We start from the raw sequence: 57671 nt of genomic DNA, 5'->3' as shown, positions 1-57671 counted from the left end.
CTCGGGTGGCGAGCCACTGCTGCGCGACGACCTCGAAGAACTCGTGGCCCATGCGCGCGGGCTGGGTTTCTATACCAATCTGATTACATCGGGCGTGGGCCTGACCGACGCGCGTCTGGCCGCGCTGCGCGAAGCCGGGCTCGACCATATCCAGTTGTCGTTCCAGGACTCCACGCGCGAGATGAACGACTTTCTGTCGAGTACGCGCACGTTCGCGCTCAAGCAGCGCGTGGCCACGCTGATCAAGGCGCATGGCTATCCGATGGTGCTCAACTGCGTGCTGCATCGCTATAACCTGCCGCATGTGGGCGCGATCATCGAGATGGCGCTCGAGATGGGTGCGGAGTATCTGGAGCTGGCCAACACGCAGTACTACGGGTGGGCGTGGGAGAACCGTCTGGCGCTGATGCCCACCGAGACGCAGTTGCGTGAAGCGGAGGCGGTGGTGGCGGCCTACCGGGAGAAGATCGGCAAACGCTGCCGCATCCTGTTCGTGGTGCCCGACTATTACGAGACGCGGCCGAAGAAATGCATGAATGGCTGGGGCTCGGTGTTTCTCGGCGTTGCCCCCGATGGCGCCGCTTTGCCATGCCATGCGGCGCGCGGCCTGCCGGGACTCACGCTGCCGAACGTGGCCGAGCAATCGTTGAGCGACATCTGGTATCACAGCGATGCGTTCCAGCGCTTTCGCGGCACCGCGTGGATGCCCGAACCGTGCCGCAGCTGCGACGAGCGCGAGAACGATCTTGGCGGCTGCCGTTGTCAGGCGTTTCTGCTGACGGGCGATCCGGCGCGTACCGATCCGGTCTGCGACAAGTCGCCCGATCACGCGCGCGTGCGCGAGGTGGTGATGCATGGCGCCAGCGCGGCGTTGGCGGGTCATGCCACAGCGAGTGAATATCCGCTGGTGTTCCGCGCCGACGCCGCCTCGCGCGCGTTTGCCAGCGGCGACGCCAAAGCGCGCTAGCGGCCGACGCCCTCAGCGGGCGGAACATCCGCAATCGCGGACTTCAACGCCGCAGCCATCTTGCCCACCGGCAGATGCCCGGCTTCGATCCAACGCAGCGTGGCGGCGGGTAGCACCTGCTGCAGCCGCATCGCATTGCCCGGATCGCACACGCGATCGCGCCGGCCATGCAGGATCGTCACAGGAATGCCCTGCCGCCCGATCTCGCGCGCGGCGCGTAACACTTCTGGCTTGCCGAGCCACGCACGGTGGCGCAGGTAATGCGCCTGAATCCGATATCGATGGCGTCTCGCCTCGTGCTGCTTCTGCACGTCACCTCGCATGCGCACCTTGCGCACCGGCGGCAGTCGTAGCGCGCTGCGCTCGACACGCTCATAGCCTGCGGCAAGACGATGCTGCGCGTGGCGCGCGCCGTGCAACAACCGGTTGACCACCGCGCCGAAGGTCCCCTGCGCAGTCGCCAGACGCTCGCCAGCCTGCGGCACGCCGTGCAACATCAGCAGCCCGCGCTGCCGCGGCGAAAACAGCCGCAGCATGTCATCCCACCCCGTCAGAAAGCTGCCCCGCAGCACGATACGCGTCACCGCCTGCGGATGCCGCGCCGCATACGCGAGCGCCAGCGCCGCGCCCCACGATCCGCCCACCACGCCCCAGCGCGCGATGCCCAGATGTTTGCGCAAGGCTTCGAGATCGGCGATCAGCGACGTCACCGAATTGCGCCGCAACGAGCCCGCCGGCTTCGACGCGCCCGCGCCGCGCTGATCGGGCATCACCACGCGATGCCGCGCGAGGTCGAACCATGCGGTCATCGCGGGATAGCAACGCCCACCGGGACCACCATGCACCACGACCCACGGCTCACCATCGGCGGGCCCCGCTACTGACACATGCAGCCGATGCCCATCCGGGCGACGAAGATAGAACGACGAATGGGTAGTTGAAGAACGCATGGACTCTCACACGGCTGCGGGCACCTGCGTGCGCAGGTAATCCACCACGCGCGTCACGCGCGGCGATAGTGGCCATTCGGAACGATGAATCAACCACAGTCGATCGATGACGGGCGCATGGCAGTCCAGCACGCGAATCTGCTCCTGCCGCGCAAAGGCCTGACGCGCGTAACGCGGAATCACGGTAAAACCAAACCCGCGCGCGACGGGCTCGAGCATCAGACTGACCTGATTGCTGAAGCCGCGGCATGGCAGTGTGCTCACGCCCGGGTTACCGGGGTAATGACGGCTCAACAGACGACTGGCCATCGCCTTGCCATCGGGGTGATCGCAGAAACCAATGCGCTGCAGATCGTCCCACCCATGCACGCACTCGTTGGCGGGATAAACCAACTCCAGCGGCTCCTCGCTGAACGGACTCGCCGTCAGCCGCGGATCGTCGGGCTTGAGCGATACCAGCCCCACATCGAAGCGATTCTGCAGCACGCTTTCCAACGACTCGGCATCGGGCGCAAACCGGTGGCGAATGATCAAACCCGGTGTCTTCCCCTGCAGATCCAGCAGGCGTGGATACAAGAACAGCCCGATGCTGCCGGGCGTGATCAGCCCCACCACACCGCTGTCGGCATGGCTGCTGAGCTGTGCGCGCAGACGGTCGTTGGCGGCCTCCATGTCGGCGCAGTAGTCGAGCAGCACTTTGCCGGCTGGAGTTAGCTCCACCGCGCGCGGTCGCCGGATCAGCAATGATCCGAGCGAGTCCTCCAAGTGACGAATGTGCTGGCTCACCGCTGCCTGCGTCAGGCCTAGCTGGTCCGCAGCCTGCGTGAAGCTGCCGGTCTGGGCCACCATCGCGAACGAGCGCAGCCATTGCGGATTGAACATAACGAACTCTTATCAGAACGATAACGGCGAGATGGTTTTCATTATAGCGAGGCCTCGTTAAGATTGCTGCCTTGCAATACGCAAGGAAACTTCCATGACTACGCCTGCCAACACGTCTGCCAACATACCCGCACTTTTCACCCCGTTCACGCTGAAGGACGTCACGCTGCGCAATCGCATCGCGGTGCCGCCGATGTGCCAATACAGCGCTACCGATGGCCTGACCAACGACTGGCATCTGTCCCACTACGCCGGACTGGCGCGTGGCGGTGCGGGCCTTGTCATCGTGGAAGCCACGGCGGTGTCGCCGGAAGGCCGCATCACCCCGGGATGCACGGGACTGTGGAATGACGAGCAGGCCGTGGGCATGGCGCGTATCGCCGAAGCGATCAAGGCTGGCGGCGCGGTGCCGGGCATCCAGATCGCCCATGCGGGCCGCAAGGCCAGTGCCAATCGCCCTTGGGAAGGCGACGACCATATCCCCGAGGACGACGCACGCGGCTGGAAGATCATCGGTCCGTCGGCCAAGGCGTTCGGCGCGCATCTGCCGAACACACCGGAAGCGATGACAGAAGCGGATATCGCCCGCGTAAAGGCCGACTTCGTTGCCGCCGCCGTGCGTGCGCGCGATGCCGGCTTCCAATGGCTGGAACTGCATTTCGCGCATGGCTATCTGGCGCAGAGCTTCTTCTCGCTGCATGGCAACGCGCGCACCGACGGTTACGGCAACGACGCGATCGGCCGCGGTCGCTTCCTGCTGGAAACGCTGGCTGCGGTACGCGAGGTGTGGCCGCAAAACCTGCCGCTGACGGCCCGCTTTGGCGTGATCGAGTACGACGGCAATGACGAGCAGACGCTCAAGGAATCGATCGAGCTGGTGCGTGCCATGCGCGAAGGCGGCCTCGATATGCTGAACGTCAGCGTCGGCTTCTCCACGCCCGATGCGCAGATCCCGTGGGGTCCCGCATTCCTGGCCCCGATCGCCGAACGCGTCCACCGCGAAACCGGCCTGCCGGTGGCATCGTCATGGGGTATCGACGACCCGGAGATCGCCAATCGCGTGGTCGAACAAGGTCAGATGGATCTGGTGATGGTGGGTCGTGCGATGCTATCCAACCCGCACTGGCCGTACCAGACCGCCATGAAGCTCGGCATCGAACGCCCGTCGTGGGTACTGCCGGCACCGTACGCGCACTGGCTGGAACGCTATCGCGTGCAGTCGGCCTGATGCTTGTTTGATTGGCACCGTAGGTCGGATGCGTATTCGGCCTACGGCTCTGTTGTCAGGCTTTGACACCCCTCTTCATGACGGCTGTCGTCCCCTAGTGCCGATGTTAGATTGACCCCGTGCAGCGCTCAAAAAGAAAATTTAAGGGTCACGCATGGCACCATCAGTCTATCGAGTCTTCCTGGCACTCATCTTTCTGCTCTTTGGCCTGAGCAGCATCGCGGCCGATCATCATGGCCTCTGCAGTCAAATAAGCAAGGAAGTCCTCAAGGCCGAGCGCCACAATCGCCTGCCTGCTTTCGCCTGGCCGGCTGACGAGGTCCCGCTCTGTTATCGAATGGCGGGTACCTGCGATAAGGGTGATCTCGAGGCGGAGCAACTCTGGGAGGTAGGTACCAGCCCGGAGGACGCCAAGGCGATCGAGGAGGAATTGAAATGGTATTCCCGCTATGGCGGTGACGTGACGCACGTTCGTGTCGCAGGCCGAGCCGACCCAGTCCTCCGCATTGAACGGCATGTCGGCACCGCGCGCTGCATCCGCGATACCTACCTCGAAAAACACGGCAGCGGCTATCGGCTGCTGGAGAACGAATCGCTGGAGCGTCTATCGCAGGAGGGCGGCTACTGCAATGGCTCCTATGTGTCGTACCTCGACCTGCGCGGCAAAACCTATGCGGCGCTGGTGGAAATCTGGGAAGACGGGCGCCGGCTCACGATGATGCAGGCAGACGCAAACCTGAACCTGACAAAGGTCTGCGCGGTGAAATGGAGCCCGCAGCCGCGCAAATTTAAGCGCTAGATGCTTCCCTGCGAGACGGGCGGACAATTCACTCAAAAGAGCCTCTTGGCGCGCATACGGACCGTCCAATTGAAACATCGACGAGTTCGATCTATCATGGCCCTGTTAAATATCATGGCCATGATATCTACCATGGCCTTGGGATACCATTTATGAAGAGTGCATCCGAACTCGCGCTGGCCAACCTCCTTACCAACTTCAACTGGGACGTGGCATACCGCGATTCAGTGGACAACCATTCAGGTCTGACATTAAAGAGAGGCCCGCACTATTACATCGCTGCGGTGAAAACGGCCTCGGAGGCCCGCTCGGACCGAGTCGTGGCATTGCTGGCTCAAGCCATCCTTGAAGCGCAGTCTTACGCAAAGGGCGAGGCAGACGCTAAGCCGTTGGCCTTGGTAGGCGTGAATGAGTTGCCTGACGCGTTGATTCGTCGTGTTTCAGACTTCACGGGACACTTTGCGTCCGACATTGCGTTCGGCCTATTCGGCGCCGACGGCAGACGGTATTTCCAAGGCGTTGAATTGGCTGAACTCACGAGCCTCGAGGAACGCCCGCTCAGCCGGGGTGTCTCTGCGCCGCAGGCCTTCAATCTATTCTCTGACCTCAACCAGTGGATGCTGAAGGTTCTCCTGGCGCCGGAGATTCCTCTCGGCATGCTATCCGCACCTCGCAAAGAATTCGGAAATGGAGCAGACCTGGCTGAAGCGGCTCAGGTCTCTCAGATGAGTGTGTCGCGGTTTCTCAGCGTATTGCGACGGGACGGCTTTTTGTCATCGAGCAGAACTCTCCGACTTGTCAGGCGGCAAGCGCTGTTCGATCGCTGGAAAGCGAGCGCCGTTCGCGTCGGGCCAGAACAGCCGTTCCGATATCTCATTCAAGGTAACGACGACGGACAGCTAAAAAAATTCATGACACGCTATCGGAACGAAGCATGCGTGGGGTTGTTTGGCGCCGCTGACGCTTTTGGCCTAGGCCACGTCTCCGGCGTAACGCCGCGTGTGTACGTCCGCAAGCTAAGCAACTCGTATGACGGACAGCAATGGAAAGGCATTCGACCCGCACGTGAAGGGGAAAGGCCTGACCTCTTCCTACGGCAGCCAACGTTCCCCGAGTCTGTCTTCAGGGGGGCAGTGGCCAGTAATGGCGTGCCAGCAACGGACGCGATTCAGGTATGGCTTGATGTCTCCTCGCATCCGGCAAGGGGTCGCGAGCAGGCGAAGCTGATCGAAGACACACTCATCAATAGGCTAATCGAGAATACGACATGAACGACCTGGAGGCCTTCGCAAAACTTGCGATCGCGCTACAGCCGTGGCGACATCAAATCGTGTTCGCCGGCGGTTGGGCGTACCGGCTTTATCGTCAGCATCCGTTGGCGATCATCCCTCCTTACGATGCGCTCTACACGAGAGATGCTGATGTCGCGTTGGGAGACAAAGATACGTTCGAGGGAAACATCAAGGAGGCGCTCGCGAAAGCAGGATTCCATGAACAATTGGAAAGCGAGTTCAGGCCTCCGGTTTCCAAGTACACGCTAGGAACGGAGGAACAGGGCTTCTATGCCGAGTTCCTAACGACTTTGCGGGGGAGCGGAGTCAAGCGCTCCGGAGAACCGGACGCGACAACCAAACTGGCCGGCGTCACCGCACAAAAACTCCGTTACATGGATCTCCTGCTCATCGAGCCATGGCAAATCTCGCTTGCCTCCGATGACAAGTCAATAGAGCCGCTCGACGGCCTCCAGATTCCTAATCCAGTGGCGTTCATCGCTCAGAAGCTCCTGATCCACGAAAATCGGAAGAAGGAGAAAAGGCCTCAGGACGTCCTCTATATCTACGACACGCTCGAGCTGTTTGGCGCGCGGGTCGAGGTACTCACGACGACATGGAAGAAGGTGATCGTCCCCCTCTACCCTGAGCGCGAAGTCGCCAAGGTCATCGACGCACGCAGGCAGGTATTCTCGAAAGTCACGGACACGCTGCGTGAGGCTGCACGCATTCCCTCAGACAGGACGCTTGAACCCGACGATATGCTGGGACTGTGTTCCGAACTGCTGGATGAAATCTTCGAATAGCGCTTGCTCGAGCCCGGCAAGTATCGAGACGATTTGACTCTCCCCGCCGCCACCAGTTCTGTTGCAAGGCGCTGACACCCCTCTTCGCGATGGCTGTCACCCCGTAGTGCCGATGCTAGATTGACCCCGTGCAGCGCTCATAAAGAAAATACAAGGGTCACGCATGGCACCGTCAGTCTATCGAGTCACCCTGGGACTCATTCTCCTGCTGCATGGCCTGAGCAGCGTCGCAGCCAATCCCAGTGAAAGCAGGACATCGCCGTGGCGGAAGCTGGCATTCCCGCGCTCAGCAACAGGTTGGTGCACTGAATGACCATACGGCAAGCAACCATGGTGACAACACTGGCCATCGCGACATGTGCTTGTTCACCAACGAATCCTTATCAAACACCATTACGTTGGGGTGCCGGACCTGATGCACTGGGCCCGCACGTTGAGGTCATACGGGACGAGTGGATCGTCAAACGGACCGGGCGCTGCTACCGGCGCGTACCCGACGTTCCGATTATTGAAGGCGTCGTGAGCCGTGACACCGAGTACTGCTTCAATCGCGGGAAACTTTACGCTGTGCGGACCTATTTTGACGGCGAGGCTCAGCGCGAGCAGTGGGTGGAATGGCTGACTTCCATCTATGGAACGCCGTCGTCGTCGGTGAACGTGGCAGATTCCGTCGGCTGGGGAACGAATGATGTTGGCATCTACCTTCGATATGTCGCCGCCCACTCTTACGGACTTGAAGACGCTAGTGCCGTCACGTGGCAGAGCGTAATGCATATGCCCGTAATCGTCTGGTCCCCCTGCAATCAATGGGCTTCCGGATTTCAGACTTGCATGGAGCGAGAATCGAGGCGGATCCAGGCATTCGACGCAAGATGACGCAAACGCTTTGGCAAGCCTAGGGACGACACCAGTTCTTTGGCCAGCTCGTTAGCCGGTCCTTTTTCGCCAACGAAGCCTCAAACACCCGTCGATAATTTCCACCCAAGACTTGCTCTGTTTCCGACTGCGAGAACCCTTCCGCGAGCAACGCACTACCGAGCAATGGCAACTGGGCATAGCTCGTCAGCACCGGCGGAGAAATAAACCCAAGCATGTCCGTTCCCAGCCCGACATGCTCGACACCCACCACATCGGCCATGCGCTTGAAGCCATGCGCCATTTCCCGCAGATCGTGGAACGAGCCCGCGCTCGGCCATACGCCAATCACCCCACCCGTGCTCGCAATCGCCCGCGCATGATCCGCCGAGATCGAGCGCCCGCGTGCCGATGGGCGCGTGACTAGCGCGGTGTGGGACAGAATCAGCGGCTTCGTGCTTACAGCGGCCGCGCGCTTGACGAGGTCGTACGGGCCGTGCGCCACATCGACCACGATGCCGAGGGCATTACAGCGCCGGACAACATCGGCACCGAAGTCGGTCAGGCCGCCTTGCACCGACGCCTCCGTCTGGATATCGCCCAGTTCGTTCACGCGATAGTGGGTCAGTTGCAATTGCCGCAACTGGTGCAGCTCGAAGGCTTCATTGACGCGGTCGACCTGGCCTTCAAGAAAATCAGCCCCCTCCGAGGTAATGATGACGCGAGGCCCGCCTTCAGCAGATCTCAGCGCATCCGCATGCGTGACAACACCGAGCCCTTCCTGCGCGACAAGCGCCTTCGCCCGCTCGAACGAAAGTTGCGACAACCGATAAAGCTCACCCGGCTCCGGCTTGCGCCACGGCTCGAAGCGCTTGCGATCGGCGGAAACGCGCGTGGCAGCGGTATCCGCCACGATCGCCAGACAAATCACGTTCATGCCACCCGCAACCATGGGCGCACGCAAGGGCGTGAACGGCCGAGGCGGCGCCGTCGCCGGATCACGCGGTAACGTGACACGGCCGGCATGGCTATGCATATCGATGGTCACGGCACCCGGAGAGGCGCGCCATGGCGTCGATGCACTTTCATCCGACACAGAACTGAAACCCGAACGCCCGGGCGTGCAAGCGACGACGCCTAGCGCGGCGCCAAAGGCAAGAAACGCACGCCTGCTCTCCATACGGTCCTTCATATCGAATGCCCTTTCCCGGAAATCGGCACAAAAAAAGCCCGCCGGGAACGATCCGACGGGCTTTCGTCTACGACGCAACAGCAGGTATCACCCCACCCATTTGCGCGCATTGCGGAACATGCGCATCCACGGGCTGCCGCCGTCTGGAATGTTCTTCCACGCTTCCGGCGCCCAGCTCATCGTCGATGCGCGGAACACGCGTTCCGGGTGCGGCATCAGCGCGGTGAAGCGGCCGTCCACGGTCGTCACCGAGGTGATGCCCTGCGGCGAGCCGTTCGGGTTCAGCGGATACGTCTGCGTGACGTTGCCAGCGTTGTCCACAAAGCGCAGCGCCACCTTGGTGGCGTTGATATCGCCCTGCTGCGAGAAGTCGGCGAAGCCTTCCCCGTGCGCGACCACGATGGGGATGCGGCTGCCTTCCATGCCCGCGAAGAAGATCGACGGCGATTGCTCCACCTGTACGGTCACGAAGCGCGCTTCGTACTGTTCCGACTGGTTGCGCGTGAACTTCGGCCATGCGTTCGCACCCGGGATGATCGGGGCGAGGTTGCTCAGCATCTGGCAACCATTGCACACACCCAGCGCAAACGTGTCCTGGCGGTTGAAGAACGCCGCGAACTGCTCGGCCATCTGCGCGTTGAACAGGATCGTCTTGGCCCAGCCCTCGCCGGCGCCCAGCACGTCGCCGTAGCTGAAGCCGCCGCACGCAACAAAGCCCGTGAAGTCCGCGAGGTTCGCGCGGCCGGCGATCAGGTCGCTCATATGCACGTCGTGCGCGTCAAAGCCCGCGCGATCCATGCTGTAGGCCATCTCGATCTGCGAGTTGACGCCCTGCTCGCGCAGGATCGCCACGCGCGGACGCTTGCCGGTGGCCACGTACGGCGCGGCAATATCTTCCGCCGGATCGAACGTCAGCACCGGGCTGATGCCGGGGTCCGCCGCATCGAGCACGCGCTCATATTCGCTATCGGCGCAGGCCGGGTTGTCACGCAGGCGCGCGATGCGCCAGCTCACCTCGGACCAGTTGCGCTGCAACTCACTGCGCGCGGCACCGAAGACCTTCTTGGCATCGCGATAGATCTCGATCTGATCGCTTGCGTTAGGCTTGCCGAGCACATGGCTGCATGCCGACAGATTGGCTTCGCGCAGCACCCCAAACACCGCGTCGCGTTGTTCCGCGCGCACCTGGATCACCGCGCCGAGTTCCTCGGAGAACAGCGCACGCAGCGTCTGTTCGTTGCGGCGCCCCGCGATCTGCTCCGCCCAGTTCTTGGCATCGCCGTAGTCCTGCTCCTGCGTCGGGTCGAGCGCGAGCATATCCACGTTCAACGACACACCGCAGTGGCCCGCAAAGGCCATTTCCGCCACGGCGGCCATAAAGCCACCATCGGAACGATCGTGATAAGCCAGCAGCTTGTCCTCGCGATTCAGTCGCTGAATCACGTTGAAGAAATTCTTGAGGTCCTCGGCGTTATCGACGTCGGGCACCGTGTCACCAACCTGCTGCGTCACCTGCGCGAGGATCGAGCCACCCAGGCGGTTCTTGCCACGGCCAAGGTCGATCGCAATCAGTACCGTCTCGCCCAGATCCGTGCGCAGTTGCGGCGTCAGCGTGCGATTGACGTTATCGACGGCGGCAAACGCCGAGATGATTAGCGACACCGGCGCAACCACTTCCTTGGCCACGCTCTTGCCACCTTCGTCATCCGACCACTTGGTGCGCATCGACAACGAGTCCTTGCCCACCGGAATGCTGATGCCGAGCGCCGGGCACAGCTCCATGCCCACCGCATGCACGGTGTCATACAGCTTGGCGTCTTCGCCTTCCACGCCGCATGCAGCCATCCAGTTGGCCGACAGCTTGACCTTGCCGAGATCGATCACTGGCGCCGCCGCGAGGTTCGTCAGCGCTTCGCCAATCGCCATACGACCCGACGCAGGCGCGTTGATCACGGCCAGCGGTGTGCGCTCGCCCATCGTCATCGCTTCGCCAGCCAGGCCCTTGTAGTCGAGCGTGGTCACGGCCACGTCGGCCACCGGCACCTGCCACGGACCAACCATCTGGTCGCGCGCGTTCATGCCGCCCACAGTACGGTCACCGATCGTGATCAGGAACGACTTGCTCGCCACGGTCGGATGACGCAGCACGTCATGCACGGCCTGCTCGAGCGAAATACCGGTAACGTCCACGGCCGGCAGTTCGCGCTCCACGCGCGTGACATCACGATGCATGCGCGGCGGCTTGCCGAGCAGCACATCCATCGGCATGTTGACCGGGAAGCGCTCCTTCAGTTCGGCGTCCACCTGCGCATCGACGACCTGCAACTGCTGCGCTTCGGTGGCAATACCGACCACCGCAAACGGCGCGCGCTCACGTTCGCACATCGCCTGGAACTGCGGGAAGCTGTCCGGCGCGATGGCCAGCACATAACGTTCCTGCGACTCGTTGCACCAGATTTCAGCGGGCGACAGGCCCGATTCCTCAAGGTGGATCTGGCGCAGATCGAAACGCGCGCCACGGTTCGCACCGTCCACGACCTCGGGGAACGCGTTCGATAGACCGCCCGCGCCCACGTCGTGGATCGACAGGATCGGGTTCGCGTCGCCGAGCTGCCAGCACGCGTTGATGACTTCCTGCGCGCGACGCTCCATTTCGGGGTTACCGCGCTGCACCGAATCGAAGTCGAGGTCAGCGGTGTTGGTGCCAGTTGCCATCGAGCTGGCAGCGCTGCCGCCCATGCCGATGCGCATGCCCGGGCCACCGAGCTGAATCAGCAGCGTGCCCGCGGGCAGATCGTTCTTGTGCGTGTGGGTGGCGTCGATATTGCCGATGCCGCCCGCGATCATGATCGGCTTGTGGTAACCGCGCACGGTGCCGCCGACATTCTGCTCATACACCCGGAAGTAGCCGCCGAGAATCGCGCGGCCGAATTCGTTGTTGAACGCGGCGCCGCCGATCGGGCCTTCGATCATGATCTGCAGCGGCGAGGCGATGCGATCCGGCTTGCCGGTCACGCCGGGCTTGTCGTCGGGGTTGCGATGGGCGATCGGCTGCGCGGCATTGCGCGCGTTCTCCCACGATTCCACCGCTTCCGGCAGCATCAGGTTCGATACCGTGAAGCCGGTCAGACCGGCCTTCGGCTTGCCGCCGCGACCCGTCGCGCCTTCATCGCGGATCTCGCCACCGGCACCGGTGGAGGCACCCGGGAACGGCGAAATCGCGGTCGGGTGGTTATGCGTCTCCACCTTCATCAGGGTGTGGGTCAGCGCCTCGTGACGGCCATAGCGCTGGTCGTCACCACGCGGGTACCAGCGCTCGGCAACGCCGCCCTCCATCACCGCGGAGTTGTCCGAATACGCGACGATCGAACCCTGCGGGTTCAGCTGGTGCGTATTGCGGATCATCGCGAACAGCGACTTGTCCTGGCTCACGCCGTCGATGGTCCACGTGGCGTTGAAGATCTTGTGGCGGCAATGTTCGCTGTTGGCCTGCGCGAACATCATCAGCTCGACGTCGGTCGGATTGCGCTCGAGCTTCGCGTACGCGTCCAGCAGGTAGTCAATCTCGTCATCCGAGAGCGCCAGGCCCATGGCCGTGTTGGCATCCACCAGCGCGCTGCGGCCGGCGGCGATGTCGATGAACTGCAGCGGCTTGGCCGGCAGCTCCTGGAACAGGCCGGCAGCGTCGTCGCGCGTGGCGACCACGGTTTCCGTCATGCGGTCGAACAGATGCGCGGCCACGGCGGCGCGCGTGTCGGCGTCCAGCGTCTTGCGGCCGCGCAGCAGCCCCTTCTTGCAGATCACGGTGATCTCGATGCCGCGCTCGATGCGGTGCACGTGCGTCAGGCCGCAGTTGTGCGCGATATCGGTGGCCTTGCTGGCCCACGGCGAGATCGTGCCGAAACGCGGGATCACGACGAAGCGGTCCCCCTCGGTCTGCGCGGCGAACGGTGCACCATAGGTCAGCAGCGCGCCGATGCGCGCCGCGTCGTCGGTCGACAGCGGTGCATTGGCATCGACAAAGTGCACGAACTGGCCGTGCACCGATTCGATATCGGCGTCGATCTGCTTGAGGGCGGTGAGAAGGCGTTGCTGGCGGAAGGCGGAAAGCGCCAATGGGCCGGGGAAGCACGAGAAATGCGCCATGATCGTTGCGGTCGGGAAGCAGGAGATTGGGGGCTGCGGCCGGCGGCACCGCTGGATGGGATGCCGGCTGGCGGAAAACCGCTATTGTACCTTGCCCACGACCCGATATTGCATTGCGCAACCCGACGGGAACGGACAAATGCGACCGGTCCGCCCCGCTACCCCCAATGTGGTGCAAGCCCCACCCGTCAATTCAAAGCGATGTCGCCGACCGCGCCGCCTGCTCATACAACCCCGTCAACACCCGCAACAAGCGCGCAAGTTCGCCGATCTCGACGTTTTCATCGCTCCCCTCGGTGAAATTGCTCGTCAGGCATTGCTCCCGAATCTCGCGATACCGCGCGCAGGCCTCGGTCCCCGCCTTGGTGGTGGCATAGGTCGCCTCCTTCCCCACCCGCTCCCCGTTCACCAGCCCCAGCCCCGTCAGCTTCTTCAACGCATAGGTCACCAGGTGCGTGTCCTCGACATTGAGCACAAAGCAGATATCCGCCAGCCGCTTGGCCCGCCCGCGATGATTCACGTGGTGCAGCACCAGCACGTCGAGGAACGTCAGATCCCGCACGCCCGCCGCGCCCATGCAACGCACCACCCAGCGGCTGTAAGCGTTGTAGGCGGTATTGAGCCCGAACTCGAACTCCGACAATTCGGGGCTGCGCACGGACACCAGATGCGACGACGACACGATGTTCACCCCCGCCGCGCGCGACAGCGCCTTGGTCTGGGTGGCCACCTCTTCGACCGCGATCTCCGCCGTAACCGAGGAGGCGGGAGCAGCGCTGGTGGCGGCGGGACTGTCCGACGCGGGCTTGCGAGCCATGGATAAGGTCTCCTGTGATGGCGATAGGTGAAAGCCCGATCCACATCGAGCCAATAATGGCTTGACAGTTTATTGGCAAATTCTCAGCATGAACACCACTCTGGGCATGACCCTTGCATCAAAAAATCGTTTTCGCTCACAGCGCGCCCGACGAGCCAGCGGCGCGCCACGGTAGTCAAACCCGCGCACCAACAGCGCAAGCAACACCAGGAGAGATCGAGATGCGAGTCAAGGTATTGGCAGTTGCGGCGGCAAGCCTGATGGCGGGCCTCGGGAGCATGTCGGCAGCATGGGCGGACACCAAATGGGACCTCCCCACCGGCTACCCCGTCAACAATCTGCACACCGAGAACCTCCAGAAACTGTCCGACGACGTGGCGCAGGCCACCGGCGGCAAGCTCAAGATCCAGTTGCATCCGAATGGCTCGCTGCTCAAGGCCAACGAGATCAAGCGCGGCGTGCAGACCGGTCAGGTGCAGATGGGCGAAATCCTGATGTCCACGCTGGCCAACGAGAACCCGGTGTTCGGCGTCGACGCCGTGCCCTTCCTCGCCACCAGCTACACCGACGCGTACAAGCTGTGGCAGGCCTCGCGCCCCGTCACCGAGAAGATCCTCGACCGCCAGGGCATGAAGCTGCTGTACGCGGTGGCCTGGCCGCCGCAGGGTATCTACGCCAACAAGCCGCTGACCGCCGCCGCCGACATGAAGGGCCTCAAATGGCGCGCGTACAACCCGGCTACCTCGAAGATCGCCGAGCTCGTGAACGCGCAGCCGGTCACGATCCAGGCCGCCGACCTCGCGCAGGCGCTCGCCACCGGCACCGTCAACTCGTTTATGTCGTCGGGCGCCACCGGTGTCGACACCAAGGTGTGGGAAAGCGTGAAGTACTTCTACACCGTGGACGCATGGCTGCCCAAGAACATGCTCGTGGTCAGCAAGAAGGCCTACGCCGCGCTCGACAAGCCCACGCAACTGGCCCTCGACAAGGCCGTGGCCGATGCCGAGAAGCGCGGTTGGCAGGTCTCCGAGCAGAAGACGCGCGAGTACCTCGCGGTGCTGGCCAAGAACGGCATGACCGTGGAGCCGCCGTCGGCGCAGCTCAAGGGTGACATGCAGAAGGTCGGCCAGACCATGGTCGATGAATGGGCGAAGAGTGCCGGCGACGACGGCAAGACCATTCTGGAAGCGTATCGCAAGTAAGGTCCTCGCCATGGAGCGGGACTGAATGCCGGCGGCCGCGGCCGCCGGCATAGGCATTCCTGCGCCCGCTCTGCTCCACCTGATACCACTCTCACGCCTTAGGCCGTAGCCAATATGGAAGTCCCCGTCACCCCAAAGCGCTGGCTGGACCGGCTGCTCGATCTCTGCGCCGTGCTCGGCGCGCTCTGCATTCTCGGCGTCTGCATCGTGATGATCATGATGTCGCTCTCGCGTGAGACCAACATGGCGTTCCGCGGCGGCGACGACATCGTCGCGTGGCTGTGCGCGGCGTCCGCATTCCTGGTGCTCGGCCAGACCTTCCAGCATGGCGGCATCGTGCGCGTGGAGATGCTGCTCGAAGCCGCGGGCCCGCGCCGCCGCTGGTTGCTCGAACTGGTCTCCCTGACCGTATGCCTCGTGTTCGCGGCCTATGCCACCTATGCGCTCGGCACCTTCGCGTGGCAGAGCTGGGACATTGGCGATGTGTCGCAGGGCCAGATCGTGATTCCGCTGTGGATCCCGCAAAGTTTCGCGGTCATCGGTTGCGCGGGCTTCCTGCTCGCGGTGGGCGACGAGTGGCTGCGCGTGGTGCGTGGGCAGAAGCCGCGCTACCAGCTGGCGCAGGAAGCCAAGCTTGCCGCCGGCGACTTCGGGGAGACCATCTGATGAGCACCGTCGTCGTTGCCCTCGTCCTGCTGGTCGTGATGATCGTGTTCCTCGCGCTCGGCGCATGGATCCCGGTCGCCATCGCGGTCACGTCGTGGATCGGTCTGGTCATCTTCTCCGATCACGAAGCCCTGATCAATCTCGCCAACTCCTGGTGGTCGTCGAGCGCGTCGTACACGCTCGCGTCACTCCCCCTATTCGTCTGGATGGGCGAAATCCTGTTCCGTACCAAGCTGTCGGAGCAGATGTTCAACGGCCTGTCGCCATGGCTCAACTGGCTGCCAGGCCGGCTCATGCACGTGAACATTCTGGGCTGCGGCATCTTCGGCTCGGTCTCGGGCTCGTCGGCCGCCACCTGCGCGACCATCGCCAAATCCGCACTGCCTGAGCTCACACGGCGCGGCTACGACGAGCGCATCACGCTCGGCTCGCTGTCGTGTGCGGGCACGCTAGGCATCCTGATCCCGCCGTCGATCACGATGGTGGTCTACGCGGTATCCGCGGATGTCTCGATCATCCGCGTGTTCCTGGCCGGCTTTCTGCCGGGCCTGCTGCTGATGCTGCTGTTCTCGGGCTATATCGTGGTGTGGGCCCTGCTCAATCCGAGCAAGACTCCCGCCGCCGAGACCTTCGGCTGGCGCGCGCGCATGGCGTCGATCCGCCAGTTGATGCCCTGCATCGTGCTGATCGCGTTTATCACGTGGATCATGATCGCCGGCTACTCCACCGCCACCGAGGCGGCGGCTTACGGCGTAGTGGCCTCGCTTGCGCTCGCGTGGGTCGGTGGTTCGCTGACGCGGCGCGCGTTCTGGGACAGCCTGATGTCCGCCACGCGACTGACCGCGATGATCATGTTCGTGCTGGGCGCCACGTCGTTCCTGTCCGTGACCATGAGCTTTACCGGCATTCCGCGCGCGCTGGCGGAATGGGTGGCCGCGCTACACCTGTCGCCGTGGGCGCTGATCGCGGTGCTGACCGTGATCTACATCATCCTCGGCACCGCGCTCGACGGTATCTCGATGATCGCGCTGACCACGGCCACGGTCCTGCCGATGGTGCAGGCGGCGGGCTTCGATCTGGTATGGTTCGGAATCTTCATCGTGTTGCTCGTCGAGATTGCCGAGGTGACGCCCCCGGTCGGCTTCAATCTCTTCGTGTTGCAGAGTATGACCGGCAAGGACAGCAACTACATCGCCAGAGTCTCGTTGCCGTTCTTCATGATGATGGTGCTGGCCATTGCGATGGTCACCGTGTGGCCGACGATCGTGACGTGGCTGCCCGATCTGGTCATGCAGAAGGAACTCAAATAACCGCGCACTCACCTTAACGGGCAGCACCTTAACGGGCAGCACCATAACGGGCAGCGCGGATTTCCCGGGGGGGTCGCTGACAGGGATATTCGAGCCAATATGCACGTTATCGTGATTGGGGCCGGCGCCATCGGCGTCTGCTCCGCGTGGTACCTGCGTCAGGCCGGCTTCGACGTGACCGTGCTGGAGCGGCGCGGCGCGCCGGCGCAGGAGAGCAGTTTCGGCAATGCCGGCGTGATCGCCCCGGGCTACGTCACGCCGTGGGCGGCTCCCGGCATGCCGCGCAAATTGCTCGGCATGCTGTTCAGGCACGACTCGCCCGTGCGCTTTCGTCCGAGCCTCGACCCGGCCATGTGGCGCTGGATCGCGCGCTGGCTGCGCGAATGCGAGCCGGAGCGCTATCGCGCCAACAAGCTGCGCATGCAGCGGCTCGCGTTCTACAGCCGCGACTGCCTGCACCAACTGCGCGGCGAGCTCGATATCGACTACGAACAATCGCGTGGCTACCTGCAGCTGTTCCGCACGGCACGCGATCTGGACCTTGCCGCACCGGCACTGGCGTTACTGCGCGAAAACAAGGTCGTGCACACGCTAGTGGACGCCGACGGCTGCCGCCGCATCGAGCCCGGCCTGGCGCAGGACACCGCGCTTGCGGGCGGCCTGCATCTACCTGAGGATGAATCGGGCAACTGTCCGATGTTCGTGCGCCGGCTGCACCAGCATGCGGAAGCCGCCGGCGTGCGTTTTCGCTTCGACACCGGCGTGGCGCGCGTGCGTGCATCGTCGGGCGATCGCCGCCGTGGTGGCGTGGACAGCGCCGGGGGCATCGGCCGCGTGGGTGCCGATGGCCGCATCGTCGTCGAACTGAAGCCCACGCAACGCGGCGCCGCCGCGGAGTCGCTGAGCGCGGATCGCGTACTGGTCTGCGCGGGCGTGGGCAGCGCGACGCTGCTGCGGCCGCTGGGACTGCGCGTGCCGCTCTATCCGGTCAAGGGTTACTCGGCCACCGTGATGGTGCGCGATGAACTGCAGGCCCCGCTCGGCGCGCTGATGGACGAATCGTTCAAGGTGGCCATCACGCGCATGGGCAATCGCCTGCGTGTGGCCGGCACGGCCGAACTCGGCACGCGCAAGCTCGATCTGCGTCAGGATGCGCTGCGCACGCTGATCCGCGTGGCGCGCGACTGGTTTCCGGTGGCTGGGTCGTATCAGGATGCCACGTTGTGGGCCGGCGCGCGGCCGATGCTGCCGGACGGTCCGCCGTTGATTGGCGCCACCTCGGTGCCGGGCGTCTTCCTCAATCTCGGCCATGGTTCGACGGGCTGGGCCATGGCCTGCGGCTCGGGCAAGATCGCCGCCGATCAGCTCGCCGCCAGCGCGGGCACCGGCGATGGCCCCGCGCTCGATATGGAAGGGCTGACGCCCGCGCGGTATAGACTCGCGTGACCAGCCTCACCGGACCAGCGCGCCGGCAGCGCAGTCCCGTTGAGGCTCGCCAGACAACGCACCGCTTGGACGCACTCGCATGAATACAGCCTCGTCTACCTCGTCCGCCGTCGCAGCCGCAACGGCGACAACCACCGCGACCGCCACGTCCATGGCGCATGCCACCGCTACCACCAGCGAACCGGTCGCGACAGCCACGGCATCTGATGACTGGTTCGCGCTCGACGCCGCCGACACCACGGCATCGACCCCGCTCTACGACGTGGCCACACTCCGCGCCATCGAACAGGCCGGCCTCGACAGCCTGCCGCCGTTCACGCTGATGGCCCGCGCCGGTGCCGCCGCGGCGGACTGGATCGCGCGGCATGCGCCAGCGGGCAAGGTGCTATGTCTCGCGGGCGCCGGCAACAACGGCGGCGATGCGCTGGTCGCGGCCACGCGGCTGCATCAGGCGGGCCGGCGCGTGGAAGCGTGGCTCACCGGCGTCCCCGATCGCCTGCCCGCGGACGCCGCGCGCGCCTGGGCGGAAGCGCGCGCGGCGGGCGTCCCGGTGCTCGCGATGGCGCAGGATGAAAGCGCCGCCCTGCCACCGTGGCCCGCCGACTGCGTAGCCATTGCGGACGGCCTGCTCGGCATCGGGCTCAATCGTCCCGCGCAAGGCCAGGCGGCCCGCTGGATCGAGCACGTCAACGCGTCGGGCCTGCCGGTGTTCGCGCTCGATATCCCGAGCGGACTGTTTGCCGATACCGGCCTTGGCCAGCCCGCGATTCGCGCGCAACGCACCCTCACATTCCTCACCGCCAAACCGGGCCTGCTCACGCTAGACGGCCGCGACTGCGCGGGCGCGCTCGATATCGCGCCGCTGGGCCTCGCCTATCCGCCCATGCAGGTACCGACCGCCATCGTCAATCAGCCCGCCGGCTTCGCGGCCACGCTGCCCGCGCGCGCGCACGCGGCCAACAAGGGCCACTTCGGCCAGCTCGCGGTAATCGGCGGCAGTGTCGGCATGACCGGCGCCCCGCTGCTCGGCGCGCGCGCCGCGCTGTACCTCGGCGCAGGGCGCGTGCATATCGGTTTTCTCGCCGACAACGCTCCGTCGGCCGATTTTGTGCATCCGGAACTGATGCTCCATGCCGTGGCACGCGTGGCCACCGGCGCGATGTCGGCACTGGTGATCGGCCCGGGCATGGGCACTGGCGCGGAAAGCGCCACCGCCCTCGCCGCGCTGCTGGACGCATGCGTCAAGGCCGAGCACCGGCCCGCGCTCGTGCTCGACGCCGATGCCCTGAACCTGCTCGCCGCCGACGCGGCCCTGGCCGCACGCTTGATCGCCAGCGGTCTGCCCTGCGTGCTCACCCCGCACCCACTCGAAGCCGCGCGCCTGCTTGGCGTCAGCGTCCCCGAGGTACAGCGCGACCGCCTGGCCGCCGCCAGGGCATTGGCCCAGCAATGGCGCGCGGTCGTGGTGCTCAAAGGCTCAGGCACGATCGTCGCCGCGCCGGATGGGGGTACACCACCGCCCGTCATCAACCCCACCGGCAATGCCGCGCTCGCGACGGCCGGCACCGGCGATGTGCTCGCGGGCATGACCGGCGCGCTGCTTGCGCAAGGCATGGCGACGCACGCCGCGGCTTGCGCGGCGGTCTGGATCCACGGCCGCGCCGCGGATGCCTTCGTCGCCGCAGGGCTCGGCCCCGCAGGCATGACCGCAAGCGAACTGTACGGTCCCGCACGTCAAATTCTGAACGCGCTGCTGCGCGGCGCCCCGGCCTGAAACAATCGGGCCGGCACGAACCGTTGCGAGCACTTTCACGACGCGCCGTAACAGCTTGTCACACGATGGCACCCCTAGTCGGACAACGCCCGATAGGGACAACCACATTTGCCTGCTATCGTTGCGCGACACCTGCTGAACAACGATGGCAAACGCACGGACTTCGTGCGTTTGCGGCCTGTAGTTTGCATATAAGCTAGCGCTATACTCCCGCATCCCGCGCCATCACCGCGGGGCGGAACCAACGACCTATTCCCGAGATTGCATGCCGACAGATCTACACGCCTGGAATGCCCTCCTGCAGCATCACGACACCATTCGCGATACCCCCATGCGCGAATGGTTCGACGACGCCAATGCCGAACGCCGCGTGTCGGCCTTCTCCGTGGAGGCCGCTGGCCTGTATCTCGATTACTCGAAGAACCGCATCACGCCCGAGACGTTCGACCTGCTGATGCGCCTGGCCGAAGAAGCCGGCGTACCCTGCCGGCGCGAAGCGATGTTCACGGGCGAACATATCAACGCCACCGAAGATCGCGCGGCCCTGCATGTGGCCCTGCGCGCGCTGCCGGACGCCCCCTTCCGCGTCGACGGGGTCTCGGTCATGCCCGGCATCCATGACGTGCTGCGCCGCATGCAGGACTTCTCCGAGCGCGTGCGCGGCGGCAAATGGACCGGCCATACCGGCGAGACCATCACCGATGTCGTCAATATCGGCATCGGCGGTTCCGACCTCGGCCCGCGCATGGTCTGCCGCGCGCTGGCCCACCTCGCGGACCGCGTCGGCCCGCGCATGCATTTTGTTTCGAACGTCGATGGCACCGAGCTCGCCGAAACGCTCGTGCGCCTGAACCCGGCACGCACGCTCGTGATCGTCTGCTCCAAGACCTTCACCACGCTCGAGACCATGGCCAATGCCTGCAGCATGCGGGACTGGTTCCTGACCCATGGCGTGCCCGAGCACCACCTCGCGTGCCATTTTGTCGCGGTGTCGACGAATACCGAAGCCGTGCGCAAGTTCGGCATCGACCCCGCCAATATGTTCGAATTCTGGGACTGGATTGGCGGCCGCTTCTCGCTGTGGTCGTCGGTCGGCCTGTCGATCGCGCTCGCGGTGGGCTTCGATGCGTTCGAGGACCTGCTGCGCGGCGCACGCGCGATGGACGATCACTTCCGCACCGCGCCACTCGCGCAGAACATGCCGGTGGTCATGGCCATGCTCGGCATCTGGTACCGCAACTTCTTCAACATGCCGACCAGCTGCATGGCGCCGTACTCGACGTCGCTCGAGCTGTTCCCCGCGTTCCTGCAGCAACTGGAGATGGAGAGCAACGGCAAGTCGGTACAGCTCGATGGCCGCCACGTGCGCGCGCATACCTCGCCGGTGGTCTGGGGCACGGCGGGCACGAATGGCCAGCATGCCTACTTCCAGATGATCCACCAGGGCTCGCAGATCGTGCCGGTGGACTTCGTCGCGCCGCTGGTGCCGCCGCGCGAACTGCCGGGCCATCACGCCAAGCTGCTTGCCAACTGCTTCGCGCAGGCGGAGGCGCTGATGCGCGGCCGTAGCGCGGAAGAGCTGCACGCGGCAGGCGTAACAGACCCCGCGCGCGTGCCGCATATGGTGTTCGAGGGTAACCGTCCGAGCAATACGCTACTGATGGAAGACCTCACGCCGCACGTGCTCGGCGCGCTGATCGCGCTCTACGAACACCGCACGTTCGTGCAGGGCGTGGTCTGGAATATCAACTCGTTCGATCAGTGGGGCGTCGAGCTCGGCAAAATCCTCGCGCGCCCGATCGAGGGTGAATTGAAAGGCGACGGGAGCGACGGCAGTGACGTCAGCGATGGCGCGCACGACGCGTCCACGCGCTCGCTGATTGCCCGCGCACGCGCGGTGCTGTCGCGTCAGACCTCGGTGCCGAGCAACTGATCGCTGGCGACGCGGCCCGCTTCGATCGTCAGCATGCGACCGCAGCGCGCGGCCACCGAGCGATCGTGCGTCACCAGCACGAGCGTGGAACCGGCATCGCGATTGAGCTCGAACATCAGCGCAATCACTGCCTCGCCGGTCGATGTATCGAGACTGCCGGTGGGCTCGTCGGCGAACAGGATGTCCGGCCGCGCCACAAATGCGCGCGCCAGCGCCACGCGCTGCTGCTCGCCGCCCGACAGCGTGCGCGGATAGTGCGAGAGCCGCGCGCTCAGACCCACACGCCCGAGCATCTCCACCGCGCGCTCGCGCACACGATCGGTCTCGCCGCGCAGCTCCAGCGGCAACATCACGTTTTCCAGTGCGGTCAGGTGACCGACCAGCTGGAACGACTGGAACACGAATCCCACATGGCGGCCGCGCAGCGCGGCACGCTGGTCTTCGTTGAGCTTGAACAGATCCTGGCCATGCAGCTTGACCGCGCCGGTACTCGGCAGATCGAGCCCGGCCAGCAGGCCGAGCAGCGTCGACTTGCCCGATCCCGAGGCCCCGACGATGGCCAGCGTCTCGCCCGGCGTGACGGAAAACGAGACGTCGTGCAAAATCGTCAGCGAACCCGTCGCGTCAGCTACGGTCTTTCCTAGTGACTCGACAGCGAGAATGGAAGAAGACATGGGCAAGAAATCCGGGAGTGGTTGGAGCAACGCCATCAAGGTAGCATGCGGCGTCGCCATTGGCATGGCGATCGGCGTCGGCACGGCATGGTTATCGGTGATGCCCGCGCAAGCCGCTACGGCCGCGCCAGCGTCGGTACCGGTGTCCGCGGGACCCGCGTTGCTGGTGTTGGGGGACAGCCTGTCCGCCGAATACGGCCTCACACGAGGCACCGGCTGGGTCACGCTACTGCAGGATCGCCTGCGCACGGAGCGGTTCGATTATAGCGTCGTGAACGCGAGCATCAGCGGCGAGACGACGGTTGGCGGCAAGACGCGCCTGCCGGATCTGATCAAGCGCCACAAGCCGGCGGTAGTGATTGTGGAATTGGGCGCGAACGATGCGCTGCGTGGGCTCTCGCTGCAAAGCACCGAGGCCAATCTGCGCGACATCCTCGCTACCGCGCAGAAGGCCGGCGCGCGTGTGGTGTTGGTCGGCATGCGTATCCCACCGAATTACGGACAGGACTACACGGAGCGATTCTTCGCGCTGTATGGGAAGCTGGCGCAGGAGTATCGCGCCGCGCTGGTGCCGTTTTTTCTGGATAAGGTGATCACCCACCCAGACTGGTTTCAGGACGACCGCATTCACCCGAATGCGACCGCGCAGCCCACGTTGCTGGACAACGTGTGGCCGCAACTGAAACCACTGCTGAAATCCAACGCCGGGAAATAACGCCGGATAAAGACATAGCGCCGGATGTTCTTGCAGCCCCCTCCCCATGGGAGAGGGCTGCACGCTGTTACTGCGCTTGCCCTTCGCTTGCGTCTGAGGAAGCTGCGGCAATCGGACGCAGGATCTTCACCTTCGACTCGGCCTTGAGGCTTTCGTAGTACGCATTCAGATCGGCCTGACCGACCAGCTGCGCCAGTTGCTGGGCTTCAGCCTGACGTTGCTCGGGCTTCGGCTGCGTCGGCGTGCTGACCTTATTGATGCGATAGATCGCATAACCGTCGCTGCCCAGATCGACACCAACGAATGCCGGCAGCTTCAGCGCATCGGCGCGCATGATCGCTTCGGCAGCCTTCGGCGGAATGTTGTCGCCGCGCGTACGCGATACCGTAATCGATGCGCCGAAGCCTGCCGTCGCCGGATCCTTCTTCAGCGCCTCGAGCTTCGCCACACCATCCTTCTGTGCCAGTTCGGCGGCCTGCTGCGCGACGTAAGCCGCGCGCACCTGCGCCTCGACATCTTCGAACTTGCGCACCGACGACGGACGATAGTCCACCACACGTGCCGACACCAGCGTGGTCGGGTTCACCTGCACGGCCTCGATATTGCGCTTGTTCTTCAGCGAGTCCTCGCTGAACAACGCCTTCAGCACCTTCTCGTTGTTGAGCGGGCTTTGCGCGCCAAGCTTCGGGTTCGGCTGGCGCGTGACGTCGTCGGCGGTCTGGATCTGCAGGTGGAACTTGTCGGCGGCCGGCTTGAGGCTTTCCGACTGCTCGTACACGAGGTTACCGAACGCGTCGGCCTGCTCCTGATACGCCTTGGCCGCAAGCTGCTTGCGCAGTTCACCCTCGAGCTCGGTCTTCACCGCTTCCAGCGGCTGTACCGCGGCCGGCTTGATCTCGTCGAGCTTGATGATGTGATAACCGTAGTCGGTTTCCACCACGTCGCTGATCTGGCCCGGCTTGAGCGCGTACATCGCGTCCTCGAACGGCTTGACCAGCGCGCCGCGACCCATAAAGCCGAGGTCGCCGCCCTTTTCCGCGGAACCCGGATCCTGCGACTGCTTCTTCGCCACGTCCGCGAACGTTTCCGGATGCTTGCGCAGGTCGTCGAGCAACTTGGTCGCGCGCGCCTTCGCGGCGGCACGATCGGCGGCCGGCGCATCCTTCGGCGACGCGATCAGGATATGGCTCGCACGGCGTTGCTCTTCGGTCTTGAAGCGCTGGAGATTGCTCTCGTAGTAGGACTTCAGCTGCTCCGGCGTCACCGTCTGCGAGGCCGCCAGCGCGTCGCCCGACAGCACGATGTACTCGACCTTGGCCTGCTCGGGAATCGCGTACGCCGAGGTATGCGCGTCGTAGTACGCCTTCAGTGCCGCCGCATCGGGCGTGACCTTCGCCGTGAAATCGGCGGGCTTGATCACGAGTGCCTGCACGTCACGCTCCTGGTCGCGCACGGCGAGCAGGCGGTCGAGCAGCGACTTCGGCATAAAGCCCGTGGTCGACACGGCGGCGCTGAGCTGCTGCGTGGCGAGGTCGAAGCGCATACGCGCATCGAGCTGCTCCGGCGTCATGCCCTGCGCGGCCAGCAGCTGCACGTAGGCCTTGTCGTCGAACTTGCCGTCGGCGGTCTTCAGTTGCGCGATCGCGGGAATGCTCTGGATCGCGGCGGCGACTTCCGCGTCGGACACGGTCAGGTGCTCGCGCGCGACGGTGGAGGACACCACGCGTTGCAGGATCAGCTGATCGAGCACGGCCTGACGTGCGGCGGCGCCTTCGAACTGGCGCGGGTCGTAGCTCGCGCCGAGAATCTGGCGCATGCGCTCGGTCTGGTCGCGCACGACGTTGTCCACTTCCTGAACCGAGATGGCGCGACCATCGACCTTCGCGACATCATGCGAACTGTCCATGAAGCGCGAATAGCTTTCGACGCCGAAGAAGACGAACGACGGGAAGACGAGCACCAGCAGCAGCAGAAGCATCAGGCGCCGGTTATTGCGTACGAAATCAAGCATGCTGATTCGGGTAAGGGGTTGGCACGAAGGTCAAACTTCGCGATTCTATCAGGAGAGACACCCAATACCTGTCAGTTTCGGCGACCAATGAAAAACGCCCGCGATTGCGGGCGTTTTTCATAAGCTGGCGGAGTGGACGGGACTCGCCCCCGCAACCCACGCCGTGACAGGCCGGTATTCTAACCAACTGAACTACCACTCCTGTGTCGGTGCCAGTGCATCGAGAACGGTGGTGGGTGCTGAGGGGCTCGAACCCCCGACCTACGCCTTGTAAGGGCGCCGCTCTACCAACTGAGCTAAGCACCCGCTCTCTTCACTGCTAGTCGTACTAATCGTGTCTTACTACACAATCTCGCTACGCACGGCTCGGCAGGTACTTCTTGTTGCCGCTGTTTGCGTTGCGAGGCCGCGATTGTAATCCAGGTGTTTGCGATTTGCCAAGCCTTGCGCACAAGAAAAATGCAATAAAAAACGCCACGGTTTCCCGTGGCGTTTTACGTCGCAGCGGTCGTACAGACCCGCGCGCGATCAGTGATGCGTCATCTCGACCGTGGACTTGGACTTGTCAGCCACGTCGGCTGGCTTCTCCACGTCGTCGGGCAGCGGCTCGGGCTTACGCTCGAGCGCGAGCTCCAGCACCTTGTCGATCCACCGCACCGGCACGATCTCGATCGCGTTCTTCACGTTGTCCGGAATCTCGGCGAGATCCTTGACGTTCTCTTCCGGAATCAGCACCAGCTTGATACCGCCACGATGGGCCGCCAGCAGCTTCTCCTTGAGACCGCCAATCGGCAGCACCTCACCACGCAGCGTGATCTCGCCGGTCATCGCGACATCGGCACGCACCGGAATACCGGTCAGCACCGACACCAACGCCGTCGTCATCGCACCACCCGCGGACGGACCATCCTTAGGCGTCGCGCCTTCGGGCACGTGGATGTGGATATCGCGCTTCTCGAACATCTCGTCCGTAATACCCAGACGACGTGCACGGGAACGCACCACAGACCGCGCGGCCTCGACCGACTCCTTCATCACGTCACCCAGCGAACCGGTACGCGTGATGTTGCCCTTGCCCGGCATGATCGCGGCTTCGATGGTCAGCAGATCGCCGCCCACCTCGGTCCACGCCAGACCAGTCACCTGGCCCACCTGGTTTTCCTTGTTCGCCAGACCGAAGTCGTACTTGCGCACGCCGAGGAATTTGTCGAGGTTCTCGGAATCCACCTTCACCGAGCCCGACTCCTTCTTCAACAGCAGCAGCTTGACCACCTTGCGCGCAATCTTCGAGACCTCGCGTTCCAGCGAACGCACACCGGCTTCCCGCGTGTAGTAGCGGATGATGTCGCGAATCGCGGCCTCGGTCACCTCGATCTCGCCGCCCTTCAGACCGTTGTTCTTGATCTGCTTGGGCAACAGATAGCGCTCGGCGATGTTGACCTTCTCCTCCTCGGTATAACCCGAGAGGCGAATCACTTCCATCCGGTCCAGCAGCGGCGGCGGAATGTTCAGCGAGTTCGACGTCGCCACGAACATCACGTCCGACAGATCGAAGTCGACCTCGATGTAGTGGTCCTGGAACGTGTGGTTCTGTTCCGGGTCCAGCACTTCGAGCAACGCCGACGACGGGTCGCCACGGAAGTCCATGCCCATCTTGTCGATCTCGTCGAGCAGGAACAGCGGATTGCGTACGCCGACCTTCGACAGGCTCTGCAGGATCTTGCCCGGCATCGAGCCGATATAGGTCCTGCGGTGGCCACGGATCTCGGCCTCGTCACGCACACCACCCAGTGCCATGCGCACGAACTTGCGGTTCGTTGCGCGTGCCACAGACTGCCCGAGCGAGGTCTTGCCCACGCCAGGAGGGCCAACCAGGCACAGGATCGGCGCCTTCACCTTGTCCACGCGCTGTTGCACCGCGAGGTACTCGAGAATGCGTTCCTTTACCTTCTCGAGGCCATAGTGGTCCTCGTCGAGCACGCGCTCGGCGTTCGCCAGGTCATTGTTGACCTTGCTCTTCTTGCGCCACGGCAGATTGACCAGCGTGTCGATGTAGTTACGCACGACAGTCGCTTCGGCCGACATCGGCGACATCAGCTTGAGCTTCTTGAACTCGGCGTCGGCCTTCTTCTTGGCCTCCTTGGGCATGCGCGCGGCCTTGATGCGCTTGTCGAGTTCCTCGAGATCCGCGCCTTCTTCGCCTTCGCCCAGTTCCTTCTGGATGGCCTTGACCTGCTCGTTCAGGTAGTACTCGCGCTGGGACTTCTCCATCTGGCGCTTGACGCGACCACGGATGCGCTTTTCCACCTGCAGGATGTCGATCTCGCCTTCGAGTTGCGACAGCAGGCTCTCGAGACGCTCGGTCACATTGACCATCTCGAGGATCTTCTGCTTCTGCTCGAGCTTGATCGGCAGATGCGCGGCGATCGTGTCGGCCAGACGGCCGGCTTCGTCGATCCCCGACAGCGACGTCAGGATCTCGGGCGGGATCTTCTTGTTGAGTTTCACGTACTGGTCGAACTGCGACACGATCGCGCGGCGCAGGGCCTCGGTCTCGGCGCTTTCAACCGGTGCGGGTGGCACGGGCACGGCTTCGCACATGAAGTGCGAATCGTCCTCGCTCACTTCGGTGATGTTCGCACGCTGGGTGCCCTCGACCAGCACCTTTACGGTACCGTCGGGCAGCTTCAGCATTTGCAGGATGTTGGCGATGCAGCCGACCCCATAGAGGTCGTCAGCCGTCGGCTCGTCTTTCGCCGCCGTCTTCTGGGCCACGAGCATGATGCTCTTGCCCGACTCCATCGCAGTCTCAAGCGCCTTGATGGACTTCGGGCGACCCACGAACAGCGGGATCACCATGTGCGGAAACACCACCACGTCGCGCAGCGGCAACAGTGGGAGGCGAATCGGCTCAGCCGGGAGGAGTTGTGTTCCTGACATCATTTTCCCCAGTTCAGTCATTTAAGGCGTAAATAGGGTCGCGGGAATCGATTACAAGGTTGCTATCACCGATTTCGGCACAGAACAGGAACATGGGAGAAACATCGGAAAAACATGCCGAATAATCCACTTCACCATGCGCCTCTGCCTGCACTTGCGACCCGTTCTTGAACAGCATACCCGCGTTTGCTCCCGTTCGTCGTTTGAAATGAAGAAAAAAGGCCGTTCACTTTCACGCGAACGGCCGCTTGATTTTAGAGCCGGTCTGGCATGCGCCACCCCGCCTTCCTTCGCATCAATTCGAGCCCGCTACCTTGGGTTGCTGCTGCTCCTCGTAGATCAGCAGTGGCGGCGCATCGCCCGTGATGGTGTTCTCTTCGATCACCACCTTGTGCACGCCCTTGTAGTTCGGCAGGTCGTACATGACGTCCATCAGCGATTGCTCGAGAATCGAGCGCAGGCCGCGCGCGCCGGTCTTGCGACGGATAGCCTTGCGTGCGATCGCCGACAGCGCGGCCGGACGAATCTCCAGCTCCACGCCTTCCATCGCCAGCAGCTTCTGGTACTGCTTCACGAGCGCGTTCTTCGGCTCCACCAGAATCTGCATCAGCGCGGCTTCGTCGAGCTTGGCCAGCGTTGCCACCACCGGCAGACGCCCGATGAGTTCCGGGATCAGGCCGAACTTGATCAGATCCTCAGGCTCGGTCTGCGGCAGCACTTCGCTGACGTCGCGCTCTTCCTTGCTCTGGACCTGGGCGGCAAAGCCGATGCCAGTCTTGTCGGAACGCTGCATGATGACCTTTTCCAGGCCATCGAACGCACCGCCGCAGATGAACAGGATGTTGGTCGTATCGACCTGCAGGAAGTCCTGGTTCGGGTGCTTGCGGCCACCTTGCGGCGGCACCGACGCCATCGTGCCTTCGACGAGCTTCAGCAGCGCCTGCTGCACACCTTCGCCCGAGACGTCGCGCGTGATCGACGGATTGTCCGATTTGCGCGAAATCTTGTCGATTTCATCGATATAGACAATGCCGCGCTGCGCCTTCTCGACTTCGTAGTTGCAGTTCTGCAGCAGCTTCTGAATGATGTTCTCGACGTCCTCGCCCACATAACCGGCTTCCGTCAGCGTGGTCGCGTCGGCGATCACGAACGGGACGTTGAGCAGACGGGCCAGCGTCTGGGCGAGCAGCGTCTTGCCGGAACCGGTCGGACCGATCAGCAGGATGTTGCTCTTCGACAACTCGACATCGTCCTTCTTGCCGAGGTGCTTCAGGCGCTTGTAGTGGTTGTACACCGCCACGGCCAGGATTTTCTTGGCCTGCTCCTGCCCGATCACGTACTGGTCGAGGCTCTCGCGAATCTCGTGCGGTGTCGGCAGGTCGGAACGGGTAGCGGCGGTAGCGTCCTTCTCGGACGCGGCGGCCTCGTCGCGGATGATCTCGTTGCACAGGTCGATGCATTCATCGCAGATGAACACCGACGGGCCCGCGATCAGCTTCTTGACCTCGTGCTGGCTCTTGCCGCAGAACGAGCAGTACAGAAGCTTTTCACTGGAAGAACTTTTTTTGTCCGCCATAGGATTCAGTCATTAGCAGTGTGGCCACACGGAGCCGGGTTGGCCTCCGCGCGAAACGCATGAAACGCATCATACGCCAAAACAATTGGGCCGACCGGTGTTGCTCGGGTGTAACTCGAGTGTGACTCGGGTGTTTCTCGAAAGCAAAAAACGAGGCACATGGCCTCGTTCCAAGGTAGGCTAGCCGAGGCGCACTCAGCCGCGCCGCGTAATGACCTTGTCGATCAGACCGTAGTCCACGGCCTGGTCGCCGCTCATGAAGTTGTCGCGATCGGTATCGCGCGCGATTTTCTCCACGGGCTGGCCGGTCACCTCGGACAGAATACTGTTGAGGCGTTCACGCAGGTACAGGATCTCGCGGGCCTGGATCTCGATGTCCGAGGCCTGGCCACGCGCGCCACCCAGCGGCTGGTGAATCATGATGCGCGAGTTCGGCAGCGCGCTACGCTTGCCCTTGGCACCAGCGGCAAGCAGGAATGCACCCATGCTCGCGGCCATGCCCATGCACAGCGTCTGTACGTCCGGCTTCACGAACTGCATCGTGTCGTAGATGGCAAGGCCCGCCGAAACGGAGCCACCCGGCGAATTGATGTACAGCGATACGTCCTTGTCAGGATTCTCGCTTTCGAGAAACAGCAATTGCGCCACAACCAGATTTGCGGTCTGGTCATTCACCTCGCCAACCATGAACACCACGCGTTCCTTGAGCAGGCGCGAGTAGATGTCATACGCGCGCTCGCCGCGGCCGGACTGCTCGACCACCATCGGCACCAGTCCAAGACCCTGCGTCTCCAGGGCCGAAGCCTGCGTCGTGGCGAGACGGTCTAGCAAATCATTGCGGGTCATGCAGGTTCTCCAGGTATTCAGGGGATGACGGCCAGCGTCATGTCCGCGTCTTCAGGTCATCGACCTTCCGACGCGGGCACTTGCCGGCCGCTTCACGCGAATCAGGCTTGCTGCGGATTCGACTCGGCAGTCAGTTCCTCGAACGACACCGTCTTGTCCGTGACCTTGGCCTTCTCGCACACGAAATTTACCACGTTGTTTTCGAGCACGTAGGCTTCCATCTCGGCCAGGCGCTGCTGGTCACCGTAGTACCAGCGCATGACTTCCTTCGGGTCCTCGTAGCTCTTCGCGAAGTCCTCGATTTCCGCCTTGATCTGGTCAGGCTTGGCCTGCAGGCCGTTGGCCTTGACGATCTCGGCCAGGATCAGGCCCAGCTTCACGCGGCGCTCGGCCTGCTGGGTGAACATGTCGGCCGGAATCGGCATGTCCTTGGCATTCGGCATGCCACGTTGCTCGAGGTCGCGGCGGGCCATTTCGACCAGACGCTCCTTGTCCTGATCGACCAGCGCCTTCGGCACGTCCAGATCGCTGACCTTGATCAGCGCTTCCATGACTTCGTCCTTCAGCATGGCGTGTGTACGACGCTTGACTTCGCGCTCGAGGTTCTCGCGGATGTCCGCGCGCATCTTCTCGACGCTGCCGTCGGCGATGCCGAGCGACTTGGCGAACGTGTCGTCGATTTCAGGCATATGGGCCCATTCGACGCGCTTCAGCGTAATGGTGAACTCGGCGGTCTTGCCGGCCACTTCCTTGCCGTGATAGTCGGCCGGGAACGCGAGCGGGAAGGTCTTGCTTTCGCCAAGCTTCAGGCCGATAGCGGCGGCTTCGAACTCGGGCAGCATGCGGCCTTCGCCCAGCACGAAACCGAAGTCTTCGGCCTTGCCACCGGGGAATTCCACGCCGTCGATCTTGCCCACGAAGTCCACGGTCACGCGGTCACCGCTCTTGGCGGTCAGATCGCCGCCACCGTCGCCGTGCTCGCCGGCTTCGCCGCGCACGTGGTAGTGCACGCGCTGCTTGCGCAGGATGTCCACGGTCTTGTCGATCTCGGCGTCGCCGATCTCGGTCTTGGTGCGGGTAACTTCGGCACCGGTCAGTTCACCGATCTTGACTTCCGGGTACACCTCGAACGTTGCCTCGAAGGCCACTTCGTCTTCGGCGACGCCGTCGGTCTTCAGGTCGAACTTCGGCTGGCCCGCCACCTTGACGTCCTGCGCCTGGGTGATGTCGAAGAATGCGCGCGCGGCGCGGTCGAAGCGGACTTCGAACTCGACCTGTTGGCCGTATTGCTTCTCGACCATCTTCATCGGCACCTTGCCCGGGCGGAAGCCGGACATCTTCACCGTCTTCGACAGGCGAACCAGGCGCTCCTGCGTTTCCTTCTGCACTTCGGCCTTGGGGATGGCCAGAGTCACCTTGCGGTCCAGCTTGCCGAGATTTTCAATGACGTTCGACATGGTCGTAGATCCAATCCAGAAATGTTGTTGTCTCTGCCTACTTCGCGTCCGCTGCAGGAATGTTTCCTGCCACCATGAGTGCGCCAATTTCGGGATCGCTCATTGACCAAGGTCATTGACCTCGCCATGACGGCCCCAGATACGCACCCGGCGGGCTCCGTGCGGACGGAAAACGCGGATTATCGCATGGTTTTGATTCGCTTCCGGCAGTTTTTACCCCGACAGCGAATTAGGGTCACCAGCGGGGCCAGCTGTGGCCTGACCGTGGCGCAGCGCGCGCAACAGCAGCCGCGCCGGATCGACAGCGTCCGCGAGGTCGCTTTCCACCGGCAGCGGCTCGCCCTCGATCTGGCTTGCCACCATTTCGCCGGCCAGTGCGGCCCATGTGAGGCCACGCGAGCCGAACGCAAGGGTTGCGTACAGCCCGGGGAGCCGCGGCAGGTCGCGCAGGTGGGCGCCGCGCAGGGCGGCGGCGCGCGCTAACGCATCGGCCTCGTCGGGCAGGCGGCCGATCAGCGCCAGCCGGTTATGCGCGACGGTGCGCAAGCCGACGTAGCCGTCGAGCGCGCGCGGGTCCAGCGCGCCGAGGGCCGCCGCGTGATCCGGCAGCAGCGCCGCCGCGCGCGCGAGGTTGTCCGCGTGCACCTCGGGCCGCGCGGTCAGCGGGCTTTCGTCGCCCTCCTCCGGCTCGTAGCTCGAGCCCACGCGCGCGCTGCCGTCCTCGGCGCGCGGCAGCAGATAACCGTTGCCGGTGACCACGCAGTCAGGCCAGCGCCCGAGCGCGCTCACGGCCGCTGCCGGCAAGTCGGTGAGCTGGCCGCGCACGCGCCGCAGCTCGCGGAACGTTGCGGGCACCATCCGCTCGGCCTCGTAGCCATTGGCCAGCACGAGCACCGGCGCAGCGGCAATCACGCTGCCGTCGGCGGCGAGGACCTGCCAGATTTCCTGCGCGCCCGCGCCGTCCCGCAGCACTCCCGAGCCTGCCGCATCGCTCCGCGTCGCATCGCCCGCCACAGCGGCGTCGCCGGAGCTGGCGGCATATCTCGTGCGTGCCGTGCTGGCCGCGCCTGTGGTGTCTTCGGCCATGGCGCGCTTCGCTGGGACGCGCACGATGCGCGCGGCCTCGGTACCGAAGCGTGTCGTGACGGCGGCGCCGGCGCGGGCGAGTTGAGCGGCGCAGATATCGGGGGGCGCTACCCAGCCGCCCTGCCCGAACCACAGGCCACCGCGTGGCACTGCGGCGCCGTGCGTGGCGGCGGCTTCTTCGGGCGGCATCCAGCGTGCGAAAGTCTCCGGAAAGCCAAGCGTCGCGAGCGCGGCGTGCTGGGCGTCGTTGTCCGCCGCGTCCTCGCCGAGGTGCAGCACGCCGCAGCCATGCCATGGCACCGGATGGCCCGCGGCGGCAAGCGTCCGCCACGCGCGCAGCGCGTACAGGTTGCCCGCGCGCGACAGCCGCGACAGCACGCTGTCGTCGCTGGAAATATGCGGGTGCATCGCCGCCGCGCGATGCGCGGAGGTCTGCCGCGCGGGCCCCGCATGGCGATCGATCAGCGTCACGCGCCAGCCGCGCGCGGTCAGGCGTTCGGTCACGGCACACCCCGCGAGCCCCGCGCCGATCACGATCGCATGCCGATCTGGCCACGATGCAGCAGGCGGCGGCGCATGGCGGCGGACCTTCCACGCGGGCGCGAAGCGCGCCACCGTCATATCGCGCTTGCCACCGAAGCCTGGCACCTTGCGCACGTCGAAGCCCACCGCCTGCAGGCCACGCCGCACAAAGCCCGCGGCGGTGTAGGTGGCCAGCGTCGCATCCACGCGCGCCAGCCGCGACAGGCCACGAAACACGCTGTCGGACCACATATCGGTATTGCGATCCGGAGAAAAACCGTCGAGATAGAACGCGTCGGCGCCAACCGCGAGCTTCGGCAGCAGCGCCTCCGCGTCGCCGAACGCCAGTGTCAGCGTGACCGCCCCGCCCTCGAACTCGAGCCGGTGCAGGCCCGGCAAGACATCGGGCCAGGCATCCTGCAGCGTGGTCGCCAGCGCCAACAGCGGCCCGAGGCTCGCATGGAGCTGGCGCAATCCATCGCGCGTGAACGGATGCTTCTCGATGGAAACGAAATGGAGCCGACCGCAGCGTTGTGGATCGTCGCGCCATGCCTGCCACGTGGCGAGGAAATTGAGCCCCTGCCCAAAGCCGGTCTCGACGATCACGAACTGGCGGTGGTCGCGCCACCGCGCGGGCAGATCGTTCCCGCCCAGAAACACGTGATGCGCCTGCGCCAGCCCGCCACGGCTGCTGTGATACACGTCGCCGTAGCGCGGGGAATAGGGGATGCCATCGTCGTCAACGATCGGCTCGGCGGGCTCGAGGACACGTGGCAGGTGCGACGGCATGGGCATGGATAGCCGGAAGCGGCAGGTAGGAGCGACGGGCGGCGGATGGTAGCATAGCGCCCCTCGCGCCCCGGCACCCTTGTTGTACCCTTCTCCGTATCGATTCCCGGGGCCGCCGCCACACCTCATTACGCCATGTTCAGCTACCGCCACGCCTTCCATGCCGGCAACCACGCCGATGTGCTCAAGCACGCCATCATCGTGCAGCTGCTCGACTACCTGACGCAGAAAGACAAGCCGTTCTGGTATATCGACACGCAGGCTGGCGCGGGGCTCTACGCGCTGGATCATGAGTACGCGCAGAAGAACGCCGAGTACGAGACCGGCATCGGTCCGCTCTGGGAAGCCGAAGAAGAACTGCCATCGTTGCTGGAAGCGTATCTGGAGCAGGTGGACGAGCTCAACCCCGATGGCGAGCTCAACCACTATCCGGGTTCGCCGTGGCTAGCGTGGCAGATGCTGCGCGACGCGGATCGCCTGCGGTTGTTCGAAATGCATCCGACCGAGATTCAGGTCCTGCGCGACAACTTCCGTGGCGCGGGCCGCAAGGTCATGCTGTACGACGGCGATGGCTTCGAGGGCCTCAAGGCCATCCTGCCCCCGCCGCCGCGCCGCGCGCTGGTGCTGATCGACCCGGCGTATGAAGACAAGAACGACTACGCGCGCACGGTGCGCGCCGTGCAGGACGGGCTCCAGCGCTTTGCCACTGGCATGTATGCGATCTGGTATCCGCAGGTGCAACGGCGCGAGGCGGTGCAACTGCCCGAACAGTTGAAGCGGCTGCCGGTCAAAAGCTGGGTGCACGCGTCGCTGACGGTCCGGAATCCGGTGTCCGGCGGGCTCGGCCTGCATGGCAGCGGCATGTTCGTGATCAACCCACCGTGGACGCTCAAGGCGGAGCTGGAGGCCGCACTGCCGAAACTGGTGGAACTGCTGGGGCAGGACGACGGCGCGTCGTTTACGTTGGAATCGCTGGACGGCTAGGCGGACCGCGCCGCCATCCGCGCCATCAAGGCGTTGAGGCCAAAACCGATCAACGCCCCGATCGTATCGGCCACCACGTCGATCGCATCGGCATCGCGGTAGGGAGTAAATCCCTGCAAGATCTCGATCAGCACGCCATACCCGATCAGCCCGAGCAAAATCACCCACATCCGGCCCGGCCACGCGCGCGAGCCAAGCACCGCGAGCGTGCCAAACGCGAGCATGTGATTCGACTTATCCCAACCGGTGGTGGGCATATGCGTCGAGGGCGGCAGCAGCGCAAGCACCAGAATGGCAACCGTGCAGCCCCAGAACATCAGGCGAAACATCCCGATCGAGCGAAGCGTCGTTGACATGGTCGGGCTCAGGAAAAAGAGACAAACGTAACGTTACCGCAATTCGGCGCAACGGAATGTTCGTGAGCGCACCCCTCCCGCGTGGAGACAGGGCGGCAAAAGACGGGAATGCAGGAAGGATTTGGTGCGAGGGAGGGGACTCGAACCCCTACACCATTGCTGGCGTCAGGACCTAAACCTGGTGCGTCTACCAATTTCGCCACCCTCGCGGTCCTTATGTCGTTGTGGCGTATTGCATCGCCGCAAAACAAGGCTGCGGATTGTAGCGCAACGCGGGAGGGGAATCCAGCCCCCCTCCCCGATCACTGTTGCTTAGGCTTGTGGCTCAGCGTTTCACGCGGATAAACGCGAGCACCAGCACCGTCGCGCAGGCCTCCAGCGCGGCCACGAAATACAGGCCCGAGGACAGTTGGCCCGTGGTGGTCTTGAACCAGCCGATCATGTACGGCGCGACGAAGCCAGCCAGATTGCCGATCGAGTTGATCAGCGCGATGCCGCCCGCTGCCGCGGTGCCGGCCAGGAACGCCGACGGCAGCGACCAGAACACCGGGAATGCGGCCAGGATGCCGATCGAGGCGATGGTCAGCGCGCACAGCGCCAGCGTCGCGCTTTGCAGGAACATGCCAGTCAGCGTCAGGCCCACGGCGGCCAGCAGCGTGGCCAGCGCGACATGCATGCGACGTTCGCCCGTGCGGTCCGAGTGGATGCCGTTGAGCACCATGGCAATGGTGCCAGCGATAAACGGAATCGCCGAGATCAGGCCGATCTGCAGGTTGCCCTTGACGCCGAGCTCCTTGATGATCGACGGCGACCAGAACGCGATGGTCGCGTTGCCGCTGACCACGCAGAAGTAGATGGCCGCGCAGATCCACACCCGCGAGTTGGCAAACGCATCGCGCAGCGACGAATGCTTGCCCGGATCGCGTGCCTCGGCTTCCACGTCGCGCGTGACCAGGGCCTGCTCCGCGGGCGACAGCCACTTCGCGTTGACCGGCTTCTCCGGCAGGTACATCAGCACCGCGATACCCGCGAGCACCGACGGAATGCCCTCGATCACGAACAGCCATTGCCAGTTGGCGAGGCCATCGACATTGTCCATCGTGGTCATGATGAAGCCAGCCAGCGGGCCGCCGATCACGCCCGCGATCGCGAACGACGTCATAAACAACCCGTTGATGCGCGCGCGGCGCTCGGCCGGGAACCAGTACGTGAGGTACAGCACCACGCCCGGGAAAAAGCCCGCTTCAAAGATGCCGAGCAGAAAGCGCAGCGCGTAGAACTGCATGGGCGTGCTGACGTAGATCATCGCCATCGAGGCCAGGCCCCACAGGATGGTGATGCGCGCGAGCGTCTTGCGCGCGCCGATCTTTTCGAGCAGCAGGTTGCTCGGCACTTCGAACAGAAAGTAGCCGATGAAGAAGATGCCCGCGCCGAAGCCATAGACGGCCTCGCTGAACTGCAGGTCCTGCAGCATCTGGAGCTTGGCGAAACCGACGTTGACGCGGTCGATCCACGCGAGGATGAACAGAAAGACGAGGAACGGAATCAGGCGCAGCGTGATCTTGCGGTACGCATCGTTGCGCTGCCGGGTAAGTTCGGCGGGCGGCAACCCTTCGACGACGCCCGGGGCGCCGGCTAACGTGGAAGACATCGGTTCTACTCCTTGGCTGTGGTACACGGGGCTGCGCTACGTTGGCGCAGCCCTCGGGCGATAGATGGCGAACGCTGTGCTGGAGCGTTGCGGGAACGACTGTTTACAGCGCGGCCTCGATGGCGCCAGCCACCTGCAGCACGCGTGCATCCTGCCCATGCAGGCCGCACACGCCCAGACCAATGCCCTGCCCCAGCGGCAGCGAGGCGGCGCAACCGTCGAGGAAGTTGATCACGCTGGCGTTGCGCAGCACGAGGCCGTTCGTGGCGAAGAACGCCTCGTCGGTCTGCAGCGCATCGACGCGCGGCGGGCGGATCGCGACGGACGGCATCAGCCATGCGTCGGCGTCGCGCAAAAGGTAAGCCGCCTCGGCCTGCATCGCGCGACGCGCGGCCAGCAGCTCGATATAGTCGGTGGCGCTGAGCTTCTCGCCGCGACGGATACGCATGGCCACACGCGGGTCGTACTGATCGCCACGCTCTGCCAGCAACGTGCGATGCCACGTCCATGCTTCCGCTGCGGTCAGGCCACCGGCCGCGTTGATCTCAGGCAGCTTGCGCAGCGCCGCGAAGTCGAACGGCACGATCTGCGCGCCCAGCGACGACAGCTTGGCGACCGTAGCGTCGAAGGCCTTGGCCACGTCGTCATCGACGCCGTCGAACACGAAATCGCGCGTCACGTACAGGCGCAGGCCGGCCAGCGTTGCCGGCCGCGTGTCGAGCGTTTCGCCCGACAGCACCGCATCGACGGCCGCGCAGCAGGCCACCGACCGCGCGAGCGGGCCGGCCGAGTCGAGCGATGTCGACAGCGGCACCGCGCCGTCGAGCGGCACACGCCGCGCGGTAGGCTTGAAGCCGGTCAGGCCGCAGAACGCGGACGGGATGCGGATGGAACCACCGGTGTCGGTGCCGAGCGCGGCCACGGCCATGCCCTCGGCCACGCTCACTGCGCCGCCCGAAGTGGAGCCGCCGGCGATGCGCTCGGGGTCGAGCGGCGTGCGCGGCGTACCGTAGTGCGGATTGAGACCGAGACCCGAGAACGCGAACTCGCTCATATTGGTACGGCCGATCAGCACCGCGCCAGCGGCACGCAGGCGCGCCACGGCCGTCGCGTCAGCGGTGGCGGGCGCACCGGTCAGCGCCTTCGAGCCCGAATGCGTGACCTGGCCCCGCACGTCGAACAGATCCTTGATCGAGACCGGCAGGCCTGCCAGCGGCGAAGCTACGAGGCCCGCCACGCGCGCCTGATCGGCCGCGCGGGCCGCGGCCAGCGCGCCCTCGGCATCCACCTGCATAAAGGCGGTGCCGCCGGCCTGCTGATGCCGCGCGATGCGCGCGAGCGCGGCTTCGGTCAGTGCGACGCTGCTGGTACGGCCAGCCGCGAGTTCGGCCGCGAGCGCGGCGATCGTTGACGTGTGGTCCATGTCGTTCCTGTGTGGTTCCGTGTGGGTTCCCTGATCGAGCCCTGTGTAGCTTCGGTGTGCCGTGTGCTGGCGTGTCGCTTAAGGCGCGACGGCGAGGCTCTCCACGCGATACGCGTGACGCAGCGTGCGATTGCGCACCGGATCATGCAGCTCCACCTCGAAGGCTTCGCCGTGGCCCAGTTCGCCGATCACGGCCTGCGTGCCGCAGAACATCGCCGTGCCCGGGGGCAGCGCGTCTTCGCCGGTCAGGCGTTGCACCAGATCGCGCGGGTCGAGCAGTCGCGTGACCTTGCCTTCCTGATACAGCGCGCGGTCGCCGTCGCGCACGCGCCAGCAGCGCATTTCGAGGCTGTCCCAGTGATCGGCCACCTCGTCGAAGCGCCACACTTCGCGACCCACGGGCTTGCCGCACATCTGCTTCGAGACCGTGACGTCGTACGCCTCGACCTTGCGATCGGTATGGTCGGAGCCGATACCGATATACAGCGCGTCCTGGCTTTGCAGCAGCACGAATTCGGTCTCGCCCGACGAGTCGTCGCGCGGCACTTCGAGGACATCGCTGGTGGTCAGCAGCGAGGCGGCCAGCGGGTAGAAGCACGGCACGGTCGACGGCGGCTTGACGCCGATGTCCTGGAGTTCCTTGATGTGGTGCTGCACCGCGTCGGCGTCGCGACCGGTCCAGCCGGCGATGATCAGTCGTTCGATGTCGAGGGCGAGCGGGCCCCCGCCGGCTACCTGGAATTGCAGTGTCGGCATTGCGTAAATCCTGTTGCGAGAGAGTTGAGGCTTCAGAGTGTCCGGATGATGTTCTTCCGGAATTCGTCGATGTGTTCGCGGATGGCCTCGCGCACGGCCGGGATGTCCCGGCGTTCGAGCCCGTCCACGATCTCCAGGTGTTCCTGGTAGACGTTCTCGAGGTGCTGCGGGTCGGACAGCGAGAGGAACCAGAAGCGCGCCTGCTTCTCGTGCAGGCTGCGCAGCAGGTCGGCCAGCACGCGATTGCGCGAGGCGGCCGACATGGCGGTATGGAATTTGAGGTCCAGCGAGGCCAGCGCGGGGATGTCGCGGCGCGCGATCAGGTCCGGCGAGCGGTCCACGATATCGCGCATAGCCTTGAAGTCGCTGTCGTGCCCACGCTCGCAGGCCAGCGTGGCGCACAGCACCTCGTTGGTCGCGCGGACTTCGATCATGTCGAGCACGTCGTTCAGCGACAGCGGCGTGACGAGGATGCCCTTGCGCGGCAGGATCTGGACCAGCCCTTCCACCTCGAGCCGGTGCAGCGCCTGATGGACCGGCGTGCGGCCGATATTGAGCAACGTGGCGACCTGCGCCTCGTTGAGCGGCTCGCCGGGGCGGAACTCGCACGCGATGATGCGGCGCTTGATCTCGAAGTACGCCTGCTCGCGCAGCGCCGCGCCGCTTTGCGCGGGCGTCAGCGGCAGGCGAGGTTCGTCTGCGGGGTCGTTGGCCACAAGTCGGATGGATCGCGTCATGAATATCGCTGTCGGGATGACTTAAGTTGTTGTGATACTAGTGTGATATTTCACTGTACGCAAGACGCTGATTTATTAGGGTTTACGCCAAATTTTGTTATTGCACTCGCAGAGCCGGTATCATTGGCGCGTTACGTTCGTATCGATGATCGATACATGCATATCTTGGTGCAATACACGCTCATCGTGGTGCAGCTGTCACGACGATGGTGCTCGCTCAACCCTTTCATTGATTCTCATGGTCTCGCCCGATCCGTTGTTCAACCAATCGCTCGAAAAAGGCCTGGAGGCATTGCGCGCGTTCACCGCCGTCCATCGCACGCTCACGCTCGGGGAACTCGCGACGCTGACCGGCATGACCAAAAGCTCCGCGCAGCGGACCGTGCATACGCTGGAGCAGCTTGGCTACGTCGACAAGCATCCGCAGACACGGCGTTTCCGCCTGACGCCGAAGGTGATGGAGATCGGCTACAACTACCTTGCCGCCGATTCGCTGATCCCGATTGCCAGCCCCTATTTGTCGCAGCTCGCGAATGCCAGCGGGGAGACGGCCAATCTCACTGAGCCGGTGGGGCTCGATATGGTCTACGTTGCGCAGTTGATGACCGCCAAACATATGCCAGTGCTGACGCCGGTGGGGATGCGGATTCCGATGTACTGCACGAGCTCGGGCCGCGCGTATCTGAGCACGCTGCCTGATGCGCAGGCGCGCGAGATGCTCGAGCGCTCCGCGCGCGCGGCGCGCACGCCGGCTACGTTGACTGACGTGGATGCGATCTTCACGCGCGTGGCGGCGTGTCGCACGGTGGGGTATGCCTGCAATGAGGAGGAGCTGTTTCTTGGCGATATGGGCGTGGGGGCACCGATCGTGAACAGCCAGGGGATTGCGGTGGGGGCGGTGCATGTGTCGCCACCGGTGAGCCGGTGGACGATGGAGGAGGCGCAGCGGAAGCTGGGGCCGTTGGTGGTGGAGTGTGCGTGGGCGATTTCTCGGTCGATTGGACATTGAGGGGGCAGCGCCCCCTCAGCCAGTTAGCCGGCCACGCTCAGCATCGCCTGCAGCAGCACGTTGGCGCCGGCCTCGATGTGTTCCGGTAGCGCGTCCTCCAGCTCGTTGTGGCTGATGCCGTCCTTGCACGGCACGAAGATCATGCCCGTGGGCGCGCGCTGCGCGACGTACACCGCGTCGTGGCCCGCGCCGCTGACCACTTCCATGTTGGGCAAGCCCAGCAGGTCCGCGGCGCGGCGGACCGCGTTCACGCATTCCGCCGCAAACACGCACGGTTCGAACTTCACCACCTGACGGATTTCCACCTGCACGGCCGCCGCATCGGCGATGCCCGCGAACGCCGCGCGCATGGCCGCGTCCATGCGGTCGAGCCCGTCCTGCGACAGGTTGCGAAAGTCCACCGCAAAGTCCACACGCCCCGGAATCACATTGCGCGAATTGGGCGTGACCTCGACGTAGCCGACCGTGCCGCGGCCGTGGGGGGCCTCATCGCGCGCGATGCGGTTGACGGCTTCGATCATGCGCGCCGTGGCCAGCATCGCGTCGTGGCGCAGGGCCAGTGGCGTGGGGCCGGCGTGCGCGTCCTGGCCGGTGACCACCACGTCGTACCACTGCTGCCCCAGCGCGCCTGAAACCACGCCGATCGGCAGGCCCGCGGCCTCCAGCACCGGACCCTGCTCGATATGGGCCTCGAAATACGCGGCAAACATGCCGCCCGGGACCTCGCCAGCTGGCTGCGCGCCGCGATAGCCGATTGCGTCGAGTGCCGCGCCCACGGTGACGCCGGCACGGTCGGCCTGCTCGCACGCGAAGCCCGCCTCGAACACGCCGGCGAACACGCCCGAGCCCATCATCACGGGCGTAAAGCGCGTGCCTTCCTCGTTGGTCCAGATCGCGACCTCGAGCGGCGCGCGCGTGACCACGCCCAGATCATTGAGCGTGCGCATGACCTCGAGCCCGGCCAGCACACCGAAGTTGCCGTCGAACTTGCCGCCCGATGGCTGCGTGTCGATGTGGCTGCCGGTGGCCACCGCGCGCGCGGTCGGATCGCTGCCCGCGCGACGCGCAAACACATTGCCGATCTCGTCGACGCGCACGTCGAGGCCCGCCTCGCGGCACCAGCGCACCACCAGATCGCGGCCGAGCTTGTCCTCTTCGGTCAACGCGATGCGGCAGACGCCGCCCTTGGGCGTGGCGCCGAGCGCGCCGAGGTCCATCAGCGATTGCCACAGTCGTGCGCCGTTGATGCGGGGGGTGTGAAGCGTGTCCATGTGAGTTCTCTGTGTCGATGAGTGCGAGTGTGGGTTCGCAGTCAGCAAGAAGCAGACCATCTGAAAACAAGCGACCCAGCGCACGGTGGCACATGACTTGCTAGCTCCAAGGCACGCCCTTCCCCACCCTCAAGGAGCTCTGCCTGTGAACCACCACTCGTCCTCCCACGCAAAAGGTTTCCCCTTCGGTATTCGCTCGATCGTAGCCACGACGGCAGCCGCCCTCGCCTTTTCCGTGCTCGCGCTGCCCGGTGCCGCCATGGCCGCGGAGAAGACGCTGCGCATCGGCATGACCGCCGCCGATATCCCGCGCACGCTCGGGCAGCCCGATCAGGGCTTCGAAGGTAACCGGTTCACGGGTATCCCGATGTACGACGGCCTCACCGCGTGGGACCTGTCCAAAAGCAACGGCCCGAGCCTGCTGGTGGCGGGCCTCGCCACCGAGTGGAAAGTCGACGACAAGGACAAGACCAAGTGGACGTTCAAGCTGCGTCCCGGCGTGAAGTTCCACGACGGCTCCGCGTTCAACGCCGATGCCGTGGTGTGGAACGTGAACAAGGTACTCGACAAGACCGCCAAGCAGTTCGACCCGAGCCAGGTCGGCGTGACCGCCTCGCGCATGCCCACGCTGCGTAGCGCGAAGAAGATCGACGACCTGACCGTGGAACTCGTGACGTCGGAGCCGGACTCGTTCCTGCCGTACAACCTCACCAACCTGTTCATGGCTTCCCCCGCGCAATGGGACAAGAAGCTCGCCGCCGTGCCGGCGTCGGTGACCGACGCGGCCGAGCGCAGCAAGCAGGCATGGGTGGCCTTCGCGGCCGACGCCTCGGGCACGGGCCCGTTCAAGATGACGCGCTTCGTGCCGCGCGAGCGCCTGGAACTCGCGAAGAACGCCAGCTACTGGGATCCGAAGCGCGTACCGAAGATCGACAAGGTCGTGATGGTGCCGATGCCGGAAGCCAACGCGCGCACCGCCGCCCTGCTGTCGGGCCAGGTGGACTGGATCGAGGCACCGGCGCCTGACGCCATCGCCCAGATCAAGAGCCGCGGCTTCGAGGTCTACGCCAACGCCCAGCCGCATATGTGGCCGTGGCAGCTGTCGTTCGCGCCGAACTCGCCGTGGCTCGACAAGCGCGTGCGCGAAGCCGCCAACCTGTGCGTGAACCGCTCGGGCCTCAAGACGCTGCTGGGCGGCTATATGGCCGAGGCCAAGGGCATCGTCGAGGCGGGCAACCCGTGGTGGGGCAACCCGAAGTTCGACATCAAGTACGACCCGAACGCCGCGCGCAAGCTGATGACGGAGGCCGGCTACTCGGCCGCCAAGCCGGTCAAGGTCAAGGTACAGGTGTCGGCATCGGGCTCGGGCCAGATGCAGCCGCTGCCGATGAACGAGTACGTGCAGCAGAACCTCAAGGAGTGCTTCTTCGACGTGGACTTCGACGTCGTGGAGTGGAACACGCTGTTCACGAACTGGCGCATTGGCGCTAAGGACCCCAGCGCGCACGGCGCCAACGCCATCAACGTGAGCTTCGCGGCAATGGACCCGTTCTTCGCGATGGTCCGCTTTGTCAGCACCAAGACCCAACCGCCGGTCTCGAACAACTGGGGCTACTTCGGTAACGCCGAGTTCGACAAGCTGATCGAGAACGCACGCACCTCGTTCGACGAGAAGGGTCGCGATGCCGCGCTGGCCAAGCTGCACGCGCGCATCGTCGAGGAGTCGCCGTTCGTGCTGATCGCGCATGATGTCGGCCCGCGCGCGATCTCGAAGAAGGTCAAGGGCGTGGTGCAGCCGCAAAGCTGGTTTATCGATATCGCGACGATGTCGATGGATTGACCCTGCCGCACCCCCTGCCCCTCTCCCGCCACGGAGAGGGGCGCAACACCTATAACGATATGCCCGACCAGGCCCCACGATGATCTATCTGCTCCGCCGCCTTCTCTACGCGCTGCCGATCCTGCTCGGCGTGGCACTGCTGTGCTTCTCGCTGGTCCATATCGCGCCCGGTGACCCGCTCGTGTCGGTGCTGCCGCCCGATGCGTCGGAAGACCTGCGCCGCCAGCTCACCGCGCTCTACGGCTTCGATAAGCCCTTTCTCGAACAATTTCTCCATTGGCTGGTGCGCGCGCTGCACGGCGACCTCGGCACGTCGATCGCGACCAACCGGCCGGTGATGAGCGAGGTCTCCAAGGCCGTGATCAATTCGATCCGCCTGGCTTCGGTGGCCACGCTGATCGGCTTTACATTCGGTTGCCTGTTCGGCTTCGTCGCCGGCTACCTGCGCGACTCGGTGTCCGATCGCATCGCCTCGTTCCTGTCCGTGCTCGGCGTCAGCATTCCGCACTACTGGCTCGGCATGGTGCTGGTGATCGCGTTCTCGGTGATGCTCGGCTGGCTGCCCGCGACCGGCGCGGGCCCGGGTGGCTCCGGCGACTGGGCGTGGGACTGGGAACACTTCCAATACATGCTGCTGCCCGCGATCACGATGTCGGTCATCCCGATGGGCATCGTCGCGCGCACGATCCGCGCGCTGGTGGCGGAGATTCTCTCCAACGAGTTCATCATCGGCCTGCGCGCGCGCGGCCTGTCGGACCTCGCGGTATTCCGCCATGTGGTCAAGAACGTGGCGCCGACCGCGCTGTCGGTGATGGGCCTGCAGTTGGGCTACCTGCTCGGCGGCTCGATCCTGATCGAAACCGTGTTCTCGTGGCCGGGCACCGGCTTCCTGCTGAACTCGGCGATCTTCCAGCGCGACTTTCCGCTGCTGCAAGGCACGATCCTCGTGCTCGCGGTGTTCTTCGTGCTGCTGAACCTGCTGGTGGACGCGCTGCAGACGCTGTTCGATCCGCGCATCGAGCGCAACTGATTGTTTTTATCCGACTCGCGGAGAGCCTCATGGACCTGACCCTCGACAAACGCACGGCACCGCTTGCCGTGCAGCGCTCCCCCGGATACTGGGCCACCGTCGGCCGCCGCCTGCTGCGCAACAAGCTGGCGATGCTGGCCGCGCTGATCCTGATCGCACTAGTCGTCATGGCGCTGTTCGCGCCGCAGCTGATGCCGAGCGATCCGTATGCCGCGTCGATCCTCAAGCGGCTCAAGCCGATCGGTACCGAGCACTTTCCACTCGGCACCGACGAGCTGGGCCGCGATATGCTGTCGCGACTGATGCTCGGCGCGCGGCTGTCGCTGTTCATGGGCATTACGCCGGTGCTGCTGGCATTCGTCATCGGCAGCGCGCTCGGCATCATCGCGGGCTTTGCGGGCGGCCTGACCAACACCGTGATCATGCGCCTGACCGACGTCCTCTACGCGTTTCCGTCGGTACTGCTGGCCATCGCGCTGTCGGGCACGCTTGGCGCGGGCGTCGGCAATGCGCTGCTCTCGCTGACCATCGTGTTCGTGCCGCAGATCGTGCGCGTGGCGGAAAGCGTGACCACGCAGGTACGGGCGCGTGAATTCGTCGATGCCGCACGCGCCTCGGGCGCGTCGTCGCTGTCCATCGTGCGCGCGCACGTGCTCAACAACGTGCTCGGCCCGATCTTTGTCTATGCCACCAGCCTGATCTCGGTCTCGATGATCCTGGCCTCGGGCCTGTCGTTCCTCGGCCTCGGCGTAAAGCCCCCCGAACCCGAATGGGGCCTGATGCTCAATACGCTGCGCACCGCCATCTACACGCAACCGTGGGTGGCCGCGCTGCCTGGCGCCATGATCTTCCTGACGTCGATCTCCTTCAACCTGCTGGCCGATGGCATCCGCTCGGCCATGGAAATCAAGGACTGAACATGAACGACACTCTGGAAGCCGCTGCGGTCGCCACCCGTGATGTCGGTGGCCCCGCCCAGCCGCTGGTCATCGCGCGCGACCTCGTCAAGCATTTCCCGCTCAAGTCCGCCATCCCATTTCGCCGTGCCGGCGAGGTGCGCGCCGTCGATGGCGTGAGCTTCGATGTGCTCAAGGGCGAGACGCTCGGCGTCGTTGGCGAATCGGGCTGCGGCAAATCCACCACCGCGCGGCTGCTGATGCAGCTGACCGCGCAGGACAGTGGCGAACTGATCTTCGACGCGCAGGGCGTGGGCTCGGCGCAGTTGCCGATGAAGGCGTTCCGCAGCCAGGTGCAGATGGTGTTTCAGGACAGCTACTCGTCGCTGAACCCGCGCCTGACCATCGAGGAGTCGATCGCCTTTACGCCGCGCGTGCATGGCGTGAGCGCGCGCGAGTCCACCGAACGCGCGCGCTATCTGCTGGAGCGTGTGGGCCTGGCGCCCGCGCGCTTTGCCGGACGCTATCCGCACGAACTGTCGGGCGGCCAGCGCCAGCGCGTGAACATTGCCCGCGCACTCGCGCTGCGGCCGCGCCTCGTGATCCTCGATGAAGCGGTGTCCGCGCTCGACAAGTCGGTGGAAGCGCAGGTGCTGAACCTGCTGCTCGACCTCAAGGCCGAGTTCGACCTCACCTATGTGTTTATCAGCCACGACCTCAACGTCATCCGCTATCTGTGCGATCGCGTGATGGTGATGTACCTCGGCAAGGTGGTCGAAGTGGGCGATACCGAGTCGATCTACGCCAATCCCGCGCACCCCTACACGCGCGCGCTGCTGGCGTCGATGCCGTCGATGGACCCCGACCATCGCACGATGGCCGCGCCGCTGGCCGGCGATCCGCCCAACCCGATCAACCCGCCGTCGGGTTGCAGCTTCCATCCGCGCTGCGCGCGCGCCGAGCCCGTGTGCGAACGCCGCGCGCCCGCGCTGACTGATGCGCTCGCGGGCCACCCCGTATCGTGCCTGATGGCCATGCCCGACGGCGGCCACTCGCTGCCGCTGCGTCGCATGACGCCCGGCCTGCATGCGGCCACGCCCTGAATGGGAGGACAGACGATGACCGAATCCGAACATATCCCCACCGCTGCTGGCGTGAGCGATCCCGTGGTTGCCGTGCGCGACCTGTATGTGAGTTTTCATGGCGGCGGCAAGACCATTCAGGCCGTCAACGGCGTATCGCTCGAAGTTGGCGCCGGCGAATCGCTGGCGTTGATCGGCGAATCGGGCTCCGGCAAGAGCGTGACGCTGCGCGCGATGATGCGGTTGCATCCACCACGCCGCACACGCATGCGCGGTGAAATCCGCGTGGATGGCGCCGACGTGTTGACGATGGACAAGCGTACGTTGTCGCGACTGCGCGGCGGCAAGGTGGCGATGGTGTTTCAGGAGCCGCTGCTGGCGCTGGACCCGGTCTACACCGTGGGCCAGCAGATCGTCGAATGCATTCGCACGCATGCCAAGGTGACAAAGGCCGAAGCGCAGGCGCGCGCACTGAAGGCGCTCGAGTCCGTGCGCATTCCGAGCCCCGAGCGTCGGCTCGCGGCCTATCCGCATGAGATGTCGGGCGGGATGCGCCAGCGCGCGATGATCGCGCTGGCGTTGTCCGCACAGCCAAAAATCCTGCTGGCGGACGAGCCAACCACCGCGCTCGACGCCACCGTGCAGATCCAGGTGCTGATCCTGATGCGCGAACTGCAGCGCGAACTGGGCCTGTCGATCGTTTTCGTTACGCACGATATCGGCGCGGCCGTCGAGATTGCCGATCGCGTCGCCGTGATGTACGGTGGCCGCATCGTCGAGGAAGGGCCGATCCGCACGCTGATGCGCGACGCGCGTCATCCGTACACCAATGCGCTGCTGAAAAGCCGTCAACACGGCATGGCCCGCGGCGAGCGGCTGGAGACGATCGGCGGCGCGCCGCCCGATCTGTCCGCGCTGCCGCCGGGTTGCACGTTCGCGCCGCGCTGCGCGCATGCGCGGCCGGAATGTTTGACCGACGTGCCGCGCGCCGTGTCGCTCGGCAATGGCCACCGCGTCAGCTGCGTGCTGGTTTCCGAACCGGCGGCGGCCGCGGCACCCGCCGCCGCATGATTGCCACCACAGAGAGGATTCATCTGTCATGACTTTTGCCACTCATCCCGCCCGCGCGTTTATGCCCTACCCCGACGTCGCCGTCCCCAACGCACCGGAGGGTCCGCTCGCGGGCCTGACGTTCGCGGCCAAGGACCTGTTCGACGTGGCGGGCTACCCGACCGGCGGTGGCAACCCGCATGTGCTCGCGCGCTCGGGCATCAAGACCTCGACCGCCCCCACCGTGCAGAAATTGCTGGATGCCGGCGCGAAGTTCATCGGCAAGAGCCATACCGACGAGATGGCATTCTCGATGAACGGCAAGAACTTTCACTACGGCAGCCCGTATAACGGCGGTGCGCCCGATCGCATCACCGGCGGCTCGTCGTCGGGTTCGGCGTCGGCAGTCTCGAACGGCCTGTGCGACTTCGCGCTCGGCACCGATACCGGCGGCTCGGTGCGCGCGCCCGCCAGCCATTGCGGGCTCTTCGGCATTCGCCCCTCGCATGGCCGTATCTCGCTGGAGCTGTGTCAACCGCTCTGCGAGACGCTCGACACATGCGGCTTCTTCACGCGCGATATCGGCACGTTCGCGCGCGTGGCGGACGTATTGCTGGGTAGCGACGCCACGCCGCTGCCAGCCAAGCCGCGCGTGCTGATCGCCAGCGACCTGATGCCGCTGCCGACCGACGAAGCGCGCGCCGCGCTGGCACCCACGATCGCGCGCATGGAAGCGTTGCTCGGCCAGGGCACGCCGGTGACGGTGGCGGACCGGCCGCTGTCGGATCTCTACTGGGCGTTCCGCTACGTGCAGGGCTGGGAAGCATGGCAGTCCTCGGGCGAACTGATCGAGCAATATGGCCTGGAGCTCGGCTCCGACGTGGCCGGCCGCTTCGCGTTCAGCAAGCAGGTGAGCGCCGAACAGTTCGAGACCTCAAACGGAATCCGTGCCGAGTTCACCGCGCATCTGGGCCGCCTGCTTGGCAACGATGGCGTGCTGGTGCTGCCGACCATGCCCGATATCGCACCGCTGCGCACCTCGCCGATGGAGCTGTTCGAGGACTACCGCATGGCCGCCGCGCATATGCTGTGCCTGACGCCGCTGTCCGGCTTCCCGCAGTTGAGCCTGCCGCTATCCGGCCGCGCGGGCGCCCCGTATGGCATCTCGCTGCTGGGTCCGAAAGGCAGCGACCGCAGCCTGATCGCCGTGGCGGAGACGCTGCTGGCAAGCTGGGCCTGAAACCTAAGGTTTTCCCTTCTCCCATCGGGAGAAGGGAGCACCCATACTCTGACTCATGACGACAATCCGCATCACGGCCGCTGGCCACACCTTTTTTGCCGAAACCAACCCGGACGCGCCCGAAACCGTGGCCGCGTTCATGAAGCTGCTGCCTTACCGTCAGAAACTGATCCATGTGCGCTGGAGCGGCGAAGGCTGCTGGATTCCCCTGGGCGAGTTCAAGCTCGGCGTCGGCTTCGAGAACCACACGAGCCATCCGTCGGTCGGCGACATCCTGTTCTATCCCGGTGGCTACAGCGAGACCGAGATCATCCTCGCTTACGGCAGCTGCTGCTTCGCCAGCAAGATGGGCCAGCTCGCGGGCAACCACTTCCTGACGATCGTCGAAGGCCGCGAGAATCTGCGCGCGCTGGGGACCAAGGTCCTCTGGGAAGGCGCGCAGGACGTCGTGTTCGAACTGGCTTAGTAAGGAAACACCGCCAGCACCGCGTGCGTGAACTGCGGGCCCACCACTACCATCAACACGCCCGCGAGCACCATCGTCAGGCTGGCGACCACGCCCTCTTCCGAACCACGCTGACGCGCGCGCACGGTGCCAAAGCCGTGCGCCGACGCCCCCAGCGAGGCGCCGTTGGCCACCGGCGACAGATGCATCAACCCGAGCACGACGTCGCCGGCGATCATGCCGACCAGTCCCGTGATCACCGTAAAGAGCGACACGAGTTCCGTCGAGCCGCCGGTCTGTTCGACCACGGCCATCGCGAACGGCGTGGAGATCGAGCGCGCCATCAGGCTGCTCGATACCGTAGGGCTGAAATGGAACAGGCCCGCGAGCACGCGCGCGCTGACCACCGCCACCAGCATACCCACCACCACGCCAAGGCTCAGCGACAGCCAGTGACGCCGCACGATCGCGCGATGCTCGTAGATCGGCACCGCGAACGCGACGGTGGCAGGGCCGAGCATCCACACCAGCCAGTGCGTGTCCGCGACGTAATCGCCGTAGGGGATATCGGTGGTCAGCAGCAGGCCGATGGTCAGCGTTGGCACGAGGATCGCGGGGGACAGCCAGATGCGTGGGCGCCGCAGATAGAACGGCTTGAGCGCGAAGTACAGCGCGCACGTCCATACGATGCAGAACGCGGCGGCATAGGCGTGCGAGTCCGCGGCCATCTCAAGACGCCTCCCCGCGTCGGGCGGCGAGCCATCTTTCAAGCCGGCAGCCCAGATGCACGGCCAGCGCGGTGGCGGCCATCACGAGTACCGTGCCCACCACCACTGCGATCACGAGTTGTACGCCCTGCGTGCGGAACAACTGGCCATACTGCATCACGGCCACCACGCATGGGATAAAGAACAGCACAAGCTCGCCGAGCAGCCAGTTGGCGCCATCGCGAAACCACCGCACATTGCCGCGGCCGGACAACAGCAGCCCCAGCACGGCCAGCAGGCCCACGACGCCAGGTGACATAGAGATGCCCGTTACGCGCATGAGTTCGGACGCCGCGAACCAGATCGCGATCATCATTGCGATCTGAAAGGCGACGCGCAGCGGGGCCGGCGAGGCCAGGCGGTGTGTGAGGGAGTCGGGCGCAACGGTTTTCATGTTGCCGATTATTGGTCGGCATCCATGCGGCGCCAAGGCAACGTTTCCGCACCCGTTGTGCAAATTTGCACAACGGTCGACTGCCGGTCAGCGTCGTTTGCGGGTCGGCCCGAGAAACGTTGCGCGGTGGGCATCCACCTCGTCGGCGATAAAGCGCGCTACCTCGCGCACGTGCGCCGCGCGCTGGTGATCGACGTGGACGTGCATATGGAACGTGGCCTGAACCTCTATCTGATCGGGCAGCACAGGCACGAGCTCAGGGAAGTTGGCGGCGACATAGGCCGGCAGGATGCACAGGCTGCGGCCGGCGAGCGTCGCATGCACCTGCGTGAGCAGGTTCGACGAACGCAGGCGCGGATGCAGCGGCACCACGGTGGCGCCCATAAAGTTGAGCTCCGGCGTGAACAGCAGATCTTCCATATAGCCGATAAACGGATGCCGGGCCAGATCCTGCTGGTCTCGAATCGGTGGCACGGACTTCAGGTAGGCGCGGGTGCCGTAGACGTACATGCCGTACTCGGTCAGCCGGCGCGAAGCCACGCGCAGATGCTCTGCGCTGGAGAGCCCGATGGCGATATCGGCTTCGCGCTTGGCCAGGCTGAACAGCCGCGGCGCGGCAATCAGCTCGATCTCGAGGCGAGGGTTCTTCTCGAGCAGCTTGTGCATGCGCGGCGCCAGAAAATAGGTGCCAAAGCCGTCGGGCGCGCCAATGCGCACGGTACCGACAATCTCCTGCCCGCCATCGGCCACCGCCCGTGTGGCCACCAGCGCGCTCTCGATCCCCTGCGCGGCCTCCATCAGCCGGTGACCGGCTTCCGTCAGCTCGTAGCCAACATTGCTCTTGTGGAACAGCCGGCTATCGAGCGCCCGCTCGAGCGACTGCACGTGCCGCGCGACGGTGGTGTGCTCGGTGCCGAGCTGCTCGGCGGCGGCACTGAGCGTACCCGTACGCGCCACCGCGAGGAAATAGCGAAAATCGTCCCAGTTCTCTTTCGGCGGCCGGCTCGGCATGCGCTTCTCCTGTCAACCCGCCATCACGCCCGCATGCGCTTCCGGCCGCTTCACCCGGAACCACGCCGCATACAACGCCGGCAGGAACAACAACGTCAACACCGTCGCAATCACCAGCCCACCCATGATTGCCGCCGCCATGGGCCCCCAGAACAATGACCGCGACAACGGAATCATCGCCAGCACGGCCGCCGCCGCAGTGAGAATGATCGGCCGGAACCGCCGCACCGCCGACTCGACGATCGCATCCCACGGCGCCGCGCCAGCCGCGATGTCCTGCTCGATCTGATCGACCAGAATCACCGAGTTACGAATGATCATGCCCAGCAGCGCCGTAATGCCAAGCTGCGCCACAAACCCCATCGGCGCATGCAGCAGCAGCAGCGTCGCCGCCGCCCCAATCAAGCCAAGCGGCCCCGTCAAAAACACCATCACCGCGCGCGAGAAGCTGTGCAACTGAAGCATCAGCAGCGTAAAGATCAGGAAGATACAAAGCGGCAGCTGCGCGGCAATCGACGCTCCCGCCTTGCCACTCTCCTCCTCCGCGCCGGCAATCGTAATCAGATACCCCGGCGGCAGGTTGGCCCGCAATGCATTCAGCTTCGGATTGATCTGCGCAGTAACGGTCGGCCCCTGAATGCCCTCCACCACATCCGCCTGCACCGTAATGCCGAAGTCGCGATTCTCGCGCCAGATCACCCCCGGCTCGGACTTCAGCGTCACGCGCGCAATCTGCGTCAGCGGCACCACGCGCCCCGTGTTGGTCGGCACCAGTACATTGGTCAGATCCGACATCGCATCGCGCTCGTTTATCGGCGCGCGCATCACGATGTCGATCAACTTGTCCGCATCGCGATACTGCCCCACCGCCACGCCAGTCAGCACGGTCTGCGTCACGCGCGCAATCGCATTGGTGGTCACGCCCAGCGCGCGCGCCTTGTCCTGGTCGATCTCGAGACGCAACATCTTCACGTTCTCGTTCCAGTTGTCATTGACGCCCAACGTGTTGGGGTTGTCATTCATGACCGCCTTGACCTGGTCCGCGAGCTTGCGCACCGTCGCCGCATCGGGCCCGATCACACGGAACTGCACCGGATACGCCACCGGCGGCCCATTCGGCAGCAGCTTCACGCGCCCGCGCAGTTGCGGGAACTGTGTCGCGAGCACCTTCACCACACGCTGGCGCAGCGCATCGCGCACCTTGCTGTTCTCGCCGTGCTTCGGCATCACGATCACCTGCGCCACGTTGCTCTGCGGAAAGATCTGATCCAGCGGCAGATAGAAGCGCGGCGCTCCAGTGCCAACAAACGTGGTCAGGCTCTCCACATCGCGATCCTGCCGCATGGCGCCCTCGAAGCGCTTGGCCTCGGCCTCCATATTGGCGAAGCTCGTGCCCTCGGGCATCCACAACTCGACCATCAGCTCGGGCCGGCTCGAATCGGGAAAGAACTGCGTTTCGACAAACTTGAAGGCCAGGATACCCAGCGCAAACGCCGCCAGCGTAATTGCGATCACGGTCTTGCGCCATGTCACGCACCAATCGACCGCGCGCCGAAAGCGCGCATAGAACGGCGTATCGAACACCTCGTGATGCCCCGCGCCGGAGGTACGCGTCTTCAGCAACAGATAGCCGAGATACGGCGTGAAGTACACCGCCGCGAACCACGAGATCACCAGCGACAGCGCTGTCACCGCAAAGATCGCGAACGTGTACTCGCCCACCGTCGAGCGTGCGAGGCCCACCGGCAGGAATCCCGCCGCCGTGATCAGCGTGCCCGTCAGCATCGGCATGGCCGTCGACGTGTACGCAAAGGTGGCGGCCTCCATCTTGGAGAAACCCTCCTCGAGCTTGCGCACCATCATCTCCACCGCGATGATCGCGTCGTCGACAAGAAGCCCGAGCGCGACGATCAACGCGCCCAGCGAGATCTTGTGCAGCCCGATGCCAAAGATGTTCATAAACAGGAACGTCACCGCCAGCACCAGCGGAATCGTCAACGCCACCACCAGACCGGGGCGCACATCGAGTCGCAGCGGACGCGTATGCAGGCCCAGCGCGATAAAGCTGACGCCGAGCACGATCACCACGGCTTCGATCAGCACATGCACGAACTCACCGACCGAGCGCTTGACGGCCTGCGGCTGGTCTTGCACCTGATCCATCTCCACACCCACCGGCAACTGGCCGCGCAGGCCATCGACCACGCGCCGCAGCTCCTTGCCAAGCGCGATGATGTCGCCGCCCTTCTCCATCGAGATGCCGAGCCCGATCACATCCTTGCCATTGAAGCGCATGCGCGATGCGGGCGGATCGATATAGCCGCGATAGACATGCGCGATATCGCCAAGCCGGATATTGGCAATGCCATTGGGCCCGCGCAGCACCAGATCCTCGAGATCCTTGACGTCGGCGAACTGGCCGGTGAGCCGCACCTGCAGGTTGTCGGTCGGCGTGATCAGCACGCCGCTGCCGGTGGGATTGTTCTGCTCGGTGATCTGGTTGGCGATCGCATTGATATCGAGCCCTAGCTGCGCAAAGCGTGCCTGATTGAACTCGATATAGACCTTCTCGTCCTGCAGGCCCAGCAGCGTGACCTTGGCCACCGCCGGCACGCGCAGCAGCGCCTGACGCACGAGGTCGGCGTACTCGCGCAACTCCTTGTACGTAAAGCCATCGGCCGATAACGCGTAGATGGAGCCGTACACATCGCCGAATTCATCGTTGAAGTAAGGCCCGCGCACGCCCTGCGGCAGCGTCTGGACGATATCGCCGATCTTCTTGCGCACCGTGTACCAGATCTGCGCGGTGTCCTTCGATGGCGAATCGTCGGCCAGCTGGAAGATGATCGTGGTCTCGCCGGGCTTGGAGAAGCTGCGGATCTTGTCGGCGTAAGGGACTTCCTGCAGTTGCCGCTCGATCTTGTCGGTCACCTGCACGGCCATCTGTTCGGCCGTGGCACCGGGCCAGAACGCCTGCACCACCATCACGCGGAACGTGAATGGCGGATCTTCGTCCTGCCCGAGACGGAAGAACGCCAGCAGCCCGCCAATCAGCAGCACCACCAGCAGATAACGCGTCAGCGGCTGATGCTCGAGCGCCCAGCGCGACAGATTGAAGCGGGAATGATCCATGCGCGCCCGGCTCGGTTGGCGATTAGTTTGGCGCGCCGCCGGCGGCGGGGACCGGCGTGCCCGGCGTTATGCTCTGCATCGGCTTGACCAGTTGATCTTGCTTGAGCAGATGGACGCCGGCCGTGACGATGGTCTGGCCCGGCGTCAGCCCCTGGCGGATCACGATCTCGTTGCCGATCGCCTCGCCCACCGTCACCTGCACCGCGCGCACCGTGCCTCGGCCACCTTCCTCTGGCACCTTGCCACCGGCCTTGTCGCCACCCTGCGCGCCGGCCTTGGCGGGCTCGTAGATCCACACCAGATTGCGCCCCTGATCCTGCAGCAGCGCGGTCAGCGGAATACGAATGGCGGCGGTCTCGGCCGTCCGCAGGAACGTCACCACCGCGGTCATGCCGATGCGCAGGTCCGCCGGCGGATTCGGCACCGACACGCGCGTCGGATAGGTGCGCGTCACCGGGTCCGCCGCCGCGGAAATCTCGCGCACGCGTGCGGGCAGCCTGCGATCGGGCTCGGCCCAGGTATGGACCGTGACATCGCCCACGGCGCGCAGCATCTCCACCTGATCCTCGGGCAGGCCGATCGCGACCTCCTTCTCGGCTGTCTGCGCGACGCGGATCACCGGCTGGCCTGGCGTCACCACCTGCCCCACCTCGGCATCGACCGCGGTCACCACCCCATCGGCATCCGCGGTCAGCACCGCATATCCGGTCTGGTTGGCCTGACTGCGCAGCCCGGCCTCGGCCTGATTGAACCGCGAGACCGCGGCGTCGTAAGTGGCCTGCCGGCGATGCTGTTCGGCCGCGCTGATAAAGTTGCGACTGAACAGTTCGTTGTAGCGCTTGAGGTCGGAGGCGGCCAGATCGCGGTCCGTGCGCGCGGCGTCGTACTGCGCGCGCGAGCCCGCTTCGGCCAGCGCCAGGTCGGTCGGGTCGAGCCGCGCAAGCGGCTGCCCTTTCTTCACGCTGGCGCCAACGTCCACGAGGCGCGCCGCGATCTTGCCGCTGACCCGGAAGCCCAGCCGCGACTCCACCCGTGGCCGCACTTCCCCCGAAAACTCGAACGCGGTCTGGCCAGCCGCGGGATGCAGTGGCATCAGCCGCACCGGTCGCACCTCGGGTTCCGCTTCCTTCGGCTTGCCGCAACCGCCGAGGCCCAGCGCTCCCGCCACCAGCAACGCCAGCCCCGCGCGCGACGATAGCGACGATAGCGACCCTAGCGACCCTAGCGACCATAGCGACCATGGGCGCGCGGCGAACGGTTGGGCCGCCATGCGGGGATGGCCGGCAGGCTCGGGTCGGGGCCCGGAGGAAGGAGGAGGCATCAAGAAGGCGTCGGGAGTCGGATCGTCAGGCTCAGCGCGGAAATTCAGTAAATAACTTGCCGGTCAGTAATATAACGATCCGCCCGAGGTGCGTCAAACGCCAGTGCGACCGAACGCGTGATTGGGGGCGCGAACGGTTGACAATAGGTACCCCATCCTGTGGCGCGGACGCCAAGGTATGGTTAAATGCTGGCCCGCAGCCCCCGCGGCGACCCATAACCCCGAGACCGGCGTGACGCCCGATCAGTATTGTCAAGACAAAGCCGCCCAGAGCGGCTCCAGCCTGTATTACAGCTTCCTGTTCCTGCCGCAGGAGCGCCGTCGCGCGATCACGGCCCTGCATGCGTGGCGACGCGAGCTCGAGGACCTCGTCCACGACAGCCATGACGCCGGCGTGGCGCATCAGCGGCTCGACT

Annotated in this window: 47 protein-coding genes and 3 tRNA genes (2 of these 50 only partly in view); 23 read left to right on the top strand and 27 right to left on the bottom strand. The window is 64.8% G+C overall.

The annotated features are described in order from the left end of the window. Positions 1-967, top strand: partial view of a pyrroloquinoline quinone biosynthesis protein PqqE gene (pqqE, locus tag LDO41_RS03240; RefSeq protein WP_377740673.1) — the 3' portion only. 221 nt of this gene lie to the left of the window's left edge; 967 of the gene's 1188 nt are visible here — the last part of the coding sequence; its start codon lies beyond the left edge, outside the window; the stop codon is at positions 965-967. Here pqqE and LDO41_RS03235 read toward each other — a convergent pair. Both LDO41_RS03235 and LDO41_RS03230 read right to left on the bottom strand, forming a co-directional pair. Then, positions 964-1917, bottom strand: a complete 954-nt coding sequence (locus LDO41_RS03235; RefSeq protein WP_223981752.1) for an alpha/beta fold hydrolase — start codon at positions 1915-1917, stop codon at positions 964-966. The genes pqqE and LDO41_RS03235 overlap by 4 nt on opposite strands. A gap of 6 nt (positions 1918-1923) precedes the next feature. Then, positions 1924-2799, bottom strand: coding sequence for a LysR family transcriptional regulator (locus tag LDO41_RS03230; RefSeq protein ID WP_223981749.1), 876 nt, complete (start codon positions 2797-2799; stop codon positions 1924-1926). Positions 2800-2923: 124 nt separating this feature from the next. On the opposite strand from LDO41_RS03230, the gene LDO41_RS03225 reads away from it, so the two are divergent. The 5 genes from LDO41_RS03225 (at position 2924) to LDO41_RS03205 (ending at position 7779) form a co-directional block, all read left to right on the top strand. Next, positions 2924-4027 carry an NADH:flavin oxidoreductase/NADH oxidase gene (locus LDO41_RS03225; RefSeq protein ID WP_223982360.1) on the top strand — a complete coding sequence of 368 codons (1104 nt, stop codon included), beginning with the start codon at positions 2924-2926 and terminating at the stop codon, positions 4025-4027. Between the two features lie 154 nt (positions 4028-4181). Further along, positions 4182-4826: a hypothetical protein gene (locus LDO41_RS03220; protein ID WP_223981747.1), complete on the top strand. Its 645-nt coding sequence runs from the start codon at positions 4182-4184 to the stop codon at positions 4824-4826. Positions 4827-4978: 152 nt separating this feature from the next. Further along, entirely contained in the window at positions 4979-6097 is a 1119-nt protein-coding gene (locus LDO41_RS03215; RefSeq protein WP_223981744.1) for an RpiR family transcriptional regulator, read from the top strand. After that, positions 6094-6903, top strand: a complete 810-nt coding sequence (locus LDO41_RS03210) for a GSU2403 family nucleotidyltransferase fold protein (protein WP_223981741.1) — start codon at positions 6094-6096, stop codon at positions 6901-6903. Before LDO41_RS03215 ends, LDO41_RS03210 begins: the two co-directional genes overlap by 4 nt. Positions 6904-7233: 330 nt before the next feature. After that, positions 7234-7779, top strand: coding sequence for a hypothetical protein (locus tag LDO41_RS03205; RefSeq protein ID WP_223981738.1), 546 nt, complete (start codon positions 7234-7236; stop codon positions 7777-7779). Positions 7780-7798: 19 nt separating this feature from the next. On the opposite strand, the gene LDO41_RS03200 is transcribed toward LDO41_RS03205, so the two are convergent. From LDO41_RS03200 to LDO41_RS03190, 3 genes are all read right to left on the bottom strand, one after another. Then, positions 7799-8695 carry a dipeptidase gene (locus LDO41_RS03200; protein ID WP_223981735.1) on the bottom strand — a complete coding sequence of 299 codons (897 nt, stop codon included), beginning with the start codon at positions 8693-8695 and terminating at the stop codon, positions 7799-7801. A gap of 342 nt (positions 8696-9037) precedes the next feature. Next, positions 9038-13096: a phosphoribosylformylglycinamidine synthase gene (gene purL / locus LDO41_RS03195; RefSeq protein ID WP_223981732.1), complete on the bottom strand. Its 4059-nt coding sequence runs from the start codon at positions 13094-13096 to the stop codon at positions 9038-9040. Positions 13097-13289: 193 nt separating this feature from the next. Next, positions 13290-13913: a winged helix DNA-binding protein gene (locus LDO41_RS03190; protein WP_223981729.1), complete on the bottom strand. Its 624-nt coding sequence runs from the start codon at positions 13911-13913 to the stop codon at positions 13290-13292. A 221-nt stretch (positions 13914-14134) separates the two neighbouring features. Between LDO41_RS03190 and LDO41_RS03185 the strand changes: the two genes are divergently transcribed. From LDO41_RS03185 to pgi, 6 genes are all read left to right on the top strand, one after another. Beyond that, positions 14135-15115 carry a TRAP transporter substrate-binding protein gene (locus LDO41_RS03185; protein WP_223981726.1) on the top strand — a complete coding sequence of 327 codons (981 nt, stop codon included), beginning with the start codon at positions 14135-14137 and terminating at the stop codon, positions 15113-15115. 114 nt (positions 15116-15229) lie between these two features. Then, on the top strand, positions 15230-15781 hold the full coding sequence (locus LDO41_RS03180) for a TRAP transporter small permease subunit (protein ID WP_223981723.1): 552 nt from the start codon (positions 15230-15232) through the stop codon (positions 15779-15781). Then, positions 15781-17091: a TRAP transporter large permease gene (locus LDO41_RS03175; RefSeq protein WP_223981720.1), complete on the top strand. Its 1311-nt coding sequence runs from the start codon at positions 15781-15783 to the stop codon at positions 17089-17091. Before LDO41_RS03180 ends, LDO41_RS03175 begins: the two co-directional genes overlap by 1 nt. A 99-nt stretch (positions 17092-17190) precedes the next feature. After that, positions 17191-18537, top strand: a complete 1347-nt coding sequence (locus tag LDO41_RS03170; protein WP_223981717.1) for a D-amino acid dehydrogenase — start codon at positions 17191-17193, stop codon at positions 18535-18537. 151 nt (positions 18538-18688) lie between these two features. Then, positions 18689-20311, top strand: coding sequence for an NAD(P)H-hydrate dehydratase (locus LDO41_RS03165; RefSeq protein WP_223982357.1), 1623 nt, complete (start codon positions 18689-18691; stop codon positions 20309-20311). Between the two features lie 265 nt (positions 20312-20576). Continuing rightward, entirely contained in the window at positions 20577-22244 is a 1668-nt protein-coding gene (pgi, locus tag LDO41_RS03160) for a glucose-6-phosphate isomerase (protein WP_223981714.1), read from the top strand. Here pgi and LDO41_RS03155 read toward each other — a convergent pair. Next, complete coding sequence (locus tag LDO41_RS03155) at positions 22220-22918, bottom strand: ABC transporter ATP-binding protein (RefSeq protein WP_223981711.1); 699 nt, start codon at positions 22916-22918, stop codon at positions 22220-22222. The two genes, pgi and LDO41_RS03155, sit on opposite strands and share 25 nt — an antisense overlap. 100 nt (positions 22919-23018) lie before the next feature. Between LDO41_RS03155 and LDO41_RS03150 the strand changes: the two genes are divergently transcribed. Beyond that, positions 23019-23633: an arylesterase gene (locus tag LDO41_RS03150; protein WP_223982354.1), complete on the top strand. Its 615-nt coding sequence runs from the start codon at positions 23019-23021 to the stop codon at positions 23631-23633. 67 nt (positions 23634-23700) lie between these two features. Here LDO41_RS03150 and LDO41_RS03145 read toward each other — a convergent pair whose 3' ends face one another. The 9 genes from LDO41_RS03145 to mnmC all read right to left on the bottom strand — a co-directional run bounded on the left by LDO41_RS03145 (position 23701) and on the right by mnmC (position 34848). Continuing rightward, positions 23701-25644: a SurA N-terminal domain-containing protein gene (locus LDO41_RS03145; protein WP_223981708.1), complete on the bottom strand. Its 1944-nt coding sequence runs from the start codon at positions 25642-25644 to the stop codon at positions 23701-23703. A gap of 125 nt (positions 25645-25769) precedes the next feature. Further along, a tRNA-Asp gene (locus LDO41_RS03140) sits at positions 25770-25846 on the bottom strand. Between the two features lie 28 nt (positions 25847-25874). Next, positions 25875-25950 (bottom strand) — tRNA-Val (locus LDO41_RS03135). Positions 25951-26172: 222 nt separating this feature from the next. Beyond that, a complete protein-coding gene (lon, locus tag LDO41_RS03130) occupies positions 26173-28584 on the bottom strand; it encodes an endopeptidase La (protein WP_223981705.1) in 2412 nt (803 codons plus the stop codon). 13 nt (positions 28585-28597) lie between these two features. Further along, positions 28598-28762: a hypothetical protein gene (locus LDO41_RS03125; RefSeq protein WP_223981703.1), complete on the bottom strand. Its 165-nt coding sequence runs from the start codon at positions 28760-28762 to the stop codon at positions 28598-28600. 117 nt (positions 28763-28879) lie between these two features. Further along, a complete protein-coding gene (clpX, locus tag LDO41_RS03120; RefSeq protein WP_223981702.1) occupies positions 28880-30160 on the bottom strand; it encodes an ATP-dependent Clp protease ATP-binding subunit ClpX in 1281 nt (426 codons plus the stop codon). Between the two features lie 195 nt (positions 30161-30355). Then, complete coding sequence (clpP, locus tag LDO41_RS03115; RefSeq protein ID WP_223981700.1) at positions 30356-31006, bottom strand: ATP-dependent Clp endopeptidase proteolytic subunit ClpP; 651 nt, start codon at positions 31004-31006, stop codon at positions 30356-30358. Positions 31007-31107: 101 nt separating this feature from the next. Beyond that, positions 31108-32463 (bottom strand): trigger factor, encoded by a 1356-nt coding sequence (gene tig, locus LDO41_RS03110; protein WP_223981698.1) that lies wholly within the window; start codon positions 32461-32463, stop codon positions 31108-31110. 213 nt (positions 32464-32676) lie between these two features. Beyond that, positions 32677-34848 carry a bifunctional tRNA (5-methylaminomethyl-2-thiouridine)(34)-methyltransferase MnmD/FAD-dependent 5-carboxymethylaminomethyl-2-thiouridine(34) oxidoreductase MnmC gene (gene mnmC, locus LDO41_RS03105; RefSeq protein ID WP_223982351.1) on the bottom strand — a complete coding sequence of 724 codons (2172 nt, stop codon included), beginning with the start codon at positions 34846-34848 and terminating at the stop codon, positions 32677-32679. 147 nt (positions 34849-34995) lie between these two features. Between mnmC and LDO41_RS03100 the strand changes: the two genes are divergently transcribed. Next, positions 34996-35844 (top strand): 23S rRNA (adenine(2030)-N(6))-methyltransferase RlmJ, encoded by an 849-nt coding sequence (locus LDO41_RS03100; protein WP_223981696.1) that lies wholly within the window; start codon positions 34996-34998, stop codon positions 35842-35844. Here the strand turns inward: LDO41_RS03100 and LDO41_RS03095 are convergent. The 6 genes from LDO41_RS03095 to LDO41_RS03070 form a co-directional block, all read right to left on the bottom strand. Next, complete coding sequence (locus tag LDO41_RS03095) at positions 35841-36200, bottom strand: VanZ family protein (RefSeq protein WP_223981694.1); 360 nt, start codon at positions 36198-36200, stop codon at positions 35841-35843. The two genes, LDO41_RS03100 and LDO41_RS03095, sit on opposite strands and share 4 nt — an antisense overlap. 122 nt (positions 36201-36322) lie before the next feature. Then, a tRNA-Leu gene (locus LDO41_RS03090) sits at positions 36323-36409 on the bottom strand. A gap of 116 nt (positions 36410-36525) precedes the next feature. Then, positions 36526-37851, bottom strand: a complete 1326-nt coding sequence (locus LDO41_RS03085) for an MFS transporter (RefSeq protein WP_223981693.1) — start codon at positions 37849-37851, stop codon at positions 36526-36528. A gap of 103 nt (positions 37852-37954) precedes the next feature. After that, a complete protein-coding gene (locus LDO41_RS03080) occupies positions 37955-39274 on the bottom strand; it encodes an amidase (protein WP_223981691.1) in 1320 nt (439 codons plus the stop codon). A gap of 78 nt (positions 39275-39352) precedes the next feature. Beyond that, the gene (locus LDO41_RS03075) at positions 39353-40030 is read right to left on the bottom strand and encodes a DUF2848 domain-containing protein (RefSeq protein WP_223981689.1); all 678 of its coding nucleotides are present in this window, start codon (positions 40028-40030) and stop codon (positions 39353-39355) included. Positions 40031-40062: 32 nt separating this feature from the next. Further along, positions 40063-40767 carry a GntR family transcriptional regulator gene (locus LDO41_RS03070; protein ID WP_223981686.1) on the bottom strand — a complete coding sequence of 235 codons (705 nt, stop codon included), beginning with the start codon at positions 40765-40767 and terminating at the stop codon, positions 40063-40065. Between the two features lie 238 nt (positions 40768-41005). On the opposite strand from LDO41_RS03070, the gene LDO41_RS03065 reads away from it, so the two are divergent. Next, on the top strand, positions 41006-41776 hold the full coding sequence (locus tag LDO41_RS03065) for an IclR family transcriptional regulator (RefSeq protein ID WP_223981685.1): 771 nt from the start codon (positions 41006-41008) through the stop codon (positions 41774-41776). A gap of 23 nt (positions 41777-41799) precedes the next feature. On the opposite strand, the gene LDO41_RS03060 is transcribed toward LDO41_RS03065, so the two are convergent. Continuing rightward, the gene (locus LDO41_RS03060) at positions 41800-43047 is read right to left on the bottom strand and encodes a Zn-dependent hydrolase (RefSeq protein ID WP_223981683.1); all 1248 of its coding nucleotides are present in this window, start codon (positions 43045-43047) and stop codon (positions 41800-41802) included. Between the two features lie 145 nt (positions 43048-43192). Here LDO41_RS03060 and LDO41_RS03055 point away from each other — a divergent pair, with 145 nt between their 5' ends. The 7 genes from LDO41_RS03055 (at position 43193) to LDO41_RS03025 (ending at position 50651) form a co-directional block, all read left to right on the top strand. Beyond that, positions 43193-44887 carry an ABC transporter substrate-binding protein gene (locus tag LDO41_RS03055; RefSeq protein ID WP_223981681.1) on the top strand — a complete coding sequence of 565 codons (1695 nt, stop codon included), beginning with the start codon at positions 43193-43195 and terminating at the stop codon, positions 44885-44887. A 79-nt stretch (positions 44888-44966) separates the two neighbouring features. After that, complete coding sequence (locus tag LDO41_RS03050) at positions 44967-45917, top strand: ABC transporter permease (RefSeq protein ID WP_223981679.1); 951 nt, start codon at positions 44967-44969, stop codon at positions 45915-45917. 29 nt (positions 45918-45946) lie between these two features. Next, positions 45947-46834 carry an ABC transporter permease gene (locus LDO41_RS03045; protein ID WP_223981677.1) on the top strand — a complete coding sequence of 296 codons (888 nt, stop codon included), beginning with the start codon at positions 45947-45949 and terminating at the stop codon, positions 46832-46834. A gap of 2 nt (positions 46835-46836) precedes the next feature. Then, on the top strand, positions 46837-47916 hold the full coding sequence (locus tag LDO41_RS03040) for an ABC transporter ATP-binding protein (protein WP_223981675.1): 1080 nt from the start codon (positions 46837-46839) through the stop codon (positions 47914-47916). Between the two features lie 15 nt (positions 47917-47931). After that, positions 47932-48966 (top strand): ABC transporter ATP-binding protein, encoded by a 1035-nt coding sequence (locus LDO41_RS03035; RefSeq protein ID WP_223981672.1) that lies wholly within the window; start codon positions 47932-47934, stop codon positions 48964-48966. Between the two features lie 28 nt (positions 48967-48994). After that, positions 48995-50185 (top strand): amidase, encoded by a 1191-nt coding sequence (locus LDO41_RS03030; protein ID WP_223981669.1) that lies wholly within the window; start codon positions 48995-48997, stop codon positions 50183-50185. Positions 50186-50240: 55 nt separating this feature from the next. Next, complete coding sequence (locus LDO41_RS03025; protein WP_223981666.1) at positions 50241-50651, top strand: DUF3830 family protein; 411 nt, start codon at positions 50241-50243, stop codon at positions 50649-50651. Here the strand turns inward: LDO41_RS03025 and LDO41_RS03020 are convergent. From LDO41_RS03020 to LDO41_RS03000, 5 genes are all read right to left on the bottom strand, one after another. Continuing rightward, a complete protein-coding gene (locus tag LDO41_RS03020) occupies positions 50648-51358 on the bottom strand; it encodes an LrgB family protein (RefSeq protein ID WP_223981663.1) in 711 nt (236 codons plus the stop codon). The two genes, LDO41_RS03025 and LDO41_RS03020, sit on opposite strands and share 4 nt — an antisense overlap. Position 51359: 1 nt before the next feature. Beyond that, positions 51360-51791, bottom strand: coding sequence for a CidA/LrgA family protein (locus LDO41_RS03015; RefSeq protein WP_223981660.1), 432 nt, complete (start codon positions 51789-51791; stop codon positions 51360-51362). Positions 51792-51878: 87 nt separating this feature from the next. After that, positions 51879-52802, bottom strand: a complete 924-nt coding sequence (locus LDO41_RS03010; protein WP_223981657.1) for a LysR family transcriptional regulator — start codon at positions 52800-52802, stop codon at positions 51879-51881. Between the two features lie 12 nt (positions 52803-52814). Further along, positions 52815-55934, bottom strand: coding sequence for an efflux RND transporter permease subunit (locus tag LDO41_RS03005; protein WP_223981655.1), 3120 nt, complete (start codon positions 55932-55934; stop codon positions 52815-52817). Between the two features lie 22 nt (positions 55935-55956). After that, the gene (locus tag LDO41_RS03000) at positions 55957-57204 is read right to left on the bottom strand and encodes an efflux RND transporter periplasmic adaptor subunit (RefSeq protein ID WP_223981652.1); all 1248 of its coding nucleotides are present in this window, start codon (positions 57202-57204) and stop codon (positions 55957-55959) included. A gap of 283 nt (positions 57205-57487) precedes the next feature. Here LDO41_RS03000 and hpnD point away from each other — a divergent pair, with 283 nt between their 5' ends. After that, a protein-coding gene (hpnD, locus tag LDO41_RS02995; protein WP_223981649.1) for a presqualene diphosphate synthase HpnD crosses the window boundary here: on the top strand, positions 57488-57671 show its 5' end (the start). It continues 647 nt past the right edge of the window; 184 of the gene's 831 nt are visible here — the first part of the coding sequence; the start codon lies at positions 57488-57490; its stop codon lies off the right edge, out of view.

Origin of the sequence: Cupriavidus pampae (assembly GCF_914271485.1) — a bacterium.
Lineage (GTDB): Bacteria > Pseudomonadota > Gammaproteobacteria > Burkholderiales > Burkholderiaceae > Cupriavidus > Cupriavidus pampae.
The sequence above is the reverse complement of the archived record's forward strand: the minus strand, read 5'-3'. Positions and strand labels throughout refer to the sequence as shown.

Coding starts and splice junctions, on each gene's coding strand:
- clpX (WP_223981702.1), bottom strand. CDS start 30,160: ATGGCGGACAAAAAAAGTTCTTCCAGTGAAAAGCTTCTGTACTGCTCG.
- LDO41_RS03190 (WP_223981729.1), bottom strand. CDS start 13,913: ATGGCTCGCAAGCCCGCGTCGGACAGTCCCGCCGCCACCAGCGCTGCT.
- LDO41_RS03170 (WP_223981717.1), top strand. CDS start 17,191: ATGCACGTTATCGTGATTGGGGCCGGCGCCATCGGCGTCTGCTCCGCG.
- LDO41_RS03185 (WP_223981726.1), top strand. CDS start 14,135: ATGCGAGTCAAGGTATTGGCAGTTGCGGCGGCAAGCCTGATGGCGGGC.
- LDO41_RS03220 (WP_223981747.1), top strand. CDS start 4,182: ATGGCACCATCAGTCTATCGAGTCTTCCTGGCACTCATCTTTCTGCTC.
- clpP (WP_223981700.1), bottom strand. CDS start 31,006: ATGACCCGCAATGATTTGCTAGACCGTCTCGCCACGACGCAGGCTTCG.
- LDO41_RS03100 (WP_223981696.1), top strand. CDS start 34,996: ATGTTCAGCTACCGCCACGCCTTCCATGCCGGCAACCACGCCGATGTG.
- LDO41_RS03175 (WP_223981720.1), top strand. CDS start 15,781: ATGAGCACCGTCGTCGTTGCCCTCGTCCTGCTGGTCGTGATGATCGTG.
- LDO41_RS03095 (WP_223981694.1), bottom strand. CDS start 36,200: ATGTCAACGACGCTTCGCTCGATCGGGATGTTTCGCCTGATGTTCTGG.
- LDO41_RS03000 (WP_223981652.1), bottom strand. CDS start 57,204: ATGGCGGCCCAACCGTTCGCCGCGCGCCCATGGTCGCTATGGTCGCTA.
- LDO41_RS03005 (WP_223981655.1), bottom strand. CDS start 55,934: ATGGATCATTCCCGCTTCAATCTGTCGCGCTGGGCGCTCGAGCATCAG.
- LDO41_RS03060 (WP_223981683.1), bottom strand. CDS start 43,047: ATGGACACGCTTCACACCCCCCGCATCAACGGCGCACGACTGTGGCAA.
- LDO41_RS03015 (WP_223981660.1), bottom strand. CDS start 51,791: ATGAAAACCGTTGCGCCCGACTCCCTCACACACCGCCTGGCCTCGCCG.
- LDO41_RS03020 (WP_223981663.1), bottom strand. CDS start 51,358: ATGGCCGCGGACTCGCACGCCTATGCCGCCGCGTTCTGCATCGTATGG.
- LDO41_RS03235 (WP_223981752.1), bottom strand. CDS start 1,917: ATGCGTTCTTCAACTACCCATTCGTCGTTCTATCTTCGTCGCCCGGAT.
- LDO41_RS03035 (WP_223981672.1), top strand. CDS start 47,932: ATGACCGAATCCGAACATATCCCCACCGCTGCTGGCGTGAGCGATCCC.
- LDO41_RS03065 (WP_223981685.1), top strand. CDS start 41,006: ATGGTCTCGCCCGATCCGTTGTTCAACCAATCGCTCGAAAAAGGCCTG.
- LDO41_RS03125 (WP_223981703.1), bottom strand. CDS start 28,762: ATGCTGTTCAAGAACGGGTCGCAAGTGCAGGCAGAGGCGCATGGTGAA.
- LDO41_RS03070 (WP_223981686.1), bottom strand. CDS start 40,767: ATGACGCGATCCATCCGACTTGTGGCCAACGACCCCGCAGACGAACCT.
- LDO41_RS03200 (WP_223981735.1), bottom strand. CDS start 8,695: ATGAACGTGATTTGTCTGGCGATCGTGGCGGATACCGCTGCCACGCGC.
- pgi (WP_223981714.1), top strand. CDS start 20,577: ATGCCGACAGATCTACACGCCTGGAATGCCCTCCTGCAGCATCACGAC.
- LDO41_RS03205 (WP_223981738.1), top strand. CDS start 7,234: ATGGTGACAACACTGGCCATCGCGACATGTGCTTGTTCACCAACGAAT.
- LDO41_RS03075 (WP_223981689.1), bottom strand. CDS start 40,030: ATGCCGACACTGCAATTCCAGGTAGCCGGCGGGGGCCCGCTCGCCCTC.
- LDO41_RS03010 (WP_223981657.1), bottom strand. CDS start 52,802: ATGCCGAGCCGGCCGCCGAAAGAGAACTGGGACGATTTTCGCTATTTC.
- LDO41_RS03085 (WP_223981693.1), bottom strand. CDS start 37,851: ATGTCTTCCACGTTAGCCGGCGCCCCGGGCGTCGTCGAAGGGTTGCCG.
- LDO41_RS03080 (WP_223981691.1), bottom strand. CDS start 39,274: ATGGACCACACGTCAACGATCGCCGCGCTCGCGGCCGAACTCGCGGCT.
- LDO41_RS03155 (WP_223981711.1), bottom strand. CDS start 22,918: ATGTCTTCTTCCATTCTCGCTGTCGAGTCACTAGGAAAGACCGTAGCT.
- LDO41_RS03180 (WP_223981723.1), top strand. CDS start 15,230: ATGGAAGTCCCCGTCACCCCAAAGCGCTGGCTGGACCGGCTGCTCGAT.
- LDO41_RS03040 (WP_223981675.1), top strand. CDS start 46,837: ATGAACGACACTCTGGAAGCCGCTGCGGTCGCCACCCGTGATGTCGGT.
- LDO41_RS03030 (WP_223981669.1), top strand. CDS start 48,995: ATGACTTTTGCCACTCATCCCGCCCGCGCGTTTATGCCCTACCCCGAC.
- LDO41_RS03230 (WP_223981749.1), bottom strand. CDS start 2,799: ATGTTCAATCCGCAATGGCTGCGCTCGTTCGCGATGGTGGCCCAGACC.
- LDO41_RS03045 (WP_223981677.1), top strand. CDS start 45,947: ATGGACCTGACCCTCGACAAACGCACGGCACCGCTTGCCGTGCAGCGC.
- LDO41_RS03215 (WP_223981744.1), top strand. CDS start 4,979: ATGAAGAGTGCATCCGAACTCGCGCTGGCCAACCTCCTTACCAACTTC.
- LDO41_RS03145 (WP_223981708.1), bottom strand. CDS start 25,644: ATGCTTGATTTCGTACGCAATAACCGGCGCCTGATGCTTCTGCTGCTG.
- purL (WP_223981732.1), bottom strand. CDS start 13,096: ATGGCGCATTTCTCGTGCTTCCCCGGCCCATTGGCGCTTTCCGCCTTC.
- LDO41_RS03150 (WP_223982354.1), top strand. CDS start 23,019: ATGCCCGCGCAAGCCGCTACGGCCGCGCCAGCGTCGGTACCGGTGTCC.
- tig (WP_223981698.1), bottom strand. CDS start 32,463: ATGTCGAACGTCATTGAAAATCTCGGCAAGCTGGACCGCAAGGTGACT.
- LDO41_RS03050 (WP_223981679.1), top strand. CDS start 44,967: ATGATCTATCTGCTCCGCCGCCTTCTCTACGCGCTGCCGATCCTGCTC.
- LDO41_RS03165 (WP_223982357.1), top strand. CDS start 18,689: ATGGCGCATGCCACCGCTACCACCAGCGAACCGGTCGCGACAGCCACG.
- lon (WP_223981705.1), bottom strand. CDS start 28,584: ATGTCAGGAACACAACTCCTCCCGGCTGAGCCGATTCGCCTCCCACTG.
- LDO41_RS03210 (WP_223981741.1), top strand. CDS start 6,094: ATGAACGACCTGGAGGCCTTCGCAAAACTTGCGATCGCGCTACAGCCG.
- LDO41_RS03025 (WP_223981666.1), top strand. CDS start 50,241: ATGACGACAATCCGCATCACGGCCGCTGGCCACACCTTTTTTGCCGAA.